The organism is Actinomadura darangshiensis (genome assembly GCF_004349235.1).
GTDB classification, from domain to species: Bacteria; Actinomycetota; Actinomycetes; order Streptosporangiales; family Streptosporangiaceae; genus Spirillospora; species Spirillospora darangshiensis.
Genome location: NZ_SMKY01000022.1, coordinates 1 through 56,280, shown reverse-complemented (window position 1 = coordinate 56,280; position 56,280 = coordinate 1). Strand labels below are relative to the sequence as shown.

The window sequence follows — 56,280 nt, the reverse complement described above, 5'->3', positions numbered from 1 at the left end:
TGATCAGCCGATCACGACACGGTTGCGCTTGCGGTGGGTGCCCTCCGCGGCCGTCCCCTCCGGGACGCCCTCGGGTGCGAGGCGCACCTCGATCCGCCCGTTCTCCACCCGGGTCTCGTAGCAGGGCTGCGGGGTGCTGGCCGGGCCGCGCCTGATGCCGCCGTCGGAGAAGCGGAACGTGCTGCCGTGCCACGGGCAGGTGACGCAACCGTCCTCGAACGTCCCGTCGCCCAGCGGGCCGCCCATGTGGCTGCACGTCGCGGCCAGCGCGTACACCCGCCCGTCGATCTTGTGGAGCAGGACCTGCACGCCGCCCGCGTCCGCGGTGCGGTGCGCGCCCTCGGGCAGGTCGTCCGCGCCCAGCACCGGGGTCCACTCGTCCGGTCCCTCCTGCCAGGCGGTGCGGTTGACGTTGACGCCCTTGGTGAACGACAGGTGCCCGCCGAGGTAGGCGCTCATGCCCAGCAGCCCGAAGCCGGCGAACCCCAGCGCCTTGCCCTTGCCCCGGTCGCCTCGGGCACGCGCGGCGATCGACGCCATGTACAGCGACAGCGCCACGGTGTTGGCCGCGGCGTGGACCAACCCGACCCGCCTGTCGCCCTCCAGCGTGTCGGACCAGTCGTTCAGGCCGGTGAGCGCGGTGGGCACGGCCGACACCACCCCGGCCTTCACCAGGAGATCGGACGCCGGCTCGGCCTCGCAGCCGCCCACGGCGTCCAGCAGCGCGGCCATGCTCCACGCGCCGACCGTCACGTCCGTGAGCGCCGGGTGCAGCGGGTGCCCGAGGTTCGTCCCGCTGAGCATGTTGCGGACCAGACGCGGCCGCACCGCCCGCTGAACCGCCTTGCTCAACGGCTTCGCGGCCTTGTCGAGCGCCTCGGCCCGCTCCAGCCGACGCGCCATCCTCTGCAACATGTTCATTTCCTGCCTCCCCCAGCCGACCACGGATATCGCTAATCCGCCCCCTTCCCCTCACCTGCCCTCAAAACCCTGCCTGGGTCATTGCAGGGTGAGGGGGTTTTCGGAGGTCACGTGGGTCAGCTTTTCGGGGTTGCGGACGTAGTAGAGGCCGGTGATGCGACCCGCCTCGACGCGGACGGCCATGATGCCGTCGAGTTCGCCGTCCAGGCGCAGGAGGAGGCCGGGCCGGCCGTTGACCACCGTGTGGTCGGTGGTGAGGGTGCTCTCGGCCTTGCCGATGCCGCCGAGGATGAAGCGGACCACCTTCTCGGCGCCGGCGATCGGGCGCAGCGCGGCCTGCTTGACGCCGCCGCCGTCGCTCAGCAGGACGGTGTCGGGCGCGAGGACGTCCAGGAGACCTTGCAGGTCACCGGTGTCGAGCGCGTGCTGGAACGACTCCAGGACCGCGCGGGTCTCGCGCGGGGACACCGCCTCGCGGGGGCGGCGGGCGTCGACGTGCCGGCGGGCGCGGTAGGCGATCTGCCGGACGGCCGCGGTGCTCTTGCCGACCGCGTCGGCGATCTCGTCGTAGCCGAGGTCGAAGGCCTCGCGCAGCACGAAGACGGCGCGCTCGGTGGGCGAGAGCGTCTCCAGGACGAGCATCAGCGCCATCGACATGCTCTCGGCGAGCTCGACGTCCTCGGCCACGTCCGGGGAGGTCAGCAGCGGTTCGGGCAGCCACGGGCCGACATAGGACTCCTTGCGGCGCGACATCGTGCGCAGCCGGTTCAGCGCCTGCCGGGTCGCGACCCGGACGAGGTAGGCGCGCTGGTCGCGCACCTGCTCCAGGTCGACCCTGACCCACCGCAGCCAGGTCTCCTGCAGGACGTCCTCAGCGTCGGCCGCCGAGCCGAGCATCTCGTACACGACGGTGAAGAGCAGGTTGCGGTGGGCGACGAAGGCTTCGGTCGCCGGGTCGGTGGCGTTGTCGCTCATGGTTCGGTCCCCCCTTCCATCACACCACGGCCGGTCATTTCGAGCCGGGGAGCGATCCGCCGATGCCGCTGCGGGCGCTGAACCTGGCGCCGCGGACGACGCCCGCCTTGGTCATGGCCGCGGGACGGCCGCCGAAATACTGCCGGCGGGGCCGGTCGTCCCGGTGGACGAGCTGGATCACGCCGTCGTGCCTGCCGAGGCTGATGCACGTGGAGACGTAGTCCACCGAGTACGGCTTGGGCGCGGCACCCTTCGCCAGGCGGGCGAGGTTGTCGGCGGCGTGCCCGCCCTGCGGTTCCGCCGTCTGGCAGGACATGCGGGAACCGGGGATGGCGGCGCAGTCGCCGACGGCGATGATGCGCGGGTCGGTCACGCTGCGCAGGTACTCGTCGACGATGACGCGGCCCCGCTCGTCGACCTTCAGGCCGCTCCGCGCCGCCAGGTCGGGGACGCCGCCGATGACGGCCCACAGGGTGAGGTCCGAGTTGAGTTGCTCGCCCGATCGCAGTTGCACCGTGCCCGTGTCTGCCTCGGCCACCGCGTTCTCCACGATCGACACCTTCAGCCGCTCCAAGCCGTCACGCACCCGGCGGCGGGCGCCGTCCGAGAGGGTGGCCGCGAGGTTCTGCCCCACGAGCCGCACCCCCAGGTCGGGACGGGCGTAGGCGACCTCGGCGGCGGTCTCGATGCCCGTCGGCCCGGCGCCGACGACGGTCACCGTGCCGCCGGCGGGCAGCCCCGCCAGTGCGGCGCGGGCCTGCTCCGCCCCCTCCCACGTCCCGATCGGGACGGTCCCCGGCAGCGGCGAGAGCGTGCTGCCGACGGCCAGGATCAGGTGGTCGAAGTCGAGGGACTCGCCGCCTTCGAGCACCACGGTGCCGTCGCCGATCTTCTCCACGGCCGCCTGCCGCGCCGCGATGCCGTCCCGCAGCATCTCGGTGAGCGGGGTCGCCGCCCGTCCCGTCCCGGCCAGCTGCTGGTGCAGCCGCACCCGCTCGACGAAGTCGGGACGCGGATTGACCACCGTGATCTCCGCGTCCGGCACCTTCTTCGCCAGCCGGTTCGCCGCGAGCGTCCCGGCGTATCCCGCACCCGCCACTACGACCTTCATGTCCGTCTCCTCTGTCAGGTTGGATCTGCACAGAAGACACCGGGGGCGGCGGGCTCATAACAGCGGCGCGAGAGACCCGCACCACATCCGCGTCGTCAGAGATCGCCGCGGGGACCGCTCTCCAGGCCGGCCGTCTCCGCGAACGCCTCCAACTGCTCCAGGTAGTGGGCGAGCGACTCGTGCCGGACCGTCAGGTTGAGCTGGGTGGCGCCCGCCTCCGCGGCCGTGGCGATGATCTCGTGGACCCGGCCGGGGTCGCCGACCGGGTCCAGGCGCTCGCCCGGCGTGAGGAGGACGTCGAAGCCCTCGGGAAGATCGTGGCGGTCGAGCATCCGCCGCATCAGCTCCGGGGTGGGCCCGCGGAACGACTGCGGCGCCGGGGCCCAGCCGTCGCCGAGCGTGACCGCGCGGCGCAGGGCGCGCTCGCTGTGCCCGCCGATCCACATCGGCACCCGCGATTGGACGGCGTGCGGATCGACCACCATGTCGCGGAACGCGTAGTACGGCCCCTCGTACGACACCACCCGGCCGGACAGGGCCGCCCGCAGCGCCCTGAGGGCATCGTCGGCCCGCGGCCCGCGGTCGGCGAACGGGACGCCGAGCATGTCGAACTCCTCCTTCAGGTTCCCGACCCCGAACCCGAGGACCAGCCGCCCGCCGCTCAGGTGGTCGAGCGTCCCGTACCGCTTGGCGATCTCCAGCGGGTGGTAGAAGGGCAGCACCAGCACGTACGGCAGGAACCGGAGCCGGCGCGTCCGCCCGGCGAGGAAGGAGAACGTCGCCAGCGGGTCGTAGAAGCGCTCCCCGCGCGGCAGGCCCGGCGGGACGGCCACATGGTCCCCGCAGGTCATGAACTCGAACCCGAGCCGGTCGGCGGTCTGCGCCACCCGGACGAGCTCGGCCGTCCCGGCCCCGGCCTCCCACGCCGGACGGTTTCCGGCCAGCGCCACGATCGGCGAGCTGATACCTGCTTTCACGCGTCCCCCTCCGTTCCCCGCAGCCGCCGCTGGAGCCGGACCAGCGGGTCGTCGCCGTCCCTGCTGCCGGACGGGCCCGCGGCCTCCTTGGGCATCAGCCGGCCGGCGTCGGACCTGGTCCACTCCCGGACGGCCCACCGCTCGGCGATCGCCCACCGGCCGTCCCGCCAGGCCATGTGGTCGACGAACCGCACGCCGCTGGTGAAGTTGGCCCGCGGGTCGTCGGCGGGCTCGCCCCAGTGGACCGAGGTCCCGTACGTCTCGCTGACGGCGGTGTCGCCGAGCAGCTCGACCAGATGGTTGGCGGCGATGTGCATCGTCCCGCCGCGCCTGGCGCGCAGCTTCGGCTCGACCCAGGCGATGTACTCGTCCAGCGTTCCGTCGAAGCCGGTGTGGTGGTCGACGGCGTCCGGATGGTACGCCGACCGGACGAGGGCGAAGTCCAGCCGGTCGATCCCGCGGCAGTACCGCAGGACGACGTCGTGGATCTGGCGGCGGTCGGACCACTCGGTCCGCTGAACGTCCATGGTCGCGAGCGTGCTGCAACCGGCATCCGACCACCGCCCGGTTCCCGCTGTGCGGGACGGCTCACCCGGCGGGGGCCGGGGGACGGGCACCGCAGAGCGCGGTCTGGACGGCGGCCTCCACGTCGTCGTCCTGCGCGTCCGGGCCGCCCGGGTCGAGGTTCACCATGACCGTCGCCTGCCTGCCGTCGGACGTCGCGCCGCTCACCGTCTGGTACCCCAGGATGTCGCCGCCGTGCCCCCAGTAGACGCCGCCGCAAGGCAGCGGCCTGCTCTCCAGGCCGAGGCCGTACGCGCGGCCGTCCGGGTTGCCGGTCGGCCGGGTCCGCATCATCTGCCGCAGCTGGGCCGGACGCAGCAGCCGGCCGCGGACCAGCGCGTCCAGGAACCGGTTGTGGTCGGTGCCGCTGGAGATCATCCCGCCGGCCGGACCCGCGGACGAGGGGTTGAACGCGGTGAGGTCCATGAGCGGGGCGTCCTCCCCCGGCCGGACGTACCCGCGCGGGTGCGGCCCGGGGATCTCCGGCGAGTCGCCCGGCACGAACGTCTCGCGGAGGTGCAGCGGCCTGATGATGCGGCGGCGGATCTCGTCGTTGTAGGTGCGGCCGGTCACCTTCTCGATGATCATTCCGGCGAGCAGGTAGCCGGTGTTGGTGTACTTCCAGCCCTCGCCGGGCTCGAAGGTCGGCGGGTGCGCGAGCGCGATGCCGACCAGCTCGCGGGCGTCGTGGTGGGCCAGCGGGTCCTTCAGCATCTCCTGCGGGCTGAGGTAGTCGAGGACGTCGGGCAGGCCGCTGGTGTGCTGGAGCAGCTGCCGGACGGTGATCTTCCGCCCGTCGTTGCCGTGCCCGCGGACGACGCCGGGCAGGTACCGCTCCACCGGCGCGTCCAGGTCGACGCGATGCTCCCCCACCAGCTGGAGCATGACCGTCGCCGTGTACGACTTGGTCATGCTTCCGATCCGGAACCGGCTGTCGCCCCGCATCGGCGCGCCGGTCTTCACGTCGGCGACTCCGCTGGTCAGCACCGTGCTGCCGCGCCGGTCCCGGTACTCGACGAGCGCCCCGGGCGCGCCGTCCTCCGTGGTCAGCCGGTGCAGAATGCCGCGCAGCCGGGCCTGGCTCGCGGCGGCGTCGGTGGACCCGGCGGCCGTGGCGGCGGCGTGCGGCCGGCGGTCGGCCGCCAGCGCCCCCGCCGTGACACCGGCCGCCACGGCCAGCGTGAGTGCGCCCCCCAGCGCACGCCTATACTTGATCACGTGTGGCTCCCTTCAATCGCGACCGCGGGAGCCATCACGTTAGGGATCGCGCTTCTCACCAGGCGTCACGCACGAGAGCCACACCTCATCTCGTACCGGAGACGGAGCGCCGACCGGCTCCCGCCACTACCCGGCCAGCGCCGGTGCTGCCGCGCTCATCGTTGGACCCGCCACGGCACCGGAGCGCCCGGCCGTCGTCCGCCGGCATGGGGCCGGCCACCCGAAATGGTCGGTGTCTGAGCGTTGTCCGGGCGATGAGTTTTGGGGGGCCGGGCGGTCGGTATCGGTGCTGGGTCGATCGGACAGTGAGGATGGGATGATGCTCGATCTCTTCGCCGGTATCGCCGTCAGCGACTACTCGGCCGCGTTGCCCTGGTACGTGCGGTTCTTCGGGGCGGAGCCGTCGTTTCTGCCGAACGACATCGAGGCGGTGTGGGAGGTCGCCGAGCATCGGTACGTCTACATCGTCCAGGATCCTGAGCGGGCGGGGCACGCTCTGGTGCTGTCGTTCGTGGACGACCTCGACGAACGGGTCGCAGCGATCTCCGAGCGGGGCATCGAGCCCGCAAAGCGCGAGGACTACGGCAACGGGGTGACCAAGGTGACCTACAAGGACGCGGAAGGCAACGAGATCGGCTTCGGCGGCGGGCCCGGCTGACGCAAATCGATCGTCGGCACCACCCGATGGACGCGATTGCGGTGGAATGGCGTCATGACGGTTGATCAAGGGGCCGGCTGGGCCGGCATCGGGCATGGTGACTTCGCCGATCTGGCGGCGTTCCGGCGGCGGTTGGAAGGTGGGGCCGACCCGCTCGCAGAGCTTTGGGGGTACTCGACGCCGCTGCACGCGGCTGCGCAGGAGGGGTCGCCGGGGCTGGTGCGCGAACTGGCCGCCCGTGCCGGTGACGTCGACGCCCTCTGCCAGGGGCGTAGTGCCCTGTGGAACGCCGTCTACCACCACCGTGACGACAATGCTCTGGTGCTTGCCGAACTGGGCGCGGACCCTTGGCGGTCGATGATGAACGGCTGGTCACCGGGGCGGCTCAGCCTGGCTGGTCCATTTGAGGAGCTGTTCGAGGTTCCCGACGGGCAGAAGCTCACGGAGGAAGAGGAGGCGCTGGCCGATTCGGGGGCGGATCTGGCCGAGGTGTTCTCCGAGATCGTCTACGACGGGTTCTCGGTGGCTTGCGTGGCCGGGTTGACGGCCGTCGAGGTGCTACAGCGTCTGAGCGTAAGTGAGGTCCTGGTCGAGGACGACGCCCCCTGGCATGACCTGGACATCTGCGATGACCTGGACGTCGTCGGCGTCACCGGCGTGCCCGGCGGCTGTGTGATCACCCAGCCATGGGGGTACCGGGCCACGCGCCTGGTGGCGCCCGTCACCGCGGGGACGTTCGGGTACGGCATGTACGCCAACCCCAAGAGCGGCAACCAGGGCTGCATCGCCGAGGACGGGCACGAGGTCGCGAGGGATCTGCACCCCGGCTTCGATCCCGACTCCGACTCCAGCGGCCGCGACGTGCTGGCCGCCTTCGCCTCGGACGGCAACGCGCTCGTCCACTGCCTGGTCTACGCGGGGCTGCACCCCGAGTCCGTCGACTGCCTGGAACGTCCCGACGCGTGGGTACGGCTGGACACCGCCCGCGAGTGATGCGCGGTCAGAGGGGCGCGCCGGGCTTGTGGGGGGTCTCTTGTTCCGCGGTGGGCACCAGGTCGCGCCAGTCGCTTAGCCGGACGCCCTGCTTGGGTTCGCCGGGGAACATGTTGGGCAGCAGGTGGTACTGCTCGTCGTAGGCGAGGTCGAGCATGCGGAGGCGGTGGTCCAGCCGCTTCTTGATGAACTCGTCGGAGCTCATGGTGTAGCGGCCGGTGTCGGAGGCGGCGAGCCGGAACTTCCGTTCGGTCCATTCCCGGCCGCGCAGCGGGAAATGGTGCATGAGCAGCGACGCCTCGCTTTCGGCCACGGGCCTCCTGCCGGACGGGGCGGCGATCGCGTGCCGGCCCGGCATGAACTGGAGTTCTCCGGGGGCGCGCATGAGGAGCATCTGGTGCTTCCAGTGACCGGCCGGGCAGGACGGGTTGCTGTGCCAGCGGGCGTTCTGCAGCTCGTCGAGAGGGTGGTGCCTGCGCTCGGGCGCGGACGACCTGCTCGGATAGTGTTCGAGCACCCGGCTTCCCACCGTGTCCACCCATGGCGGCAGCGCGTGGGCGAGGTCGCGGATCGTCGAGCCGCCAGGGCCGCGGGGGAACTCGTCGGCGTCGACGACGACCCACCACACCGGGCGTCCCGCGGCCTCCGTCCGCTGGTCGATGAGCTGCGAGATCCGTGCGCTGCGGCGGCGCTCGTCGAACGTGCCGTCGCTGACGTCGCGGATCACGGTGCCGCCCGCCGACACGGCCTCGGCCACCGTGTCGTCGTCGGACGCGTCGTCGATCACGAAGACCTCGTCGGCGCCCTGGAGGAAGAGGTTCCGCACGGTGGCGTAGATGACGTCGTCCTCGTTCCACGCCATGGTCAGGCCGTAGACCAGCGGGGTCGGGCCCGGGACGGCCTCTCGCGGCGAGAAGGTCTGCCAGGTGCGGACGTACCTCCGCCACCACGGCGTCGCCGCGGGGTTGCGCCGGCGGGCGCGGGCCATGGCCGCGTCCAGCAGATAGGCCGGCACGTCGAGGATGCCGGGCTCGGGGCCGTCGCCGAAGGGGAGCCCCTGGGTCGCCGCTACCTTCATGTCCGACCATGCTGCGGTGGGCAGCGCCCCTCTCGTAATCCCCCGATGGACGCGCCTATGGGCACCCGATGGTGCGCCTGATCGCCGATGGGCGGGCCCGGCCCGGGCCGTTAGCGTCCGAGCATGGACATCACGCATCCAGCGATCCGCGAATACCTGCTGTCGCACTGCGCCCCGCCCGACAGCGTGCTCAGCGAACTGGAGGCCGAGACGCGGGCGACCGCGCCGGACATGCAGTCGTCCCACTACGAGGGCGCGCTGCTGACCATGCTCACCCGCGTGATCGGCGCGAAGAAGGTCGTCGGGGTCGGCGTGTTCACCGGGTACACGTCCCTGTGCATCGCCCAGGGGCTGCCCGCGGACGGGCACCTGCTGGCCTGCGAGATCAACGCCCAGTGGAGCGCGATGGCGCACAAGTACTGGGAGAAGGCCGGCGTCGCCGACCGGATCGAGCTGCGCATCGCGCCCGCGATGGAGACGCTGAAGACGCTTCCCGCGGACGCCGACATCGACCTCGGGTACATCGGCGCCGACAAGGCCAACCACCACGCCTACTACGAGGAGCTGCTCCCCCGGCTCCGTCCCGGCGGCGTCATCATCCTCGGGGACGCGCTGCGCGGCGGGCATGTGGTGGACGAGGCGAACCAGTCCGCGGACGTCGTGGCGGTGCGCGAGCTGAACGACGCCGTCACCCGGGACGAGCGGGTCGACTCGATCCTGTTCGCCGCCGGTGACGGCGCCATGGTCGTGCGCAAGCGCTGAGCGAAGGCGGAACCGCCCGGCCGGTGGTGTCCGGTCCGGGCGGGAGGTCCGCCGGTCAGTAGCCCATGCTGCCGCCCCCGTCGACCGGGATCACCGCGCCGGTGACGGCGCCGGCGAGGTCGGAGGCGAGCCAGACCGCGGTGGCGGCCACCTCCTCCAGCCGCGCCGTCCGGCCGAGCGGCACCTCGGCGAGGATCTGGTCGCGGGCGCTCTGCGGGACGTCGGTGGTCATGTCGGTGTCGAGCAGGCCGGGGGCGACGACGTTCACCGTGATGCCCCGCTTGGCCACCTCCCGCGCGAGCGAGCGGGAGAACCCGATGAGGCCGGCCTTGCTGGCGGCGTAGCCGGTCTGGCCGGCGGTGCCCTTGAACCCGGCCACCGAGGAGATGAAGATCATCCGGCCGCGGCGCATCCTGATCATGTCGCGGCTGACGGCCTTGGCCACCCGGAACGCGCCGCCCAGGTTGGTGTCCAGGACCCGGTAGAAGTCCTCCTCCCGCACCCGGGGCAGGAGGCCGATGTCGATGATCCCGGCGTTGGACACCAGGACCTCGACCGGGCCGTGCGCCTCCCGGACCTCCGCGAGCGCCGCCGCCACCTCCTTCTCCTCCGTGACGTCGCACCGGACGCCGAGCAGGCCGTCGGGCACCTCGCCCTTGCGGTAGGTGACGGCCACCGCGTCGCCGGCCGCCGCGAACATCCGGGCGATCTCCAGCCCGAGCCCGCGGGCGCCTCCGGTGACCAGAACGGAACGTGGCATGGGACTCCTCATTCGCTTGGTCTCTGCTGCAACGACCAGAGACTCGGCGAAGCCGGGCCCGGCGGTCGACCCCCTGACGATCGCCTTCTCGACCTGCCCTCTTGGGCAGGGGCGTTCCTGCGGCCGGTCGTGCGTCAATCGGAGGCTTACCGGCGCGGCCGGGGCCTTCCGATGATGGACGTCCGTCCAACCGTGGGCACGACCGCCCGGATGAGGAGACACACATGGGAGGCACGGTGCCGACCGCTGCGGAGCCGATCGGGCCCGACACCGCGGACATGCCGCGCTACGCGGACATTCCGAAGATCAACGTGACCGTGGCGCGCGCAGGCCGCGGCCCCGGTCACCTGTTCCTCACGCCGCAGTCCATCCTGGACCCGGGCGCACCGCACGGGCCGCAGATCGTCGACGACGAGGGCCGCCTGGTGTGGATGCACCCGGTGCCCGAGGGCCAGTACGCCACCAACGTCCGGGTGCAGCGGTACAAGGGCGAGCCGGTGATCACCTGGTGGCAGGGCACCGCGACCAACACGGGCGTCGGCGTCGGCAAGGGGTACATCGCCGACCGCAACTACGAGATCATCGCCGTCGTCAACGCGGGCGGCGGCCAGCCGGTCGACCTGCACGACCTCCTGCTCACCGAGCAGGGCACGGCGCTGATCGTCAGCTACCAGACCAAGCCGCACGACCTGTCGCCCATCGGCGGCGCCACGGACGCCATCGCGCTGGACAGCGTCATCGAGGAGATCGACGTCGAGACGGGCGAGGTGCTGCTGCACTGGAGCGGCCTCGCGAGCGTCCCGCTGGAGGAGAGCGACATGCCCGTGGTGGTCGCCGGCGACATGCCGTACGACCACCTGCACGTGAACGCCATCGGCATCGATTCCGACGACAACCTGGTGATCACCGCCCGGAGCAACTCGGCGCTCTACAAGCTCGACCGCCGCACCGGCGAGATCATGTGGCGGCTCGGCAGCGGCCGCAGCACGTTCGCGATGGACGTGGGCGTCCGCTGCAACTGGCAGCACGACGGGCAGCCGGTGGGCGACAACGTCTACCGCATCTTCGACAACGGAGCGAACGACTACTTCGAGGGCTACGAGTCGCGGATCACCTGGATCCGCGTCGACCCCGAGAAGCGCGTCGCGACGCACGTCAAGTCGCTGTTCCACCCCGAGCACCTGTCGTCGATCGCGGAGGGCAACGCCCAGGAGCTGCCGAACGGCAACGTCGTCGTCGGGTGGGGGCGCGCCGCGCGGGTCTCGGAGTTCTCCCCCGACGGCGAGCTGGTCTTCGAGGCCACGACGCCGTCCGGGCCGGGCTGGACGACCTACCGCGCGTTCCGGTTCGAGTGGGAGGGCCGCCCGGCCACGCCGCCGAAGGCGATCGTGGACGGCGAGAGCGTGCACGCCTTCTGGAACGGCGCCACCGGCGTGGCCCAGTGGCGGCTGCTCGCGGGCCCGGCCGAAGGCGACCTCGCCCCCGTCGACACCGTCGGCTGGGACGGCCTGGACACCGCCATCAAGCTGCCCGCCGCCCTCGGTGCGCGGTTCGTGCAGGTCGAGGCCCTCGACGCGGACGGCAAGGTGATGGACGCGTCCCCGGTCGAGCCGGCCGGAACATGACCTCGACCGTCCACCGTGCCGTCCGGTTCGCGGGCGCGCGCGAAGGCGAGCACCCGTGCACGTGGGGCCAGCTCGACATGTGGCGCGAGATGCTGCGGGAGGGGGATCCGGCGCACGGCAACATGATCGGCGGCGGCTACCTCCCTCCCGGCCACACGCCGGACCAGGTACTGGAGGGCCTCCGCGGCCTGGTCGAACGGCACGAGTCGCTGCGCACCCGGTACCACCCGTCCGAGGACGGGCGGCTCGTCCAGGAGGTCGTCGGAAGCGGCGAGTTCGAGGTCGAGGTGCGGGCGCTGGAGGGCGGCCACGACGAGCTCGCGGCCGCCGCCGGGGAGTGGCTCGGCGAGTTCCAGGCCGAGCCGTACGATCTCGGCAAGGACCTGCCGTTCCGGGCCCGGATCGGTGCGGTGGACGGGGAGGCCCGGGTCGTCGTGCTCGGCATGCCGCATCTGACGGCCGACCTGTTCGGCGGCAGGCTGCTGTTCGACGACCTGGTGCGCGGGCTCGACGGCCGGGAGCCGGTGAGCCCGCCGGGGCCGCAGCCCGCCGAGCTGGCCGAGCTCGAACGGTCGGCGGCGGGTGAGCGCATCCTGCGGCGGTCGCTCGGCCACTGGCGGCGCGTCCTGGACGGCGCGCCGCCGGCGTGCTTCCCCGAGGCCCGCCATTCCGCGATGTCGCCGCGCTACTGGTGCGGCGGCCTGACCTCGCGTGCGACGCCGGCGGCCCTCGAACGGCTGGCCGCCCATCACCAGGTCAGCACTTCCCATGTGCTGCTGGCGGCGGTCGCTTCGCTACTCGGCGACTACACCGGGCGGGACCACTGCCTGGTGCGGATGGTCGTCGGCAACCGGGGGCGGCCCGAACTGCGCAACGCGGTCGGGTCGCTCAGCCAGGAGGTCGCCGCGGCCGTGGAGCTGGGCGGCGACCGGTTCGAGGACATCGTCCGCGCCGCCCGGCTGTCGTCGCTGGAGGCCATGCGGCACGGCCGGTACGACCCCGACATCGTCGCGAAACTCGTCGCCGATGCCGGAGTCGAGCTGGACGTCTACTTCAACGACATGTGGACGGCCACGCGCGACGGCAAGGGGGCGCCGGGAACCGAGGCCGCCCCCAGTGCCCGGACGGACGAGACGACGTTCGGCTGGGAGCAGCACCTGGAGCGGGCGAGCGTCGCGTTCTTCTTCGAGGCGCACGACGTGATCGGCGACCCCGAGGCGGTGCGCCTCAGCCTGATGACGGACACGACGCGCGTCCCCCCGCCCGACATCAAGACGTTCCTGTTCGCGATCGAGAAGCTGCTGACCGATCAGACCGATCTCCTCGGCGGATAGCCCACGCACAAAGCCTGCGGGCCGGCCACTTCCCCTCGGCCGGCCCGCAGGCTTTTTCCTTGCTCAGCTCGTCTCACATATCCGCTGGTAGTTCGCGACGATCCCGGCGCCGCGCGTCTCCGCGTACAGGCGTTCCAGCGAGTCCGGCACGTCTGCGTGCGGCGACAGGAACGAGGGCACGAGGTCGCGCCGGAGCCCCGTCCAACCGACCTCGGCGGGACGGTACGGACGGGTCGACGCCGCCAGCGTGCGGCCGTTGGCCTCGGCCGTGTCCACCGCCTCCAGCGCCTTCTCCAGCTGGAGGTGCGACACCTCCAGCCAGGTGAGCGCCCGCGTGTTGAACTGGGCGCCGGCGAGGCCGGGCGAGCGCACCGCCGCGACCACGATGGGCAGCACCGCGCGGATCGTGAGCATCTCGCAGGCGAGCATGTGCAGTACCGGGGCGGACCGGTCCGGGCCCGCCGCGTCCTTGAAGGGCGGCGCCCAGGCCCGCGTCTGCTCGGGCGCACCGCAGACCGGGCACGCCACGAGGTTCACCCGCACGGACGGCCCCTCCGCGCCGAACTCCACCCGGGGGGCGGGCAGGAGCGCCGCGGCGGCCTCCCGCCGCGCCATCGCCCGCACCGCCGCAACCACCGGCTCAGGCATGGGCGAGCCTCCGATCGCTCAGGGCCTGCCGCACGGCCGCCATCGCCAGCCGTACGCAGTCGTCCCGCAGCGGACCCGCGGCCTCGCGGTCCCGTGTGGAGAGTCCTTGGTCGATCCACGATTCCAGCGCCACCCGCGTCAGCGTGCCGGAGCCGGGCAGCCCCGGGACGAGCCGCGCGACGTCCGCGCCGAGCAGGTAGGCGGCCGCCCACACTTCCGACATCGTGCGGGCCAGTCCGGCGGGGAGCCCGGACAGGTGGGCCGCGCCCGCGTCGAGCACCGCCTCCGGGTCGAACCCCATCAGCGGGCACGCGTCGTACCAGTACCACGGGAACTGGTGCTCGACGGGATCGCCGTAGATCATGCGGATCGAGCAGACCGAGTCGAACAGCTCCACGGCGCAGGCGCCCGGCGGCAGGTCCGGGCCCGCCGCGCCGTCGGCGGGCCACGGCGTGCCGGGCGTGTAGACCGTGGCGCGGAGCCCGTCGCTGTGGCCTTCGACGAGCGACCGCTCGTGGCCGCTGTCCAGCAGGTGCGGAACCGTCGTCACGACCGGGATCCCCTGCTCCCGGCAGAAGATCACGATCATCTCGTCGTCGTCCTGGACCTCGTCGGGGATGCCGGCGAGGTGGTCGGCCAGCGCGCGCGCCTGCTCCACCGGCAGGACGAACGCCTGCGTCGGCGTCCACTCGTAGGGCGACAGCGGGGCGTAGGCCGCGCCCGCGACCGCCGCCCGCCGCACCAGGTACGAGTTGTGCGGGGTGTGCCAGAGGCAGAACAGCGAGACGCCGTGGTCCGGGCGCCCGCTGACCGCGCGGTGCAGCTGCTCCGCGAAACCGGGCACCAGCCGGACGTCGTCCTGCAGCACCATGTGGTGCGTCGCGCCGGGCGCGATCGCCGCCCACGCCCGCTTGGCCGTGCGCAGCGGGCTCGGCCGGCCGTCCGGCTCGGGGTCGGCGACGACCGCCGGGGCGAGCGGAGCGCACGCCCGCACCAGGGCGGGGATCCGCTCCGCGCGCCGCGGGTGGTGCATGATGGCCGCGCTGATGTCGATCATGGGTGGCCGGTGCGCTCCCCGGCCGCCTTCGCCGCGGCGAACAGCCGGTTGAGCGTCTCCACGTCGTCGACGGCGTCCGCCGCACCGCTGACGCAGGGGACGCCCTTGGTCAGGACGTCGAAGAAGTGGTCGAGCTCGGCCTTGAACGGGTCGACGAACGAGCCGAGGGTCTCCGAGCTCACCAGCGAGCCGCCTTCGAGCCGGGACCGCGTCAGCTTGGCGGGCCAGCTCTTCAGGTAGATCGAGGGGTACTCCAGGACGTGGGTCTGCGTGCCCGTCACCGCCCGGAACTCCTCGACGTAGCCTCCCGCGACGGTGTCGAGCGTCATCACGCCCATGCTGACGTGCCGGTCGCCGCCGCGCCAGGTGGCCTCGATGCCGCGGCGGTCCAGGATGTCGGAGGCGGTGAGGATCTCGGGCCTGGCGATGCCGGTGAGGACGCGCAGGCAGTAGATCTCGTGGATGACCAGGTTGTTCAGGACCTCCTCGAAGAGGTGGTCCCAGGACCCGCCCCACTCCGGCGCCCGGTCCGGGGGCGTGAAGTCCAGCGGCCGGACGACGTCGTGGTGCGCCCGGTAGTAGTAGTCCATGGGCAGCGCGGCCTCGGCGCGCAGGTACACCGGGCCGGACTCGCGGTCCAGCGCCGCCTTCAGGTCCTCGAACGCCGAGTCGAACAGGCGGCTGTAGCCGACCATGACGGTCCGGCCGGCCTCCTCCGCCCGGCGTGCGATGTCGCGGGCGTCCTCGGCCGAGTAGCACAGCGGCTTCTCGACGAAGACGTGCATTCCCGCGTCCAGCGCGTCGCGGATGATGGCCGCGTGGTCGCCCGACGTGAGGACGACCAGGACGTCCGCCGGGGCGGTCGCCAGCATTTCGCGGTAGTCGGTGAAGGTGGAATTGACGCCGAAGCGCTCCGCCACCCCTTTCAGCACTTCCGGGTCCCGCTCGCAGATCGCGCGGATGCCGCACACGTCCGAGAGTTCGAGGAGATGCGGCAGATGCATGATCTGCGCGATCTCCCCGCAACCGACGACGTCGACCGTCAGGCGCCTTTGCATGGCCTGGCCTTCACCTTTCGTGAGTTCTTCCGCGGGTTCGGGTCAGAGCCCGTGGGCAGCGGCGATCTTCTGGAGCGAGTCGCGGATGTCGCAGAAGTCCGTGTAGTCGCCGAGGAGGAGGAAATGCGGCAGCGTGATGAACTGGTTCCGGGCCGCGAGCGAGGCGGGCAGCTCGAACTGCCGCGGGTCCAGCCGCTTCAGCATCTCGGCGTCGTACTTCTGCGGCGACCCGAGCGGGTTGTACAGCGTGCAGTCGTTCAGCGGGTCGTGCAGCGGCTCGCAGGTGACGCCGAGCTCGTGGCTGAGCTCGTCCTGCATCGCCGCGACCTCCTCCGGGGAGACCCCGTCGTCGACACGGATGCAGTAGCGGTAGTACGTGCGCCGCGTGTTCCCCTCCTGCAGCGGGACGGGCGAGAACGAGTCGATCTCGGTGAGGAGGTCGTCGAGGAGCGCGGCGGTCTGGCGGCGCTGCTCGTTCTCGGCGTCCAGGTGCCGCAGGCGGCCCAGCAGCACCGCGGCCTGGATCTCCGACAGGCACAGGTTCCGGCCCTGCACGTCGCCGAGGTCCCGCAGGTTGGGGTCGCCCAGCGCCGGGTTCTCGGTGTAGACCCGGCCGTCGGCGCGGTACTGCTCCATGAGCCCGGCGAGCACCGGGTCGCCCGTGATGGACGCGCCGCCCTCGCCGCAGGTCAGCACCTTCGACTCCTGCATGCTGAAGGTCCCGACCGCGCCGATCGTCCCGACCGGGCGGCCCCGGTACTCGGCGCCGTGCGCCTGCGCGCAGTCCTCGATCAGGGCCAGGCCGTGCCGGCGCGACAGCTCGGTGAACGCGTCCAGGTCGGCGGTGCTGCACGCGTAGTGCACCAGCAGGATCGCCTCGGTCTTCGGCGTCACCGCCGCGGCGGCCGCCGCCGGGGACATGCACAGCGAGTCCGGGTCGACGTCGACCAGGACCGGGACGAGCCCGGCGCCCGCCACCGCCGAGGCGCAGGCCACCCAGGTGAGGCCGGGCACCAGCACCTCCGAGCCGCGGCTCAGGCCGAGCCCCTCGAAGGCGATCGTCAGCGCGCTCGTGCCGCTGGTGGTCGGGATGCAATGGTCCACGCCGTGGTATTTCGCGAACGCCTGCGCGAAGCGCCGCTCGTAAAGCTCTTCGCCATTGTGCATTTCGCTGATGGCCCAGCGTCCGCTGCGCAGCGCGCTGAGCGCGATGCGCTCGGTCTCCTCGTCCAGCTTCGGCCAGGCAGGCCAGGGAGTGGTGCGCGTCCGGGCGCCACCGTAAGCCGCGAGGTCTTTTGTGCGATTCCGTACCGCTTCATTCATGGGATATCACCTGACTTCCGGGAGACAACTGCAATGATGAATCGGCCCGGCGCGCGGAGTAATCCCCGGGCGGTCGCTCTGGTGGGCGCACGAATGGCCGCACCGGGCGTGCGCGCCCAGGCGTCGCGAGCCGCCCGCTCAGCCGTTGGGCGAGATCATTCCGGCGGCGACGGTCTCGGCGGTCTCCGCGTCGACGAGGATGAACCCGCCGGTGCGGCGGTTGCGGGCGTAGTCGTCGACGAAGAGGGGCCGGTCGGCGCGCAGCGACACCCGGCCGATCTCGTTGAGCCCCAGTTCGGTGGCCGTCTCGTCGCGGCGCAGGGTGTTGACGTCCAGCCGGTACGCCAGGTCCGCCACCTCGGCGGAGGCGGTGCGGGTGGTGTGCTTGACCAGCAGCTTCGAGCCGGCCGTCAGCGTCCGTCCCGGCGCCATCCAGCAGACCGTCGCGTCGACGTCCTGGACGGCTCGCGGCCGGTCGCCCGGCCGGGCGATCAGGTCGCCGCGCGAGATGTCGATGTCGCCCGCGAGGCGCAGCGCCACCGACATCGGCGCGAACGCCTCCTCGACGGGCCCGGCCGGGCCGTCGATGCGCTCGACGGTGGTGGCCGACCCGGACGGCAGGTGCACCACCTCGTCGCCCGGCCTGAGCACGCCGCCCGCGATCTGCCCCGCGTAGCCGCGCCCCTCGTCCCGGATGACGTACTGGACCGGGAACCGCACGTCGACCAGGTTGCGGTCGGACGCGATGTGGACGTGCTCCAGCAAGTGCAGCAGCGACGGCCCCTCGTACCACGGCATGTTCGGCGACCGCTCGATGACGTTGTCGCCGTGCAGCGCCGAGATCGGGATGAACGTCAGGTCGGCGGCGTCCAGCCCGGCGGCGAACTCCGTGAACTCGGCGACGATCCGCTCGTAGACGGCCTCGTCGTAGTCGACCAGGTCCATCTTGTTGATCGCCACGACCAGGTGCGGGACGCGCAGCAGCGTCGCCAGGAACGCGTGCCGCCGCGACTGCTCCAGGATGCCCTTGCGGGCGTCCACCAGGATGATCGCCAGGTCGGCGGTGGACGCGCCGGTCACCATGTTGCGGGTGTACTGGATGTGCCCCGGGGTGTCGGCGATGATGAACTTGCGGCGCGGCGTGGCGAAGTACCGGTACGCGACGTCGATGGTGATGCCCTGCTCCCGCTCGGCCCGCAGGCCGTCGGTCAGCAGCGCCAGGTTGGTGAACTCCTCACCGCGGGCCGCGCTGGTGCGCTCCACGGCCGCGAGCTGGTCCTCGAAGATCGACTTGGAGTCGAACAGCAGCCGGCCGATCAGCGTCGACTTGCCGTCGTCCACCGACCCGGCGGTGGCGAACCGCAGCATGTCCATCAGAAGTAGCCCTCTTTCTTGCGGTCCTCCATCGCGGCCTCGCTGGTGCGGTCGTCGGCGCGGGTCTGGCCGCGCTCGGTGATCCGCGTCGCCGCGATCTCCTCGATCACCGCGTCCGGGGTGGCCGCGGCCGACTCCACCGCCCCCGTGCAGGACGCGTCGCCGACCGTGCGGTACCGGACGGTGGCCTCGTACGCCGGCTCGTCCTCGCCCCGGCGCGCGTGCGAGATGTCGGCGAGCAGCATCCCGTCCCGCTCGAACACCCGCCGGGTGTGCGCGTAGTAGATGCTCGGCAGCTCAAGCTCGGCGCGCCGGACGTAGTCCCACACGTCCAGCTCGGTCCAGTTCGACAGCGGGAAGACCCGGACGTGCTCGCCGCGCCGGATCCGGGTGTTGAACAGGTTCCACAGCTCCGGCCGCTGGTTCTTCGGGTCCCACTGCCCGAACTCGTCCCGGAACGAGACCATCCGCTCCTTGGCCCGCGCCTTCTCCTCGTCCCGGCGGGCGCCCCCGAACGCGGCGTCGAAGCCGTGCTCCTCGATCGCGTCCAGCAGGGTGGTCGTCTGCAGCCGGTTCCGCGAGGCCCGCCGCCCGGTCTCCTCCACCACCCGGCCCGCGTCGATCGAGTCCTGCACCGAGGCCACCACCAGGCGCACGCCGAGTTCGGCGACCAGGCGGTCGCGGCACTCGATGACCTCCGGGAAGTTGTGCCCGGTGTCGACGTGCATCACGGGGAACGGGATCGGCGCCGGCCGGAACGCGCGCTCGGCCAGGCGCAGCATCACGATGCTGTCCTTGCCTCCGGAGAACAGCAGCACCGGCCGTTCGAACTCGGCCGCCACCTCCCGGATGATGTGGATCGCCTCGGCTTCCAGCACATCGAGCTGGGACAACGTCAGCATGTTCGTCGGGCCTTCCGTGATGAGTGGGACCGGCTTCAGGGCGCCAGCCGGCCGAGCAGGATCTCGGCGATCCGCTCGCGGTGGTCGTCGAGGAAGAAGTGGCCGCCGGGGAGGACGTGGACGTCGTCGCGTCCGGCGGTCGTGTGCAGGTGCCAGTCCTGGACGGTCTCGACCGGCGTCATGGGGTCGTCGTCGCCGGCGAGCACCACGATCGGGCACGTCAGCGGCGGCCCCGGGCGGTAGGCGTAGGTGCCGATCGCCATGAAGTCGCCGCGGAGCACCGGCAGGATCATCCGGGTGAACGCCCGGCTCCGCACCAGCCTCGCGTCGGTGCCACCGAGCCTCGCGACGTCGTCCAGCAGCTCCTGGTCGCTCATCGGGTGCGTGCGCCGCTCCCCTTCGCACGACGGCGCCCGCCACCCGGACGCGAACAGGATCGGGGGCGGGGCGTCCAGCCGCCGGGCCACTTCGTAGGCGACGACCGCCCCCATGCTGTGGCCGAAGAAGGCGGGCGTCCGCCCCGACCGCTCCACCAGCCCGGCGACCTGGGCGGCGGCCAGGTCGGCCAGCTTGTCCAGATCGTCGAGCACCGGTTCGTGGCGCCGGTCCTGCCGGCCGGGGTACTGGACGGCGATCAGCCCGGCCGCCGGGCGCAGCGCCGCCGACAGCCCGTGGTAGGCGCCCGCCGACCCGCCGGCGTGGTGGAAGCAGAGCAGGCTCGGCGCGTCCTCGGCGGCCTCGTGGAACCGCCGGAACCAGCCTCCCCCGGTCTCGGGGCTCGCCATCGCGGGGCCGCCCGTCAGACCGACGCCGGGCCGTGCTCGGCCAGCAGCTCGCCGAACTCCTCCTGGTCGTTGAGCCGGGGGAACGGCTCGTCCGGCACCGGGACGCCGAGGAAGGCGCACAGCGGCTCCCACCCCTGGGCGACCTCGAACACCAGCAGCCGGTCGGCCGGCACCTCCCGGCGGACGGCCGCGATGTGCTCGTCGAAGATCTTCCGCGCGTGGTCGGCGTCGCCGAAGCGCCCCTCGAACAGGCCGTCCCAGACCACCTCTTGCGACATCGTCCGCATCTGGGCCATGACGGGCGAGGGGGTCGGGGTGTCGTCCACCGCGGCGCTGTAGATGGTGTTGTACGCGCTCTTGTACCACCGCTCCGGGTCCCGGACGGTGAGGACGACCTTGGCCTCCGGGAAGTGGGCGACGAGCTCGCGCCAGAACACCGCCCCCGGGAAGTCCACGCTCGACCGGTAGCCCTTGTAGATCTCGTCCCAGTCGACGGGCCGGCCCTGCGCGGCCTGCCGCCACGCCGGGATCTCCTCCGGCTTCTCGAACATCCCGAGCATGTGGTGGCAGGGGCCGAATCCGAGGCGTTCGATCGCCGCCTGCAGCGACTTCGTACCGGTGCGGCCGAATCCGGCGCCGATGACTTCGAGCATGGGGCTCTCCTTTGCAAGAGGTGGTGTGGGTTCAGGCGCCGCGCAGGAGGACGGTCCAGATGGTCGCGCCGGGCCCGAAGGCCATGGCGACGCCGTGCTCGCCGGAGGCGAGCGGCCGGGAAGCCTGAAGGCGCCCGAGGACGTCGAGGACGGCCGGCGCGGCGGTGTTGCCGTACTCGCGCATCACCGTGCGCGCCACCGCGACCGAGTCCTCGGGCAGGTCGAGTTCCGCCGAGACCCGGTCGATGATGCGGCGCCCGCCCGGGTGCAGCGCCCACCAGCGGACGTCGTCGCGGCCGAGGCCGTTGCGGGCGAGCAGTTCGTCGGTCGGGATCGCCACGCTCGACGCGGTCACGTCGGGCATCGTGGGCGCGAGGCGGATGCGGATCCCCCGGTCGCCGATGTGGACCTGCAGGTCGTCGGCGAACTCGGGCGCGTAGAGCATCCGCGTGTCGACCACGTCCAGGCCGGGGCGGCCGTCCTCGGCGGGCCGCATGACGACGGCGGTGGCGCCGTCGCCGAACAGCGTGAGCACCACGGCCGCCTCCTTGTCGTAGGGCGGCGGCTGAAGGTGCGGGGAGAACAGGTCCACGCAGAGCAGCACCGCCGGGCGGCCGTGCACCTCGACCCAGTTGCGGCAGGCGGCCAGCGCGGGGAGGGCGCCGTAGCAGCCCATCGGGCCGATCGACAGGAACTCGGTGCCGGGCGCCATGCCCGTCTCGTGGACGAGCGCGTCCAGTCCCGGTGCGGAGTGCGTGGTGGTGGTGGAGGTGACCAGCAGCCCGACCTCGTCCGGCCGCAGGCCCTCGCGGTCGAGCGCCCGCCCGATCACCTCGCGACCGAGGGCCCGCGCCTCGGCCAGGCTCACGTCCATCCGCCGGCCGGTGCCCCAGCCGCGCGGGTCGTCGGCGAACGGGTTGACCGCCATTCCCTTGGAGTCGATGGCGGAGTTGCGGACGACCTCGGCGACGTGCTCCCCGCCGGGGTCCCCGGCGAAGAGTGCGGCGAACTCCTCCATCTTGACCTGTGGAGGCGACGCGAACGCGACGCCGCTGATCCGTGCAGTGGACATGCCGACCAGGGTGGCCGCGGCGCCGCGCGGCGGATAAGGCTCCGATGGACGCACGAGCGGCCGCCCGATCGGGCGCCCCGGGGCACGTGCGAGATCCGGGGCGTCCGACATGGGAGCGACGGGCGGGTCAGGCGGCGGTGATCATGCCCTGCTTGATGGCGATCACGACGGCCGCGGTGCGGTTGGGCGCGCCGAGCTTCAGCATGACGCTGGTGACCAGCCGCTTGGCGCCGTGGTCGGAGATCGACAGCCGGCGCGCGATCTGCTTGTTGCTGTAGCCCTCGGCGAGCAGGGCCAGGGTCTCGTTCTCCCGCGGCGTCAGGATCGCCGACCGCGACGGGCTGCTCGGCACCGGCGACCCGGCGCGGGCCAGCAGCTCCCGGCCCACCCGGGCGGGCATCGGCATCTCGCCGGTCATCATGCGGTCCAGGGCCTCGCCCAGGTCCGCGGCGGTCAGGTCCTGCTGGATCAGGAACCCGTCGGCGGTCATGGCGCCGAGCAGGCTCGCGCCGGACGCCTCGAACTCGTCGAGCAGCAGCAGCACCCTCGTGCGCGGCAGCGAACCGGTCAGCTCCGTGGCGGCGGAGCTCTCCGCGCTGGTCACGACGATGATGTCGGCGTCCCCCTCGGAGACGGCCGCCTCGGCGGCCTGCCGCGTCGTGCAGTGCCGGATCGATCGGACGCGGGGGAGCATGCGCAGGACGGCTTCCAGCCCCTGCCCGACGACTACGTTCTTCACGTAGATCACGACGCTAAGGCCCCCGGTCATCGTGTCCTCGGTCATGTCGTTTCCCGGCCTCCTCAACCTGCCGTTCCCGGCAGCGCGGTACGGATGGTGCGCCCATTCGGCGGACGTCAGTCATCCAAATCGCTGGCGGCATGGGTACGCCAGGTCTCTGTCGTCTTCCCGACAGAGGACAGAAAAAGAGACCAAATCAGCGAACTTCACACCGGGTCAGTGACGTCACAGTCCCGGCACCGAGGTCGGCGAGTTCCGGCCGCCAGGCGACGAACCCGCCCGGACGGACGGCCGAGGGCTCGCCCGGGACCGCGACGAACGTCCCGCCCGACGCGGTGACCAGGGCACGGCCCGCGGCGACGTCCCAGGCGAACACGTCGGCGGCGACGGCGAGCTCGGCGCGGCCCGTGGCGACGTAGGCCAGGGCGAGCGCCGCCGACCCGATCCGCCGGACGTCGGCCGCGCCCATCAGCTCCGTGAAGAGCGCCATTTCGGCCGGGTCCGGGACGACGCCCGGACGGGGCACATCGGACAGCACCATCGGTACCGCCCGCGCCGGCGGCAGCGCCCGGACGGGCCGGCCATTGCGGCGCAGCCGGCCGCCGGCCGCGGTGTAGAGCTCGTCCCTCGCCGGCTCGTACACGCACCCCCCGGCCGGCTCGCCGCGCACGCTCAGCCCGATCGAGACGCAGAACAGCGGGACGCCCCGCGAGAAGTTGTGCGTGCCGTCGATCGGGTCGACGAACCAGCACACCTCGGCTTCGGCGGCCTCCGCGTCGGGGTCCCGCGGCGCGGCGCCCCCGCCGGCGCCCTCCTCTCCGACGAAGAGCGCGCCCGGGGCCGCCGCGTCCAGCTCGCTCCTGATCATCTCCTCGGCGGCGAGGTCGGCCTCGGTCACCACGTCGTGCTCGTGCGTGCCGGGCTTGGCCAGCGACTCCGTCCCCTCCTCAAGGCACCCCACCAGGTAGCGCCCCGCACGCTCCGCGGCCCGCTCCGCGGCCCGCATCATGCCCTCGACCTCGGCCTCGTCCAGCGCCGTCCCCATCGTCGTCACAGCGCCATCGTCAGCACAGCGCCGTGCGTCCCGCGACCCCTTCGCGTGCATCGCCCGAACGGGCACGCCGTCGGTGCAGGGCGATCGTGCAGGGCACTCACGCAGGGGGAAGATCCGGTCGGCCGTGGCTGGTGGGCGCCCGCCGCGGCGCACGACCCTCCTGACCATGGAACAGGTGCGGAAGGAGTACCGGCCCCGGCACAAGCGGCACGGCCGCGAGGGGCTGGTGTCGAGGCCGTGGCAGATCGCCGGCATGGCGGCGCCGATGGCGTTCGCGCAGCTGCTCTCGGTCCTGGTCCCGATCTCGATCGTCGCCATCATGGGCTGGATGAGCGACGAGGCGATCCACGTCCGCGCGCTCTACACGCCGCTGTTCCTCCTCTTCTTCGCGGTGCAGACCGCCTTCGACATCAGCAACCAGTCGCTGACGGCACTGCGCGCGGGCCGCGGCGAGAAGGACCAGGTGTCGGCGATGCTGAGCCTGGGAGGCGTGTGGGTCTCGGCCGGGGTGGTGCTCGCCGGGGTGCTGAGCATGGCGGCCCCGGCGCTCGCCGACGTCCTCGGCGCCGGGCCGGACGTCCGGGGCCCCTTCGTGCTGTTCCTGCGCTGGATGTCGGTGGCCAACCTCGCGCTGATCTGGCCGGTGCTGTGCGCGTCCACGCTGCGCGGCACGAAGCGCGCGAGCCAGGGGTCGGCGGTCATGCTGGTCTGCAACGTGGTCGAGGTGGGCGGGCTGGCCGGGTTCGGGCTCGGCACCGACATGGGCCTCGTCGCGGTCCCGCTGGCGACGATCATCGCCGGTGGCGTCTCCGGCCTCACCGGGCACATTCTGCTGCTGCGCGCCGGCCTGCTGCACCCGCCGCCGGGCGGGCTGTGGCGGCCGGAGGTGCTCGGCCACCTGCTGCGGACCGGACTGCCGGTGAGCCTGTCCACCACGGTGATGTTCGGCATGAACTTCGCGTTCCTGCTGATGCTGGAGCCGTTCGGCGCGGACGTGCGCGCCGGGTTCACCACGGCGGGCACGATACAGAACCTGGTCCTGATGCCCGGCTTCGTGATCGGCTCCGCGTCGGCGATCCTGATGAACCAGCAGCGCGGCGTGGGCGGCCGGCGGCGGCTCACCTCGGTGCTGGCCTCCGGGCTGCAGGTGACGCTGATCGTCTACTGCGTCCTCGTCCCGGTGCTGTGGCTGCTGCGCGACTCGATCGGGCACCTCGCCACGGGGAACCCCCGGATCGTCGAGGAGATCGGCGGCTACTTCGCCATCGTCGGGCCGAGCTACCTCACGCTCGGGCTCGTCTACACCTCGGTCATGGCGCTCCAGCAGACCGGCGGCGGCGTCGTCGCGCTCTCGGGCAACGCCATCTACGTCCTCGGGACGGTCGGCATCGGCGCGCTCGCCGTCCACGGCGCCGCTTCGCCCACGCCGCTGTACGTGACGATGAGCGCGATGAACGTCTGCGGCCTGGTCGTCGTCATCAGCGCGTTCGTCTTCCTCGGCCGCCAGGACCGACGCAGGCATGCCCATCCAGGCAGTGCACAAGCGCGGTAGCTCTGGGGTCCCGCGGACGCGGACCGCACGGTGACACTGAACCGACCTGGAAAGACGTATGGAGGTGCACATGTCGGGATCGACATTGACCGGTTCCCACGAGGAACTGCGCACGTGGCTGATCGGGCGGATCGCCGAGTACCTGGAGACGGACGCGGCCAAGATCGACCCCAACCTGACCTTCGAGGCGCAGGGGCTGGACTCGATGGCCGCGCTGACCCTCTGCGACGACATCGAGGACGAGATGGGCCTGGTCGTGGAGCCGACGCTGGCCTGGGACCACCCCACCATCGACGCCCTGGCCGGCTTCCTGCTCAAGACCGCCGCCGAGGCCTGAGCATGCGGCTCGCCGAGCGACGCTGGCCGACCGCGCCCACCGGGCCCGAGGTCGCCCTGCTCACCGAGGTCGCCCTGTCCCGGGTGTGGACCGACGGCCCGTGGACGGCCGAGGTCGAGCGGCTGATGGAGAAGGTCACCGGCGCCCCGCACGCCGTGGCGTTCAACAGCTGCACCTCGGCGCTGCACGCCGCGCTGCACGCCATGGGCTGCGTCCGGGGCACGCCCGTCGCGGTGCCCGCCCTGACGTTCGCGGGCACGGTCACCGGGGTCTCGCACATCGGCGCCCGGCCGATCTTCACCGACGTCCGGCCGGACACGCTGACGATGGTGGACGACTTCCCCGAGGCGGACATCGTCCTCGCCGTCGACCTGCACGGGGTCCCGCACCACCTGGGCCGCGAAAGCGTCCCCGGACGGGCCGTGCTGACCGACGCGTGCCAGTCGCTCGGCAGCACGCTCGCGGGACGGCACGTCGGCGCGACCGGCACGCACGCCTGGTCGTTCTCCTCGGCGAAGATCGTCGCCGCCCCCGACGGCGGCGCCATCACCACCGATGACGCGGACCTCGCGGGGAAGCTGCGCGAGCTGCGCGACTACGGGGTGCCGGCCGGGGAGTCGCGCTCCAACGCCGGCGTCGTGTGGCCGGGCGGGCACAACTGGCGCCCGACCGAGCTGTCGATGGCCATGGTGGCGCACCGGCTGGGCGGCCTGGACCACTGGGCCGCCCGCGCCGGGGCCGTCACCGGCAGGCTCCACGAGGCGCTGGACGGGCTCGGGCTCTGGCGGCAGCACGCCCCGGACACGGCCGAGCCCGCCTGGCACAAGGTCCGGTTCGGCCCCGCCGACCTGGACGAGCGCCGGACGGCGGAGATGGAGCGGGACCTGGCCGAGGCCGGTGTGCCGACCCATCGCTGGGGCCGGCTGCCCCTGCACCGCCACCCGGCCTTCGGCGGCCTCGGCTGGCCGAAGGCACCGGCGGCCGACGCCGCGGCCGCGGGCACGCTGTGCCTCGGCACCGAGGCGAGCCCGCCGATGACCTGGAACGACGATGAGGTGGAGACGGTCTGCCGCATCCTGGAAACGACCATAGGAAGCTGACAATGGATACTCATTTCGTACGGGTCGGCATCATCGGCGTGGGGAACTGCGCCCGCGCCCTCCTGGAGGGGACGGCCTACTACCGCGCCACCCCCGACCTGACCGCCGGACTGATGTTCCCCAAGGTCGGCCCGTACGGCGCCGGCGCTCTGGACCCCGTCGCGGCGTGGGACGTCGACGTCGAGAAGGTCGGCAAGGACCTGTGGACGGCACGGGCCAGCGGCCAGAACCTGGACGTCGGCATCCCGCAGGGCGACCTGCTGCCGATCGGCACCGACGTGCGGGTGCAGCGGGCACCGACGCTGGACGGGGCCGGCCGCAAGTACCAGGAGCGCATCACCCTGGCCGACTCCGACACGGGCGACGAGCGCGCGGCGGTCATCGAGCAGATCCGGGCGGCCCGCGTCGACGTGCTGCTCAACTACCTGCCGGTCGGGTCGCAGGAGGCCACCGAGTGGTGGGCCGACGTCGCGCTGGAGGCGGGCGTCGGGTTCGTCAACAACGTGCCGGTGTTCATCGCCCGCAAGGACGAGTGGCGGGAGCGGTTCCGGGCGGCGGGCCTGCCGCTGATCGGCGACGACATCAAGTCGCAGCTGGGCGCGACCTACCTGCACCGCGTCCTCGTCCGGGCGTTCTCCGACCGCGGCATCCGGCTGGACCGCACGTACCAGCTGAACGTCGGCGGCAACATGGACTTCTACAACATGCTCGAACGCGACCGGCTGGAGTCCAAGCGGGAGTCCAAGACCTCGGCGGTCACCGACGCCTACTCCGGTGAGCTGGCCGACGAGGACGTCCACATCGGCCCGTCCGACTACGTGCGCTTCCTCGGCGACACCAAGAAGGCGTTCATCCGGTGCGAGGGACGCGGCTTCGGCGGCGCGCCGATCGACATGGAGATCCAGCTGACCGTCCCGGACTCGCCCAACTCGGCCGGGGTCGTCATCGACGCCGCCCGCATCGCCAAGCTCGCGATGGACCGCGGCGACACCGCGGTCGACGAGTGGGTGTCGGCGTGGCTGTTCAAGGCGCCGCCGCGCGCGGTCGCGCAGGAGTCCGACCAGGTCGCCCGCGAGCGGCTGGGCACCTGGATGTCGGGCACGGGGACGTCCGGCATCGCCTGAGGACGGCGCCTGAGTACCGCAACGCAGTGAGGGGACGGCCGGGTCGCGTGTCAAGCGGCCCGGCCGTCCGGTTTCCCGGCAGACCATGGGAGTACCGATGCGCCAGTCCGAAACCGCCACCATCACCGAACGTCTCGAAGGCCCGGCCCGGCTGGTCTTCGTCTTCCCCGGCCAGGGCGCCCAGTGGGTGGGCATGGGCCGGGGCCTGATGCGGTCGAGCCGTCCGTTCGCCGAGTCGCTGGGCAGGTGCGCCAAGGCCGTCGAGGCCGAACTCGGCTGGTCGCCGGTCGACCGCCTGCACAGCGACGCGCCGCTGACCGCCGTTGACGAGATCCAGCCGACCCTGTGGGCGTTCCAGGTCGCGCTCGCCGACACCTGGCTCGACTGGGGCGTCGAACCGGACCTGCTCCTCGGGCACAGCATGGGCGAGATCGCGGCCGCCACCGTGTCCGGCGCGCTGGGCGTGGACGACGCGGCGGCGGTCGTGTGCCGCCGCGGCCTGCTGCTGAGGGACCTCGGCACCACCGGCGGGATGTGGGCGGTCGGGCTCGGGGAGGAGGCGGCCGTGGAGGCGATCGGCGGTTACTCCGACCGGGTCGCCGCGGGCGTCCTCAACAGCGACAGCTTCACCGTCCTGTCCGGTGACCCGGAGGCGCTGGAGCGCGTCGTCGAGCCGCTGCGGGAACGCGGGGTCTTCACCCGCCGGGTCAGCGTCGGCTACGCCTCGCACGGACCGCAGGTGGAGCCGATCCGGGACGACCTGCGGGCCGCGCTCGCGGAGATCGGCCCCGGAGCGGCGCGGCTCCCGATGCACTCGACCGTTCTCGACCGGCCGGTCGACGGCACCGAACTGGGCGGCGGGTACTGGATGGAGAACGTCCGGCGGCCGGTGCGTTTCGGGCCCGCCGTGCGCTCGATCCTGGCCGGCGGCGAGCCGGCGCTGTTCGTCGAGATCAGCCCCCATCCGCTGCTGGTCTCCGCGGTCGGCGACGCGGTCAAGGCGGCCCGCGCCCCGGCGGGGGCCGTCGCCAGCCTGGTGCGCAGGAAGCCGGACACGGAGACCCTGCTGGCGGCCCTCGGCTCCGTGTACATGGCGGGCCGCACACCGGACTGGACGCGGGTACGGGCGGCCGGGCTGCCCGTGCCGCTGCCCGCCGAGCCGTGGCAGCGCCGGACCTTCTGGGTGGACCCGGCAGGCTGACCCCCACCGGGCGCCCGGACAGGAAGACGCCCTCGATCTCGCGTGAGATCGAGGGCGTCCTGCGCCGGGCTGGGGATCAGCCGATGGTCCCGGCGACGGCCGTGCGCAGTTCACCGGAGCGGACGGCCTCGGTGACCTTGCGGATGTCGTCGTGCAGCGGCCGGTCGCCGTCCAGGAACGGCGACAGCTTGCGGATCTCGGTGTGCGCCGCACTCGTCGCGGGGCTCAGGCACTCCAGCCCCCGCAGGTCGGCGGCCTGGCAGAGGGCGAGCAGGTGGATCGCCGCGACCTCCTGCACCAGGCCCACCACCGAGCGGGCGTCGCGCGCGGCGATCGTGCCCATGCTCACCTTGTCCTGGTTGTGCGCCTCGGTCGACCGGGAGAACGAGGTCGCCGGGGTCGTCCAGCGCAGCGCCTCGGCCACCAGCGACGACGCGCTGAGCTGCATCCCCTTGAAGCCGTGGTGCAGGCCGGCGTCCCAGCTGTCCCCCTCGAACCGCGGGATGAGGTTGGGCGTGAGGCCGTTGTTGAACTTCTCGTCCACGACGAGCTCCAGCTGCCGGTCGAGCAGGTCCCCGACGCTCGCCACCGCGATCTTCAGCGAGTCCATCGTCTGGCCGACGTGCCCGCCGTAGAAGTTGCCGCCGTTCAGGACCGTCCCGTCCGGGTGGAAGAGCGGGTTGTCGTTGGAGGAGTTGACCTCGATCTCCAGCATCCGCTCCGCCCATTCGAGCGTGTCGCGCAGCGCCCCGACGACGTGCGGGGAGCAGCGGACCGAGTAGCGGTCCTGGATGGGACGGTCGAGCTGGCGGTAGCCGTCGCCGTTCCACGTCTCGTCCGCCCCCGGGGCGCCGGCGTCCGGCTCGTCCCCGCTCAGCAGCTCCCGGACGGTGCGCGCGCTGGTGAGCACGCCCTCGTGCGGCTTCTGCCGGAAGAGGAAGTCGTCGAAGTGGGCGGGATTGCCGTTCAGCACCTGGCTCGCCAGCGCGGTGCACAACTCGGCCACGAACGCCAGCTCGGTCGCGTCGTGGGCGGCCAGCACGGCGAAGCCCGACATGAAGGAGGTTCCGTTGACCAGCGCCAGGCCCTCCTTCGCCTCCAGGGCGATCGGGGTCAGCCCGGCGTCGGCGAGCGCGTCGGCGGCCGGCCGGATCCGCTCCGCGTGCCGGACCTCGCCCTCCCCGGTCAGCATCCGCGCCACATAGCTGAGCGGCACGAGGTCGCCGCTGGCGCCGACCGAGCCGCGCTCCGGGATCATCGGCAGGATGTCGTGGTTGAGGCAGTCGAGCAGCAGCCCCACCACCTCCGGCCGGATGGCCGAGTAGCCCCGGGCCAGGCAGTTGGCCCGCACGACCAGGGTCGCGCGGGTGACGTCCGGCTCGGCGTCCGGGCCGGTGCCGCAGCCGAGGAAGCGCAGCAGGTTCTCCTGCAGCGCCGCGCTCTTGTCCTCGCTGACCTGCCGGGTGTTGCTGTCGCCGAACCCCGCCGTCACCCCGTAGATGGGCAGCCCGGCGGCGATGAGCTCCCGCTTGACCTTGGTGGTGACGTCCATCTGGTCGACGGCTTCGGGGGCGAGCGCCACGCGCGGCCGCCGCGGCCGGCGCGCGACCGCGACGGTCTCCGCCAGGGTCAGCCGGTGGCCGTCGAGCAGCAGGTCCGGCGCATCGTTCGGGCTGGGTCGCTCCGCGGAGAAACTGTCCGCCATATGCCTTCCCCATTCTCATTCAGGCGATAAGGGAAGTCTGATCACGGCGCGGCCCGCGGATAATCCCTGAGCCGCCGCGCTCCCGCGCTGCCTGGATGGGCATGCCTGCCGCCGGCGGCCTCCAGGTAGCCGTCCATCAGGCCCCACGACGAGGTGAGGCGGACCTCGCGGCGGGCGAACCTCGCGGCCAGCGCCAGCAGCCGCCGCCGCAGCTCCCCCGACAGCGGGGCGCCCGCGCTGAACAGCAGGCTCAGCCGGTCGAAGACGCACTTGGCGAGCGCGGAGTCGCGTTCGAGCTCGTCCGCCAGCAGCGCGAACCCGGCGGGCACGTTGAAGTGGACGTTGGGCGAGACGTCCGCGAGGTTGCGGATGCTGCGCGGGAACAGCTCGGGGGTCGGGCCGCCGTCGTCGATGTGCAGGGTGCCGCCGGTCGTCAGCACCATGTGCAGGTTGTGGTTGCCGCCGAAGGTGTGGCTCCACGGCAGCCAGTCGACCAGCGTGATCGGGCGCTCGGACGGCAGCGGCCAGACCTGCCGCATCATCCGCTGCACCGCGCAGAGCATCCGGTGCGTGTTCGGCACGGCCTTCGGGCGCCCCGCCGGGCCGCCGGTGAACATGATCTTGGCGACCGAGCCGGACCTGACCCGCGCGCGTGCCGCGGCCAGCCGCTCGTCCGGGACGGCCTGGAGCAGCTCGCCGAACCGCACCCCGCCGGACGGCCGGCCGGGGTCGCGGCCGTGCCCGAGGACGGTCAGCGGCGCCAGCTCCCGCAGGGCCTCCAGCGCCGCGCCGTACTCGTGCCCGTCCTCCGCGTACACCGCGCCGGGCCGGGCGATGCCGGTGACGGTCCGCAGCCGGTCGTGGCCGCCGGCCAGCGAGTACGCGGTGCTGAGCGAGGCCACCGGGATCCCGGCGATGTAGCCGGCCAGGGTGAGCAGCAGGTGCCGCAGCGAGTTGCCGGACAGCACCACCAGCGGGCGGTCCGGGCCGAGACCGCGTTCCAGCAGGGCCTGGCCGAGCGACTCCGCGCACGCGAGGGCCTGGCCGTAGGTCAGCTCCTCCCAACCCGGGCCCCGCCGCTCGGCCGCGAGCACCGCGGCGGGCCGCCGCCGCGCCCACCGGTACAGCGGGCGCGCCAGATCGGGGTCGCCGGGGGCGGGCGGCTCGGCCGGCGACAGCGGCGGCGCCCCGTCGGCGCGCCGCCGCAGCTCGGTCTTCGGCTCCGCGAATATCCGCGGATTCACATTGGGCACCGGCACTCCCCCGGGGGTTAGGGAATGGAAGGGAAAACGTCCTCCGATAAACGCCTGCACCCTACGGCGGAACCTGTCGCGGTCACATCGCCGCTGGCGGGAACATTCGACGTCCCGATGCGGGCATGCCCACAAGAACACCGCGAAGTGCGCGCGAAAGACGCTTGGAGGGCATTGCCCGGCGGCGGGACGCTGCATTTCTGACGTTGCCGAACCCCGCCGAGAGGTACGAACGTTGTCCAACGCACAGCCGGCCGCGGGACGCCGCGTCGTCGTCACCGGATTCGGGGTCATCTCCAGCATCGGGACGGGCCGCGCCGGCTTCCTGGCGGGGCTCCGCGAGGGCCGGTGCGGGGCCGCCCCGATCAGCGGCTGGGACACCACCGGATTCGCGCACTCCACCGCCTACGAGGTGCCCGGCCTGGATCCCGAGAAGTACCTGCGCAGGATCGAGCCCGGCCGGTTCGGCCGGGTCGGCGCGCAGGCCGCCGCCGCGGCCCGGATGGCCGTGGACGACGCGGGTCTGGACCCGGCATCGGTCCGGGACGAGCCGGGCGTCGTGGCGGTCGGCACGACCTGCGGCGAGTCGCTCGACGTGGACGCGCTCGCCGGTGTCGAGGTGCGCGACGGCCTCGACCGCCTCCCCGCCGACCTGGCGCGCCGGGTGCACGCGGGCCGCCTGTCGGTCGCGGTCGCCGTCGAGCTCGGGCTGCCGAACGTGGAGGCGGTGACCATCCCGACGGTCTGCGCCGCCGGCAGCTACGCCGTCGGCCACGCGCTCGACGCGCTGCGCGACGGCGAGGCCGACTACGCCATCTGCGGCGGCGCCGACTCGGTGAGCCGGATGGCGTTCGCCGGGTTCTACCGGCTGCGGGCCTGGGCGCCGGAGAAGTGCAGCCCGTTCGACCTCGACCGGAACGGGTTCATGTTCGGCGAGGGCGCCGGCATGCTCGTCCTGGAGACTCTGGAGCACGCGCGGCGGCGCGGCGCGACGATCCACGCCGAGGTGGCCGGGTTCGCGCTGAACTGCGACGCCGGCCATCCCACCCGGCCCGACCGCGAGCGCGTCGCCCAGTGCATGGCCGGGGCCCTGCACGACGCGTCCGCCGGCGCCGGCGAGGTGGACGTGGTCTTCGCGCACGGCACCGGGACGAAGCTCAACGACGCGATGGAGTCCGCGGCGGTGCGGGACGTCTTCGGCGACCATCCGCCCCCCGTCACGGCGCTCAAGGCGATGATCGGCCACACCCAGGGTGCGGCGGGCTCGCACGCCTGCATCGCGGCGATCCTCGGCATGAACCACGACTTCATCCCGCCGACCGTCAACTTCACCACCCCCGACCCCGAGTGCCCGGTCGACTGCGTGCCCAACGTCGCGCGCCCCGCCCGGGTACGGACGGCCGTGGTCAACTCCCTGGGCGTCGGCGGGAACAACGCCGCCGTCGTCCTGCGGCACGCGGAGGTGGCGGCATGAGGACCGTCATCTCCGCCATGTCCCTGATGTCTCCGGCCGGGATCGGCACCGGCCCGTTCCGCGCGGCGATCGACGCGGCGCTCCTGGCGGGCGGCCCGCAGCCCCTGGGCGAGGCTCCGGGCGGCCGGGTCGAGGACTTCCGTCCCGAGGAGTCCGCGTCCGCGCGTCCCGTCCGGCTGGCGGACCGCCCGTCGGCCATGGCCATCGCCACCGTAGAGGCGCTCCTGCCCGACGACGTGCTCGCCGCATGGCCGCCGGACCGCCGCGCGCTCGTCCTCGGCAGCGGCGCGTCGGGCATCGACCAGTCGATGACCCTCACCCGGGACTCGCTCACCCGTCCCCGGCCCGACAACATCACTCCCGCCCTCGTGCCGGCCTGCGTGATGAACTACGCCAGCGCGCAGGCCGCGATCAGGTTCGACCTGCGCGGCCCCAACGCGACCGTGACGGCGGGCCGCGCCACCGGCCTCGCCGCGCTCCGTTACGCCCGCCGGCTGCTCACGCGCGGCCGCGCCGACGCCGTCGTCTGCGGCGCCTACGAGGACCTCAACGACCGGCGCGCGGCCATCGCGGAGGCCGCCGGGATCAAGGCCCCGCCGGCCGAGGGATGCTGCGCGTTCCTGGTCGAGCCGGGGACGCGCGCACGGGCCCACGGACGTCCGGAACTCGCGGAGGTCCTCGCACTGGAGAGCGGCGTGTTCGCCGAGCCCGCCGACGCCGGCGCGGTGCTGGCCGGCACCGTCCGGCGGGCCCTGGACCGGGCCGGCGCCGACCCCGGCGACGTCGCGCTCCTGGTGCCCTCCGGCGACGAGGACGCCGGGCTCGGCGCGCTGCGCGACGCGCGCGTGCTGCGCACCGCCGACCTCGTCGGCGACCTGCACGGGGCGGCCGCCGCCTTCCAGGTCGCCACCGCCATCGCGGTGGCCGACGAGGCCCCGCTGCGCGGCCTCGCGCTGATCACCGCCGTCGACCCCGACGGCCAGGCCGGCTGCTGCCTGCTGCACACCCGCTGAGGAGACACGAGAGCATGACGGACATCGCCATCGCCGGCATCGACTGCCGCTTCCCGAAGGCAGCCGATCCGGCCGGGCTCTGGGACCTGCTGATGCGCGGCGCGGAGGGCGTCACCGAGGTCCCGAAGACCCGGTGGAACGCCGACGTCTACTACGACCCCGAGGGCGGCCGCGGCAAGACCAACACCCGGTACGCCGGCTTCATCGACGACGCCGACGCGTTCGACCACGAGTTCTTCGGCTTCTCCGAGGCCGAGGCCGAGGTCGCCGACCCGCAGGTGCGGCTCCTCCTCCAGACCGCGTGGCGCGCCCTGGAGGACGCCACCCTGGACCCGCGCTCCCTGGCCGGGAGCAAGACCGGCGTCTACGTCGGCATCATGGGGTCGGAGTGGATGAGCCTGCTCATGACCGACTTCCAGGGCATCACGGGGCACGTCGGCTCGGGCAACGGCTACGCGATCACGGCCAACCGCATCTCCTACGAGCTGGACCTGCACGGCCCGAGCATGGCGATCGACACGGCCTGCTCCTCGTCGCTGGTCGCCGCCGAGGCGGCGTGCGCGGCGCTCCGTTCCGGGCTCTGCGACCAGGCCCTGCTCGGGTCGGTCAACCTGTTCATCACCCCGGCGTCGAACATCTACTTCGCGCAGGCCAAGGTGTCCTCACCGGACGGACGCTGCAAGCCGTTCAGCTCCAAGGCCGACGGGTTCGGGCGCGCCGAGGGCGTCGCCATGCTGGTGCTGCGGCGGCTGGAGGACGCCGTCGCCGACGGGCTGCCCATCTACGCGGTCATCAAGGGCGGCGCCGTCAACCACGGCGGTCGCAGCACGACGGTCACCGCCCCGAACCCCAAGGCGCAGCAGGAGGTCATCGCCGAGGCCTACCGGAACGCGGGCGTCCGTCCGGAGGACGTGACGTTCGTGGAGACGCACGGGACGGGCACCCTGCTCGGCGACCGCCTGGAGGCGCGGGCCCTCGGCAAGGTCCACGGCGTCCCGCGGGACGAGCCGTGCGCGATCGGGTCGATCAAGGGGAACATCGGGCATGCCGAGGGCGCCGCGGGAATCGCCGGCCTCATCAAGACCGCGCTCGCACTGCACCACCGGGTCGTGCCGATGAGCCGCTTCTCCGACTCCGAGAACCCGCGGCTGAAGCTGGCCGCCAACGGGCTGAAGCTCGTCAAGGAGCCGATGCCGCTGCCCGACGGGGACGTCCTGGCCAGCGTCAGCGGATTCGGGCTCGGAGGCACCAACGCCCACCTCGTGCTGGCGACCGCGCCCGAGTCGGCGCGGCCGCGGCACCGGACCGGGAAGGCGGACCGCGGCGTGCTGACCGTCTCCGCGCGGAGCGTCGAGGGACTGCGCGGCGCCGTCCGCCGGCTGAGCCAGGACCTCGCCGCGTTCCCCGACGCCGACCGGTTCGCGGAGCTGTGCTGGACGACGAACAAGGTGAAGTCCTCGGAGCCGGTCCGGTTCGCGCTGCCGGTGCGGGACCTCGGCCAGGCGATCGCGAAGCTCGACGACGCGGCCGGGAACGACGCCGTGCTGAGCGAGCTGTCCGGCGAGGCCGCCAAGACCGCGGTCGGCTGGGTGTTCGAGGCGAAGGCCCTGCAAGGGCTCTCCCGCGAGCTGCACGAACGGTTCCCGTCCTACCGGCGCGCACTCGCCGCGGTGGACGAGGCGTTCGCGCCGTACGGCGGGCCGGTGAGCGACCGGCTCCTGGCCGGAGAGGGCGGCGACCCGGTCACGTTCGCCAGTGCCTACGCGATCGGCCGCACCATGCTCGACATGGGGCTCAAGCCCGCGTGGATGGTCGGGGAAGGCGTCACCGAACACGCCACCGCCGTGCTCGCCGACGCGCTCGACCTGTCCGACGCCTGCGCCCTGGCCGCCGGGCGCGCACCCGCCGAGCCGGACCGCCGCAGCCCCCGGATCCCCCTCTACGGTGACGCGTCGCAGGCCGCCGAAGAGGCGGCCCCGTCCTTCGTCATCGGCATCGGCATCGGCGAGGCGGACGGCCCGGCACCGCGCTGGCTCCCCCTGCGCGCGAACGCCGACGAGCTGCTCGACATCGTCGCCACGCTCTACCGCGCCGGCCACGACCCGCAATGGGACGAGCTGTACGCCCCCGACCAGCGCGTGCGCCACCGCCTGACGCCGTACGCCTTCACCGCCACGGGCCGCTTCTGGTGGACCCGCCCCTTCGACAGGGACTGATCCGCCGGCTCACCACTCCGCGAACGCCCCGTCGGGGTGCCGCCACACCGGCCCGCGCCACCGGTGGCCCACCTCGGCGGCCCGGCGGACGGCGGCCTCGTCGACCTCGATGCCGAGGCCCGGCGCGGACGGCCGCGCGCAGTGGCCGTCCGCGAACCGGAAGACGGCCGGGTCCACGAGGTAGTCGAGCAGGTCGGCCGTCGTGTTGTAGTGGATGCCGAGGCTCTGCTCGTGGATCAGCAGGTTCGGGGTCGTGAACGCGACCTGCAGCGACGCGGCCAGGGCGATCGGGCCGAGCGGGCAGTGCGGCGCGACCTGGACGTCGAAGGTCTCGGCGAGGCTCGCGATCCGGCGCCCCTCGGAGATGCCGCCGCAGTGCGCGAGGTCGGGCTGGGCGACGGCGATGCCGGCCTGGAGCGCCGGCAGGAAGTCGGTCCGGCTGAAGAGGCGCTCGCCGCAGGCGATGGGGACGGTGGTCGACTCGACGACGTCGCGCAGCCGGTGGCCGTACTCGGGGAGCACGGGCTCCTCGACGAACAGGGGCCGCAGCGGCTCCAGCTCGTGGATCACCCGCCGCGCCATCGGGGTGGTGAACCGGCCGTGGAAGTCCATCGCGAAGTCGCCGTCCGGGCCCATGGCCTCGCGCGCGGCCTCGGCGAGCGCCAGGACTCGGTCGACGGACGCGGAGGTGTCGAGCGCGGTGAGGCGCCCGGAGGCGTTCATCTTGACCGCGGTGAAGCCCGCCTCGCGGGTGGCGGCGGCGTGCTCGGCGACCTCGGCCGGGACGTCCCCGCCGATCCACGAGTAGACCCGGACGCGGTCGCGGACGGCCCCGCCGAGCAGTTCGTGCACCGGCGCGCCGCGGTGCTTGCCGGCGATGTCCCACAGGGCGTGGTCGTAGGCCGACACGGCGGTGGCGAGCACCGGGCCGCCGCGGTAGAAGCCCGCCTTCCACGCGGTCTGCCAGTGGTCCTCGATGCGCAGCGGGTCCGTGCCGAGGTAGAGGTCCTCAAGCTCGTGGACCGCCGCGCGGGCCGTCTCGACCCGGCCCTCCAGCGTCGCCTCGCCCCAGCCGGTGACGCCCGCGTCGGTCGACACCTTCAGGAACAGCCAGCGCGGTGCGACGGGGAAGGTCTCCACCCCGGTGATGATCATTTCTCTCCCGCGATCCGGGCGAGCAGGGGGAGCTGCTCCGCGTCCTCCAGTGCCGAGCCGACGGCGACCGCGGCGGCTCCCGCGTCCAGGAACCCGGTGGCGTTGCCGGCGTCGATCCCGCCGGTCGCGACGAAGTTCATGGCGGGGAACGGGCCGCGCATGGCGCGGAACCAGCCCGGTCCGAGCACGCCGGCGGGGAAGCCCTTCACGTGCGTCAGCCCGGCCACCGCCGCCATCTGGACCTCACTGGCGGTTCCGACGCCCGGCAGGTACGCCAGGCCGCACTGGCGGGCCGAGTCCACGAGGGCGAGGTCGAGGCCGGGCGATACCGCGAACGCGGCGCCCATGTCGGCCACCCTCCGCATCTGGGCCGGTGTGATCACCGTGCCCGCGCCGACCGGCCGCCTGGCGGCCTCGACGGCCGCGCCCAGGGCGGCGAACCCGTCCTCGGACTGCACCGGCACCTCGACCAGCTCGATGCCGAGGCCCCAGGCACGCTCGGCCAGCTCGACGGTCCGCTCGGGCGAGAACCCCCGCAGGATCACCATGAGCCGCCGGCCCTGGAAAAGCTCCCCGATCGCGCTCACTCGCCGCCCCATCCGTAGTCGTGGGAGACGGCCCGCGCGGTCTCCAGCAGGTCGGGGATCAGCTGCTTGAGCTCCTCGAACGGCACGAGCATCTTCGCGACCGAGATCGAGACCGCCGAGTGCGCGGTGCCGTCCCCGGACCGGATCGGCGCGGCGATGCAGACCACGAAGTCCTCGAACTCGCCCTCGTCGTAGCCGTAGCCGCGCTCGCGGATCGTGTCGAGCTCGGCCCGGAAGCGCGCCTCGCTGGTGATCGTGTTGGCCGTGTACCGGGTGAGCGTCAGCCGCGAGATCACCGTGTCGCGCAGCGCCGGGTCGAGGTTGGCGAGGATGACCTTGCCCACCCCGGACGCGTGCAGCTTCGCGGTGTTGCCGACCCTCGAGTACATGCGGACCGACGCGCGGCCTTCGTACTTGTCGATGTAGACGACGTCGTCGTCGACGAAGGACGCCAGGTGGATGGTCTGCCCGCACCGCTGGTTGAGCCGCGTCAGATGCGGGCGCGCGACGTCGCGCAGGTCCATCGACTCCAGCGCCTCGTACGCGATGCTGATCAGCCCGGTGCCCACGGTGTAGCGGCCGTCCGGCATGCGCCGCGCGAAACCGGCGTCGGTCAGCGTCTGCAGCAGCCGCAGGGCCGTCGACCGGTGGACGTCGAGCTCGGCCGCGACCTCCGACAGCGTCGCCGGCCCGCGGGCCACCCGCCGCACGATCGAGATGGCCCTCTCGACGGTCTGTGACACCCGCGTCTCCTCCCGGTCGTGCCGTCCGTCCCGCTCGCCGGAGGAATGTACTGCGAAGTACATGTTGCGTCAACGGTTGCAACATGTGCATTACGGGCCAGGTCTTGACGGTAAATCGGACCGGCTGCTAGAAAACCGTCCCACACAAGTTGCACACCGTGTTGCAACATATGCAACACCTTGGCAGTCGCTCTCCCCCCAGGAGGTCACATGGCCCGCATGATCCGCATCGGTGCCGCCCTCGGTGCCGCGCTGCTCGGCATCACCGCCTGCTCGGGGGGCGGCGCGGGTGACGCCGGTCCGCCGGCCTCGGAGGGCGGGCAGCTGACCGTGTCGAACTGGCAGTGGCTGGAGCCCGGCCGCGGCGACAAGCTCTGGTCCGTCGTCGAGGGCTACTCCAAGACCAACCCGAAGGCGACGCTGAAGAAGGTGTCGGTGACCCGCGCCGACTACGAGAAGACGATCTCGACCCAGCTGGGGGCGCGCAACGGGCCCGACCTGATCGTCATCCCGGACACCTACTTCGGGAAGCTCGCCAAGGCCGGCCTGCTGGAGACGGTCGACGACGCGGTCCCGGCCGGCCAGAAGCAGGCGCTCAACGCGACCAACGACTTCGGCAAGTACAAGGGCAAGCAGCTGGCCTACACCTGGGAGACCGTCAACTACGCGCTGTTCTGGAACAAGTCCCTGCTGAAGAAGGCGGGCGTCCAGCCGCCCAAGGACTTCGCCTCGCTGCTCGCCGCCGCCAAGGCGGTCAAGGCCGAGGCCGGGGTGCCGGGCCTCGCCGTCCGCAGCCAGATGGCCGAGGAGACGCCCTGGTGGATCGACTTCTCCAACTGGCCGTACGGCTTCGGCGGACGCTGGTCCAAGGACGGCAAGCTGACGATCGACGCGCCCGAGAACGTCCAGGCGGTGACCGCGTTCAAGAAGATGTACGACAGCGGCGCCATGAGCACCGGCGACGACGCGTCGACGTTCCGCACCAAGTTCGCCCAGGGCAAGATCGGCATGATGATCGACAACAGTTCCGCGCTCACCACGATGGTGGGCGGGGACGAGAACCCGGTCAAGAGCAAGGACGTCGAGGCATCGCCGCTGCCCTTCCCCACCCCGGCGTCGGCGAACACCGGTGAGTGGATCGGGATCAACAAGTACAGCAAGCACAAGGCGCTCGCCAAGGACTTCCTCAAGTACCTGTACAGCCCGGACGCGCAGAAGGCGCTCGCCGCCGCACTCGGCGCCAGCTCACCCGGCACCGGCGCGCCGACGCCCGACGCCTTCACCAAGGCGAACCCGTGGGCGCCCGTCTACAAGAAGCAGACCGAGACCTCGCACAACGCCGTGGTCGAAGGCTTCGAAGACAAGACGCCGCAGATCGCGCACATCGTCCTGTCGCACATCTCCGAAGTGCTCATCAAGAACGCCGACCCGGCGACCGCATTGAAGGCGGCGCAGGCGGAGGCGTCCAAGCTGACCGGCAGCTGACGTGGCAGGCGTGGACATCCCGGCGAAGGCCGGCACCGGCGTCGAGGCGCCGAAGCCGCGCGCGCACCGGGGCCGGCGGCTGGCCCCCTACCTGTTCATCGCGGCCGCGGCGGTCTACCTGCTGCTGCTCACCGGGGCACCCCTGCTGGACGGCGTGTGGCTCAGCTTCACCGACACCCAGCTGCTGAACCCCACCGGCGGCGTGTACACCGGCACCGGGAACTACTCGTCCCTGTTCAGCGACTCGGCGTTCGTGCACTCGCTGCTCATCACCGTCATCTACAGCGCGGCGACCGTGATCGGCGCCCTCGTCGTCGGCACCACCGCCGCCGTGGCCATCAACGGGGCCTTCCGGGGACGGGCCCTGGCCCGCGCGATCCTCACCTTCCCCTGGGCCGTGCCGACCGTCGCCGCAGCCCTCATCTTCGCGTGGATCTACAACAAGGACAGCGGCGTGCTCAACCACGCGCTGAGCGGCGCCGGCCTGGGCGGGCGCGGCTGGCTGGTCGACCCCACCTGGTCGCTGTTCGCGGTGACGCTGGCCTCGGTCTGGAAGGTGTTCCCGTTCGTCATGCTCGTCGTCCTCGCCGCGCTCCAGTCGGTGCCCGACGAGCTCTACGAGGCGGCCAGGGTGGACGGCGCCGACGCGCTGAACAGGTTCCGCACCGTGGCGCTGCCGTTCCTGATGCCGACGCTGCGGGTCACGGCCCTGCTGATGACCATCTGGTCGTTCCGCCGCTTCGAGGTCATCTGGCTGCTCACGCAGGGCGGCCCGGTCGACTCCACCAACGCCCTGGTCATCAACGTGTACCGGGAGGCGTTCGTCAACTCCGACCTCGGCCGCTCCGCCGCCATGGGAGTCGTCGGGCTGGTCCTGTCGACCATCGTCACCGTCATCTTCTTCTACGTCGACCGCGGCGCGGCGCGAAAGGAGGCGCTATGACCTCCCGCCTGGGTTCGGTGATGCGCGGGCTCGGCGTCACGGTGCTGGTGGCGCTGGCCGGATTCCCGATCTACTGGCTGTTCACGACGGCGACCCACACCACCGGGGAGCTGTTCGGCGGGCACGTCCACCTGCTGCCCGACCTCGGCCGGTTCGCCACGTCCATGCGGGACGCCGCGAGCGGCGTGCCGATGCTCCGCTGGCTGACCAACAGCGCCGTGGTGGCCTTCGGCACCACGCTGCTGAGCCTGGCGATGGCGATCCTCGCCGCGTACGCGCTCTCCCGCTACCGGTTCCGCGGCAAGGGCGTGTTCGGCTTCGCGCTCTTCGCCACCCAGATGCTGCCCGAGGCGCTGCTCGTCGTCCCGCTGTACTCGATCTTCCTGACCTTCGGGCTGCTCGACAACCTCGGCGGGCTCGTCCTGAGCGACACCGCGTTCGCCATGCCCGTCGCGGTGTGGATCCTCAAGAGCGCGATGGACGGCGTGCCGCCGGAGATCGAGGAGTCCGCCCGGGTCGACGGCTGCCCCCGGTACGCGATCCTCCCGCAGATCGTGCTGCCGCTGATCGCCCCGTCCATCGCGGCGGCCGCGGTGATCACGTTCTTCGACGGCTGGAACGAGTACCTGTTCGCGAACACCTTCATCACCGACGAGCGGAAGTGGCCCGCGTCCAAGGGGCTCGCGTCGTTCGTCGGCGAGTTCGTGACGCCGCTGAACCACGTCATGGCCGCCGCGCTCATCTTCACCCTGCCGGCCATCGTCTTCTTCCTGTTCGTGCAGCGCCGCATCGTGAGCGGCCTGACCGCAGGCTCCGTGAAGGGCTGACAAGTGCCAAGGATCAGTTTCAACGGCATCGCCAAGAGCTACGGCGACACCCAGGTCATCAAGACCTTCTCCGCGGACGTCCCGGACAACGAGTTCCTCGTGCTGCTCGGCCCGTCCGGGTGCGGCAAGTCGACGATGCTGCGGATGATCGCCGGCCTCACCGACATCACCGAGGGGCAACTGGAGTTCGACGGCGCGGCGGTGAACGGGACCGGGCCGAACGAGCGCGACATCGCCTTCGTGTTCCAGTCCTACGCGCTCTACCCGCACCTGTCGGTCCGGGCGAACATCGCGTTCCCGCTGCTGATGAGCAGGTTCAAGCCCTACCACCATCTGCCGCTGGTCAACGCGCTGATGCGGCGCCGGATGCTGCGCGACCCGGAGATCGACGCCCAGGTGCGGCGCGTCGCGGACATGATGGAGCTCACCGACTACCTCGACCGGCGCCCGCGCACCCTCTCCGGAGGCCAGCGGCAGCGCGTCGCGGTCGGCCGCGCCCTGGTCCGCGAGCCGTCGGTGTACCTGCTGGACGAGCCGCTGAGCAACCTCGACGCCATGCTCCGCACGCAGATGCGGGCCGAGATCAGCGCCCTGCACCAGCGGGTGCGCAAGAGCTTCGTCTACGTCACGCACGACCAGGTCGAGGCCATGACGATGGGGACGCGCATCATCGTTCTCAACGAGGGCGTCGTCCAGCAGTACGGGACGCCGAAGGAGATCTACGACCGTCCGGCGAACACGTTCGTGGCCCGGTTCATCGGGAGCCCGCCGATGAACCTGATGGACTGCGAGTTGGACGGGCGGTCGGTCCGGTTTCCCGACGGCACCGTCCTGGAACTGCCCGAGGGCGGCGCGGCGCCGGACGGCCCGGCGCGCGGCATCACGCTGGGCGTGCGCGCCGAGAAGGTGTCGGTCGAGGCGGCGGACACCGCGAAGGCCGGGGCGCTGCCCGCCCGCGTGGTCGTCTCCGAGTACCTCGGCGCCGAGACGGTGGTGGCGTTCCAGCTCGGCACGCGCATGGACGAGTCCGGCACCGTCGGCGGCCGTGATCTGCTGCACGCCCGCATCCCGGGCGAGGTGCGCCTGGCGGCGGGCGACGCCTGCGCCGTCCGGCTCGACCTGACCGACGCGTCCTTCTTCGGCAGCGACGGCGGCGGGCGGCTGCCGGTCGCCGCCGCCAAGGGGGTCGCGTGAACGGCCGGACGACGATCGACTGGCGCGCGAAGGGCTTCCCGCCGAGCGCGGAGGGGATGAGCGCCAACGACTTCGCCCGGTCGCGCCCGTCGCTGTTCGAGGCGGGCTTCTCCTGGCCCGTCATGGTCATCAAGCGCTCCGCGGTGGACCACAACGTCGCCGCGCTCGCCCGCTACTGCGCGGACCGCGGGGAGTCGCTGGCGCCGCACGTCAAGACGACGATGTCGCCGCAGCTGTGGGAGCGCCAGCTCGCGGCGGGCGCCTGGGGGCTGACCGTCGCGACGCCGCACCAGGCCCGCGTCGTCCGCGCGCACGGGGTACGGCGGATCTTCCTGGCCAACGAGCTGGTCGACGACGCCGCCGCGGCGTGGGCGGCCGGCGAGATGGCACACGACGACGGCTTCGAGTTCACCTGCTACGTGGACTCCGTCGCCGGCGTCGAGATCCTCGGCGAGGCGACGCGGGGCCGGGTCGACCGGCGGCTGCGCGTCGTCCTCGAAGTCGGCCACGAGGGAGGCCGGACGGGGTGCCGCACCGACACCGACGCGATGGCGGTGGCCCGCGCGGTGCGGCGCGAACCGTCGCTGGCACTCGTGGGCGCGGCCGGCTTCGAGGGCGGTCTCGGACACGACCGCTCCACCGCCACGGTCGGCGCGGTGACCGCCTTCGCGCGGCGGATGCGCGGCCTGCTCACGGCGTGCGACGCCGAAGGGCTGCTCGACGCGGACACCGGGGAGTACCTCGTGTCCTGCGGGGGCAGCGCGTTCTTCGACCTGGTGACGGCGGAACTGGCGGGTGACTGGGACACGCGGTTGCCGGTGCGCGTCCTGCTCCGCAGCGGGGCGTACGTGACGCACGACTCCCTCTTCTACGAGAAGTTGAGCCCGTTCGCGCAGGACCCGGCGGACGCGCGCCTGCGACCGGCGATCGAGGTCTGGGGGCAGGTGCTCTCGCGTCCCGAACCGGGCCTGGTCCTGGCCGGCATCGGCAAGCGGGACATCTCGTTCGACGAGGGCATGCCCGTCGTCCTCGCGACACGCTCCCGCAGCGGAGACATCCGGGTGCCGGCCGGCTGCACCGTCGACCGGCTCAACGACCAGCACGCCTACCTCACGGTGCCCGGCGACAGCGGCATCGCGGTGGGAGACCTCGTCTGCCTCGGGATCTCCCACCCCTGCACGGCGCACGACAAGTGGCAGCTGGTGCCGCTGGTCGATGACGACCACCGCGTCGTCGAGACCGCCCGTTCCTACTTCTGATGAGGAAGCGTTGATCAGCTCAAGTGCCAGGAGAAGCGACCGGGACGTCGGCGGGGCCGCGCCCGCCGTGGTGACGCTGGGCGAGGCCATGTGCGTGCTCCAGGCGGAGCACATCGGGCCCGTGCGCCACAACAGGTCCGTCCGCCTGGGCATGAGCGGCGCGGAGACCAACGTGGCCATCGGCGTCCGCCGCCTGGGGGTGCCGAGCGCCTGGATCGGCCGGGTCGGCGAGGACCCGATGGGTGAGATCATCGCCGGGGAGCTGCGCGCCGAGGGCGTGGACGTGACGGCCCTGCGCACCGACGGCGCCGCGCCGACGGGGCTCATGGTGAAGGAGCGCCGCACGTCCAAGGTGTCCCGCGTGTTCTACGTGCGGTCGGGCAGCGCCGGCTCGCGGCTGTCCCCCGACGACGTCAGCCGGGAGCTCGTCGAGGGGGCCCGCGCCCTGCACATCACCGGGATCACCCTGGCGCTGAGCGAGTCGGCCAGGGCCGCCGTCCACCACGCCATCGGGATCGCGCGCGACGCCGGGGTCCTCGTGTCCTTCGACGTCAACCACCGGACCGGGCTGTGGAGCGCCGAGGAGGCGGTGGAGCACTACCGCGCCACCGCCATGCTCGCGGACGTGGTCTTCGCCTCGCACGACGAGGCGCGGATGCTGGTGGGCGACCTCGGCGCCGCCGCCAGCGCCGCCGCGATGGGCGGCCTCGGACCGGAGCAGGTCGTCATCAAGCAGGGCGAACTCGGCTTCACCGCAAGGATCCACGGCCGCGAGTACGCCGCCCCGGCGGTCGCCGTACCGGTCGTCGACCCGGTCGGCGCCGGCGACGCCTTCGTCGCCGGGTACCTCGCGAGCCTCGTCCGCGGCGAGCCGCCCGAGGCCGCCCTGCGGACCGCGAACGCGCTCGGCGCCTTCGCCGTCTCGGTGCCCGGCGACTGGGAAGGACTGCCGAGCGTCGCGGAACTCCCCCTCGTCGGCCCGCTGGACGACCCCGTCCTCCGCTGAAAAGGAGCATCACCATGACCGTCAGGCGCATCAACATCGCCAATGCCCCGGCCCCCGGAGGCGCGTACTCGCAGGCCGTGGCCGCGAACGGCTTCCTCTACACCGCCGGCACCGTCCCGGTCGACCCCGCCACCGGGAAGGTCGCCGGTACCGACGTCGCCGCGCAGACCGAGCAGGTGATGCGCAACCTGCGGGCGCTGCTCGAATCGGAAGGGCTCGGCTTCGCGGACGTGGTGAAGGCGACCGTCCACCTGACCGACATCGAGCGCGACTTCGCCGAGTTCAACCGGGTCTACAAGTCCCACTTCACGGGCGGCCTGCCCGCGCGGACCACGGTCGGATCGGCGATGCTGAACATCCTCGTGGAGATCGACCTCGTCGTCGCCTACCCCGAGACCGCCTGACCGCCCGGCGCACCGCGGGCACGAGCGAAAGGACCGCGCGATGGACATCGTCATGACCGGCGGCTGGGTCGTCGACGGCACCGGGGCGCCCGCGTACCGGGCCGACCTCGCCGTGCGGGACGGTGCCGTCGCCGCGGTCGGCCGGCTGGACCACGTCGAGGCCGCGCGCCGGATCGACTGCACCGGCCGCTACCTCATGCCGGGCTTCGTCGACACCCACGTCCACGGCGACGCGGCGGTGTTCGACCCCGACGTCCAGCTGGCCGCGCTGAGCCAGGGGGTGACGACCTTCGTGGCGGGCCAGGACGGCCTGTCGTTCGCGCCGTCCGGCCCCGCCACGATGGACTACGTCCGGCGCTACTTCGGGGCGATCAACGGCGACCTGCCCGGCGGCGCCGCGGAGGGCCGCGGCGTCGGCGAGCTGCTGCGCGGCTACGACGGCACCACGCCGCTCAACGTCGGCTACCTGGTGCCGCGCGGCAACCTGCGGCTCGAAGCGATGGGCCTGGACGAGCGCGCCCCGTCCGACGGCGAACTCAATCACATGCGGCGGCTGCTCGCCCAGGGCATGGAGGAGGGCGCCCTCGGGCTGTCCACCGGCCTCGACTACGTCCCGGACCGGTACGGCGACACCGCCGAGCTGGCCGCCCTCGCTGCCGAGGCGGGACGGTACGGCGGCCTGTACGTCAGCCACATGCGCGGGTACGAGGCGGAGGCGCACGTGGGCGTCGCCGAAGTGAACGCCATCGCCCGGGACGCGGACGTCCCGGCGCACATCAGCCACTACCACGGGCCCGCGCACATGCTGGTGAAGCTCATCGACGACTCCCGCGCCGAGGGCGTCGACCTGACCTTCGACAGCTACCCCTACGACCGCGGCGCGTCGATCGTGGCGATGGTCGGGCTGCCGGTGTGGGTCCAGGGCGGCGGCACGGACGCCACCGTCGCCCGCCTGCGGGACGCCGGCGTGCGCGCCCGGCTGCACGAGACCTGGTTCCCCGAGCGCCCCGAGCTGTACGACCGGATCGCCTTCGCCTGGGTCGACCACCCCGACCTCGCCTGGTGCGAGGGGCGGACCCTCACCGAGGCCGCCGAGACGGCCGGCGCGGATCCCGCGGAGTTCCTCTGCGACCTGCTGGCGGCCACCGGCCTCCGGGCGTCCTGCGTGTTCCGGCAGCCGCCGACCAACACCGTGCGGGACATCCGCGCCCTGCTGCGGCACCCCGCGCACATGGCCGGGTCCGACGGCGTCTTCGTCGGAGGCGCCCCGCACCCGCGCGGATGGGGCGCGTTCGCGCGGCTCCTCGGCGTCCACACCCGCGAACTCGGCGACTACACCTGGGGCGAGGCCGCCCTGCACCTCGCCGGGCACCCGGCCCGCCGGTTCGGCCTCCAGGGCCGGGGGTCGCTCCGTCCGGGCATGGCCGCCGACGTCGTCGTGCTCGACCCGTCCACGGTCGCCGACGTCGCGACGTACGCGGACCCGCGCCGTCCGGCACGCGGGGTCGACCATGTCGTGGTCAACGGCGTGGAGGTGCTGGACAAGGGGCGCCTCACGGGTGCGGCACCAGGCCAAGCGCTGCGCCGCACCACCGGAGGGCTCCCGTGAACACCGGAACGCTGCTGCGTGGCGTCAGCCCGGTACTGGAAGTGCCGTTCCACCCGGACGAGTCCGTTGACCTCGACGGCTTCTCCGACGTCGTCGCCCACGTGCTGGGGACCGGCGTGACCAGCGTGATGTTCCCCGGCTTCGCCTCGGAGTTCCACAAGCTCGCCGACGACGAGCGCCGCTCCCTGCGCGACCGGCTCCTGGATCAGACGCGCGCCCGGACGGACGTCGCCGCCATCGTCGCGGTCCAGGACCATGCGACGGCCGTGGCGGTGCGCCGGGCGGTGGAGGCGGTGGAGGCCGGCACCGACGCGATCAACCTCCTGCCCCCTTACCTGCTCGGCCCCTCCCCGGCGGCGGTCCGCGCCCACGTTCGCGCCGTGCTGTCGGCCGTGGCGCCGGCACCTGTCGTCCTGCAGTACGCGCCCGCCCAGACCGGCACCAGCCTGGACGCCGGGACGATCGCGTCGATCGCCTCCGACCACCCCAACCTCGCGGCCGTGAAGGTCGAGTCGACGCCTCCCGGCGCCCTCATCGCCGCCCTGGCCCGGACCACGCCAGCCCTCCCCTCCTTCGTCGGCTACGCGGGCCTGCAACTGCCGGACGCCCTGCGCCGCGGCGCCATCGGCGTCCAGCCGGGCTGCTCGTTCACCGAGTTGTACGTCCGCTTCTGGCGACTCTGGCAAGCGGGCGACGAGCCGGCCGCCCTCTCCCTGCACCAGCGGATGCTCCCGTACCTGTCGTATTGGATGCAGTCGGTCGAACTGATCGTCGCGGCCGAGAAGCTCATATCCCTGCGTCGCGGCCTGATCCGCTCCGCCACCTGCCGTGCCCCAGCGCACGCCCTGGACGACGGCGAGATTCAGCTGGTGGACGCCTTCCTCCAAGAGTTCGGTCCAGAGCTGGCGTCAAGCGTCGCGTAGGTGGAGGAGGAGGGCGCCGCTCAGGAGTGCTGCGCCGGCCCAGGCGGCGGTCACGCCCAGATGGTCGGGCATGGGGGTGATCCGCTGGAGGAGGCGCTGCCAGTGCTGGTCGCCGATCGTCTGGGAAAGGACGGGGAAGACGTAGAGCAGGCCGAGGACGGTCCCGATGCTGGTCGCGGAGTCGCGTACAGCGGTGGCCACGCCGAGGCCGAGCAGGGCGATCAAGGTCAGGTAGAGGATCGCCGCAAGGGCGGTGCGCAGCGTCGGACCGTCGGTCAAGGGCTGGACGTGGCCGGGCAGGATGAGCCGTCCGGCCAGCAGCGATCCGAGAACCGCGACGGTCCCGGCCGCTGCCACGATGCCGGTGAGGACGGCGGCCTTGGCCGCGAGGACGGTGGAGCGGTGCGGCATCGCCGTCAACGTGGTGCGGATCATGCCCGTGCCGTACTCGCCCGCGATGACGAGGACGGCCAGGATGACGACCAGCGCCTGACCCAGGTCGACACCGATGAGGCTGACCTCGGCCATGTCGCCGCAGGGGCATCTCGCCACCGAGACCGCCCCGGCGCTCAGGGCCACGGTCGCCGCGATGGTTCCGAGGAGCAGCCAGAGAGGGCCGGCGACGGTGCGTGCCTTCGTCCATTCCGCGTGCAGGGCCGGCCTCATGCGTCCCTCCTGTGGAGAAGGACGGCGGCCACGGCCAGTGCTCCCATCGCATATCCGGCCAGGACGGCGAACCCGGCCCACGGCGCCAGCGGGTAATAGCCTTCGTACGGCGTGTAGATGCTCGCGACCTGGTGGTACGGCACCAGCGTCTGCAGGACGGCGAAGGCCGCACCCGGCGTCACCCGGGCCAGCCAGGTCGACACGCTCGCGGGCATGAACGGGATGGCCATCAAGATGTACGGCAGCACGACCGCCACGACGACGGTGGTGACCGCGCCGGCGCTGTGCCGGAAGACGGCGCCCGCGGACAGGGCCAGGACCGAGACCGTCGCGAGAAGCGCCGCGACCCCGAGCACCACCCGCACTTCGGTCGCAGCCGTCACCGGGAAGACGTACACGCCGTTGGCTTCGGCGAGGTGCAGGCCAAGCGGTACCGCGACCGCCGCCCCCACCAGCCCGGCGACGAAGGCGACGGCTCCGAGCACGATCGCCTTGGCCGCCAGCACCCGGCTCCGTCCAGGACCGGCGGCCAGGGTGACGCGGACCAGGCCGCTCCTGTACTCCGTGGTGACGGACAGCGCCGCCACGACGATCACCGCGATCAGCGCGGCGAACGTGCCGGTGAGGATCTCGCCGAGGGTGCCGCCGGTCGGCAGGGTCTCGCGGACGGCTGGCGCCATGTCGCCCGCACCGGTCACCGTGAACCGGCCGCCGGACTCCGTGAACGCGCCCGACGTGTTCGCCGGGTAGCCGGCGAAGCCGGGCGACTCGGCTCCCACCTGGCCGCCCGTCCAGTCGCCGGGGGCCCAGTGCCCCTGGACGCGGAGATTCCCGAAGGCGGCCGTGGACACGCTGCCGCTCGTGCCCATCCCTTGCACGGACGGCGGAGACGCGACGAAGAGCCCGCCTTGCGCGGTCGGCCCGAGCCCGCGCAGATGCACGGTGCCGACCTTGGTCCAGTGCGCGCCGTCGGCGGACGCATAACCCGTGATCGCGTCGCCCGAGCGCTCTAGCCGCAGCAGCCGGGCGGACACCCCGGCCGGGCCGGCCGTGTCGTGGACGTAGCCGTCCTGCATCCGCACGCCGTGGCCGCCGGTGACCATGATCGCCGCATAGCGTGCTCCCGGGCGGGTACTCTCCTTGACGATGAGCCCGGCCTTGGCCCACGGCACGGTCCCCGGCCGCAGGTGCTCGGGATCCGCGGGGATGCTGCTCTTGAGCGCCGGCACCGAGGCGGTGATGGCGCCGTCTCCGGTCAGGGGCCGGTGCACGAAGTAGAAGCTGTCGGTGACCGGCCCGCCGTCCGGTCCGATCGGAACGGGCGGCGCCCCCTTCTGGTCGCTGCTGACCCCGGCGAGCAGGGCGAACACCACCAGCAGCAGCGCCGCGGCCACCATGCCGGCCACCCAGCCGCGGACGGTCCTGAACTTGGTCCATTCCGCGTGCACCACGTGCGCGAAGGCGCTCACTTCCGGTCCTCCGTGGACGTCCCGGTGCGGAACTCGACGGCCTCGCGGGTGAGCCGCAGGTAGACGTCCTCAAGGGTGGCGCCGTTGCCGCGCGAGGCGGCCGCGATCAGCTCGGCGACGCTCGCGTCGGCGATGGCCCTGCCGCGCCCGGCCACGACGAGATGGTCGGCCGTGTGCTGCATCTCGCCCATCAGGTGGCTGGAGACCAGCACGGCGCGCCCTTCGGAGGCCAGCGACCGCAGGAGGCCGCGCATCCAGACGATGCCGTCGGGGTCCATGCCGTTGAACGGCTCGTCGAGCAGCACGACCGGCGGGTCGCCCAGCAGCGCCGCGGCGATCCCGAGCCGCTGCCGCATGCCGAGCGAGTAGCCGCCCGCCTTGCGCCGGGCCGCCGGGGCCAGGCCGGCCTGCTCGATCACCCGGTCCACCCGCCGCACGTCCAGGCCCTGCGAGTGCGCCAGCCACAGCAGGTGGTTCCGGCCGCTGCGGCCCGGGTGCGGCGCCGCCGCGTCCAGCAGCGAACCGACATGGTGCAGCGGATGCCGGAGACCGCGGTACGGCAGGCCGCCGATCAGCGCGGTGCCCTCCTCGACCGCGTCCAGGCCGAGGATCACCCGCATCGTGGTGGATTTCCCGGCACCGTTCGGCCCGACGAACCCGGTCACCTGCCCCGGACGGACGCTGAAGGACATGCCGTCAAGGGCCAGGACCGTCCCATACCGCTTGCGCAACCCGGCCACGACGATCCCCGGGGCGCTCAACGCGAGCTCGCAGTTCGACTCATGCCGAAGGTTGTACGCGGCGCCCGGTTCCGGCCCCGTCGCGGCGGCTGCGACCCGGCTGGAACCCGGGATCTGGCATGGTCGGACGCATGGCATCTCGATCCGGCGGCCGGCCCGCCCGTGCGGCGGGCGGCGGTGGGCCGCGATGAGGGTCCTCGTCGTCGAGGACTTCGAGATCCTCGCCCGCTCCCTCGGAACCGGGCTGCGCCGCGAGGGCATGGCCGTCGACGTCGTCCTGGACGGGACCGCCGCCGTCGACCGCCTCGCCGTCACCCGCTACGACGTCGTGATCCTCGACCGCGACCTGCCCGGCGTCCACGGGGACGAGATCTGCCGGCGGCTCGCCCGCGGCGGGCACGCGACCCGCGTGCTGATGCTCACCGCGTCAGGCACGATCGAAGACCGCGTCGACGGACTCGGCCTCGGCGCCGACGACTACCTGCCCAAGCCGTTCGCGTTCGCCGAACTCGTCGCCCGCGTCCGCGCGCTGGCCCGCCGCGCCGTCCCGCCGCTGCCGCCCACCCTGGCCTGCGGGGACATCACCCTCGACCCGTCCCGCCGCACCGCGTCCCGGGCCGGCCGGCGGCTGGAACTGAGCCCCAAGGAGTTCGCGCTCCTGGAATGCCTGCTCGCCTCGCCCGGCCTGGTCGTCTCCGCCGAGGACCTGCTCGAACGCGCCTGGGACGAGGCCGCCGACCCCTTCAGCAGCGCCGTCAAGCACACCGTGCACCGGCTGCGGGCCAAACTCGGCGACCCGCCCGTGATCGAGACCGTCCGCGAAGGCGGCTACCGCATCGGACCGGCATGACCGGGCGGTCCCTGCAGACGCGGTTGGCGCTCGCCTACGCGGCGGGCATCTACGCCGCCGGAGTCCTGGTGCTCCTCCTCGTGGACGTCCCGCTCGCCGGTGTCCAGTCGGCCACCCCCGCGGACCGCCCCGCACCGAGCACGATCACCGGAACCGGCGACGGGATCGGCCTGCACCGGCTCCTCGTCGGATCCGCCGTCGCCCTGGTCGTCCTGATCCCCGTCGCGCTGGCGCTCGGCTGGTTCGTCGCCGGCCGGTTCCTGCGCCCGCTGCGCGCCATCACCGCCACCGCCAGGGTCATCTCCGCCGGCGACCTGCACCGGCGCCTCGACCTCGGCGAGCCCGCCGACGAGCTGACCCAGCTCGGCCACACCCTCGACGACCTCTTCGCCCGCCTGCAAGCCTCCTTCGACGCCCAGCGCCACTTCGTCGCCAACGCGTCCCACGAGCTGCGCACTCCCCTCGCCGGCCTGCGCACCCTCCTCGAAGTCGCCCTCGCCGACCCGGACGCCGACACCGGCACGCTGCGCACGGCCTGCCAGGAGGCCCTCGCCCTCGGCGGGCACCAGGAACGGCTCGTCGAGGCGCTCCTCGTCCTCGCCACCAGCGAACGCGGGGTCTCCCGCCGGGAAGTCCTCGACCTGGCCCGGGTCGTCGAAAAAGTGCTCGATTCCCGCCGCGAACAGGCCACGGAAAAAGGCATTGACCTCGCGATACGTTTGGCGCCCGCGGTTACGGCCGGAGACCCGAAACTGCTCGAAAGCCTCGTCGCCAACCTCATCGACAACGCCATCCGCCACAACCACTCACCTGGGCATGTGACAATCACCACTCAGATGTCCCACTCGCACGTCGCACTTACGGTCGGCAACAGTGGCCCGTCCATTCCCGAGGACCAGATCCAGGGCCTCTTCCAGCCCTTCCAGAAAATGGCGCCCGACCGAAACGGCCTCGGCCTCGGCCTCGGCCTCGCCATAGTCAATGCCGTGGCCCAGGCGCACCACGCCACCCTCACCGCCGGCGCACGTCCGGAAGGCGGCCTCTCCATCACCGCCCGCTTCGCGCCGGCACCGGCCTTGGACCAGCTCAGTTCGGCCGGGGACGGGGCGCGAGGTGCTCGCCGACCTGGGCGACCAGGAGGGCCATCTCGTAGCTGATCTGCGCGGGGTCGACGTCGGCGTCGCTCAGCACGGTCAACGAGGCGCCGTCGCCCGCCGCGGTCACGAAGAGGAAGGCGTCGCGCATCTCGATGACCGTCTGGTGCACCTCGTTCGCACCGAACTGGAGCCGTGCGCCCTGCGCAAGGCTCTGCAGGCCGGCGGCCAGCGCGGAGAGGTGCTCGGCGTCCTCGCCGGCGATGCCGGAGGACGCGCCGATGAGCAGGCCGTCCGCGGACTGCACCACGGCCCTGGTCACCTGGGGCACCCGCTGGACGAGCCCGTCGATCAGCCAGTCCAGCCGATCGGTCGATGCCTCGCGCGGTGTCATGCGACTTCTCCTCCTGGACTCCGGTGGGCCGACGGCACAGGCCGCCGCCACATAGTGCCACCTGGCGTTCCCGTGAGTGACCGAAGTCCGAAATATGGACAAACACGGGCGCAAGATCAAAGCGATGGCTATGGTGTCATCGACCTCGTCCCGACCGGCACGCCACCGAAGCTTGAGAGAGACGATTTCATGAACGACATGACCAGCCCTGTCCGCCCCGTTCGCGTTCGTTTCCTCTAGTGAGGGCCCCGCGCCGGCGTTCGTTCCGGCTCTCGCTGTACGGCATGCTCGTCGTCCCGGTCATTTCGCTGATTACCCTGTGGTTCTTCGCGGCGCAGAGCACCGCGTCCGACGCCCTCCATCAGCGGAACATCGACACCGCCAACGAGGTCTACGGCAACGCGGTGCAGCCGATGCTGGTGACGCTGGCCCAGGAGCGCCAGGAGTCGGTCGTGTGGCTGGCGGGCGGCGGCCAGCTGCCGCGCACCTCGATGGACGCCGTCCGCAAGAAGATGGACGGCACGATCGTCCAGATGAACAAGGCCGCGAAGTCCGGCAAGTTCCAGGGCACCCTGACCGGGCAGATGAAGCAGCGGCTCTCGGTGCTGATCGGCAAGCTCAACACGATCGGCAAGGTCCGCGGCCAGGTCGACGCCGGCGCGCTGGACAGGTTCACCGCGTTCACCGCCTACAACGACATCATCGACACCCACTTCAGGTTCATCTACCTGCTCGTCGCCGACAACGGCTACCAGCAGGCGTACCACCTGACCGGCATGTCGCGGGCCATCGAGCTGAGCGGCCGTGAGGCGACGCTCGTGGGCGGCGTGCTCGTCGGCGGCGGCAGGATGACCTCCGCCGAGTACGCCGAGGTCAGCAAGCTGGTGTACGAGCGGCGCTACCTGGAGACCACGAGCCTGTCGGAGTTCACCCCCGCCAACGGCGCCCCCTTCCGCGCTGCGCTGGCGTCCCCGGCGGCCGAGACCTTCACCGCCGCGGAGAACCGCGTCCTGGCGGCCGGTCCCAAGAGCCGGTTGAAGTTGAATCCCGTCGCCTGGCAGGGTGCGTCGGAGGGCTTCATCAAGGCCGTGGACGGCGGGCTGCTGAAGTCCCGGTACGCGCTGGCCGGCGACGCCAAGAAGACGTCGGACGCGACGCTCCTGCGGCTCGGCCTCGTCGGCGGCCTCGGCCTGATCGCGGTCGTGCTGACGCTGTTCCTCATGCTCCGGTTCGCGCGCCGCATCGGCCGCGACCTGCTCGGCCTGCAGAGCGCCGCGCGCACGCTGGCCGAGGAGCGGCTGCCGGGCCTGGTGGGCAGGCTGAGCCAAGGGGACGAGGTCGACGTGGCGGCCGAGGCCCCGCCGCTGGAGCTCGGCAGGACGAGCGAGGTGTACAACGTCGCCGCCGCGTTCTCCACCGTCCAGCGCACCGCGGTCGCCGCCGCCGTCGGGCAGGCCGACCTGCGCAAGGCGGTCAACCAGGTGTTCCAGAACATGGCCCGGCGCAACCAGTCCCTGCTGCACCGCCAGCTGGCCATGCTCGACACGCTGGAGCGCAAGGCGTCCGACCCGGAGGCCCTGGCCGACCTGTTCTCCATCGACCACCTGACCACCCGCATGCGGCGGCAGGCCGAGGGCCTGGTCATCCTGTCCGGGGCGGCTCCCGGCCGCGGCTGGCGCAACCCGGTCGGCGTCCTGGACGTGCTGCGCGGCGCCGTCGGTGAGGTCGAGGACTACTCCCGCGTCGACGTCGTGTCCTCGGCGCAGGAGGGGATCGTCGGCTCCGCGGTCGCGGACGTCATCCACCTGCTGGCCGAGCTGATCGAGAACGCCGCCGCCTTCTCGCCGCCGAACACGCCGGTCGAGGTCGACGCCGGGCTGGTCGGGCAGGGCTTCGTGGTCGAGGTCCAGGACCGCGGCCTCGGCATGAGCGCCGACAAGCTCGCGGCCATCAACCTGCGGCTCTCCCAGGAACCGGAGTTCGACCTGGCCAACGGCGAGCAGCTCGGGCTGTTCGTGGTCGGCAGCCTGGCGTACCGGCACGGGATCAGGGTGACGATGGAGCCGAACGCCTACGGCGGCCTCAAGACGATCGTGCTGCTGCCGCACTCCCTCGTGGTGCCGGCGGACCGGATCGGCCGGGCCGACGCCGAGGAGCCCCGCCAGGAGGCCGCGGTTTCCGCGAGCGTCCGGCCGGTGGCCTCCTCTGCCGGGGTGCCGGAGTACGCGGGCGACTCCACCGGGCGGCACCGGCACGTCTCCGCCGAACCGGGCGCCGGGCAGGACCCGGTCGTCACGGCGCCGCCTGCCCCCGCCC

Annotated in this window: 53 protein-coding genes; 25 read left to right on the top strand and 28 right to left on the bottom strand. The window is 72.5% G+C overall.

What is annotated here, in order from left to right; genetic code table 11:
- Positions 1-3: 3 nt before the first annotated feature.
- From E1293_RS07650 to E1293_RS07625, 6 genes are all read right to left on the bottom strand, one after another.
- Positions 4-903 carry a Rieske (2Fe-2S) protein gene (locus tag E1293_RS07650; RefSeq protein ID WP_207938721.1) on the bottom strand — a complete coding sequence of 300 codons (900 nt, stop codon included), beginning with the start codon at positions 901-903 and terminating at the stop codon, positions 4-6.
- 96 nt (positions 904-999) lie between these two features.
- Positions 1,000-1,896, bottom strand: coding sequence for an RNA polymerase sigma-70 factor (locus E1293_RS07645; RefSeq protein WP_132195300.1), 897 nt, complete (start codon positions 1,894-1,896; stop codon positions 1,000-1,002).
- Between the two features lie 34 nt (positions 1,897-1,930).
- A complete protein-coding gene (locus E1293_RS07640; protein ID WP_132195298.1) occupies positions 1,931-3,007 on the bottom strand; it encodes an NAD(P)/FAD-dependent oxidoreductase in 1,077 nt (358 codons plus the stop codon).
- Positions 3,008-3,102: 95 nt separating this feature from the next.
- Complete coding sequence (locus E1293_RS07635; RefSeq protein WP_132195296.1) at positions 3,103-3,984, bottom strand: LLM class F420-dependent oxidoreductase; 882 nt, start codon at positions 3,982-3,984, stop codon at positions 3,103-3,105.
- Entirely contained in the window at positions 3,981-4,511 is a 531-nt protein-coding gene (locus tag E1293_RS07630) for a nuclear transport factor 2 family protein (RefSeq protein ID WP_132195294.1), read from the bottom strand. Before E1293_RS07630 ends, E1293_RS07635 begins: the two co-directional genes overlap by 4 nt.
- Before the next feature lie 61 nt (positions 4,512-4,572).
- Complete coding sequence (locus E1293_RS07625) at positions 4,573-5,766, bottom strand: serine hydrolase domain-containing protein (RefSeq protein ID WP_132195292.1); 1,194 nt, start codon at positions 5,764-5,766, stop codon at positions 4,573-4,575.
- A gap of 316 nt (positions 5,767-6,082) precedes the next feature.
- Here E1293_RS07625 and E1293_RS07620 point away from each other — a divergent pair, with 316 nt between their 5' ends.
- Complete coding sequence (locus tag E1293_RS07620) at positions 6,083-6,424, top strand: VOC family protein (RefSeq protein WP_132195290.1); 342 nt, start codon at positions 6,083-6,085, stop codon at positions 6,422-6,424.
- Positions 6,425-6,478: 54 nt separating this feature from the next.
- Positions 6,479-7,417, top strand: coding sequence for an ankyrin repeat domain-containing protein (locus E1293_RS07615; RefSeq protein ID WP_132195288.1), 939 nt, complete (start codon positions 6,479-6,481; stop codon positions 7,415-7,417).
- A 7-nt stretch (positions 7,418-7,424) separates the two neighbouring features.
- Here the strand turns inward: E1293_RS07615 and E1293_RS07610 are convergent, their stop codons facing one another.
- The gene (locus E1293_RS07610; RefSeq protein ID WP_132195286.1) at positions 7,425-8,495 is read right to left on the bottom strand and encodes a glycosyltransferase family 2 protein; all 1,071 of its coding nucleotides are present in this window, start codon (positions 8,493-8,495) and stop codon (positions 7,425-7,427) included.
- A 123-nt stretch (positions 8,496-8,618) separates the two neighbouring features.
- Between E1293_RS07610 and E1293_RS07605 the strand changes: the two genes are divergently transcribed.
- On the top strand, positions 8,619-9,257 hold the full coding sequence (locus E1293_RS07605; protein WP_132195284.1) for an O-methyltransferase: 639 nt from the start codon (positions 8,619-8,621) through the stop codon (positions 9,255-9,257).
- A gap of 55 nt (positions 9,258-9,312) precedes the next feature.
- On the opposite strand, the gene E1293_RS07600 is transcribed toward E1293_RS07605, so the two are convergent.
- A complete protein-coding gene (locus E1293_RS07600; RefSeq protein ID WP_132195282.1) occupies positions 9,313-10,017 on the bottom strand; it encodes an SDR family oxidoreductase in 705 nt (234 codons plus the stop codon).
- A 224-nt stretch (positions 10,018-10,241) separates the two neighbouring features.
- Here E1293_RS07600 and E1293_RS07595 point away from each other — a divergent pair, with 224 nt between their 5' ends.
- Both E1293_RS07595 and E1293_RS07590 read left to right on the top strand, forming a co-directional pair.
- Positions 10,242-11,642, top strand: coding sequence for an arylsulfotransferase family protein (locus tag E1293_RS07595; RefSeq protein WP_132195280.1), 1,401 nt, complete (start codon positions 10,242-10,244; stop codon positions 11,640-11,642).
- The gene (locus E1293_RS07590; protein WP_132195278.1) at positions 11,639-12,976 is read left to right on the top strand and encodes a condensation domain-containing protein; all 1,338 of its coding nucleotides are present in this window, start codon (positions 11,639-11,641) and stop codon (positions 12,974-12,976) included. The genes E1293_RS07595 and E1293_RS07590 overlap by 4 nt, the downstream gene beginning before the upstream one ends.
- Before the next feature lie 63 nt (positions 12,977-13,039).
- Here the strand turns inward: E1293_RS07590 and E1293_RS07585 are convergent, their stop codons facing one another.
- The 11 genes from E1293_RS07585 to E1293_RS07535 all read right to left on the bottom strand — a co-directional run bounded on the left by E1293_RS07585 (position 13,040) and on the right by E1293_RS07535 (position 23,632).
- Entirely contained in the window at positions 13,040-13,624 is a 585-nt protein-coding gene (locus E1293_RS07585; protein ID WP_132195276.1) for a hypothetical protein, read from the bottom strand.
- A complete protein-coding gene (locus tag E1293_RS07580) occupies positions 13,617-14,681 on the bottom strand; it encodes a hypothetical protein (RefSeq protein ID WP_132195274.1) in 1,065 nt (354 codons plus the stop codon). Before E1293_RS07580 ends, E1293_RS07585 begins: the two co-directional genes overlap by 8 nt.
- Positions 14,678-15,739: a Gfo/Idh/MocA family protein gene (locus E1293_RS07575; protein WP_132195272.1), complete on the bottom strand. Its 1,062-nt coding sequence runs from the start codon at positions 15,737-15,739 to the stop codon at positions 14,678-14,680. The genes E1293_RS07580 and E1293_RS07575 overlap by 4 nt, the downstream gene beginning before the upstream one ends.
- Positions 15,740-15,781: 42 nt before the next feature.
- Complete coding sequence (locus tag E1293_RS07570; RefSeq protein ID WP_132195270.1) at positions 15,782-17,062, bottom strand: DegT/DnrJ/EryC1/StrS family aminotransferase; 1,281 nt, start codon at positions 17,060-17,062, stop codon at positions 15,782-15,784.
- A 138-nt stretch (positions 17,063-17,200) separates the two neighbouring features.
- Positions 17,201-18,436, bottom strand: coding sequence for a sulfate adenylyltransferase subunit 1 (locus tag E1293_RS07565; RefSeq protein ID WP_132195268.1), 1,236 nt, complete (start codon positions 18,434-18,436; stop codon positions 17,201-17,203).
- Positions 18,436-19,338, bottom strand: coding sequence for a sulfate adenylyltransferase subunit CysD (gene cysD / locus E1293_RS07560; protein ID WP_132195266.1), 903 nt, complete (start codon positions 19,336-19,338; stop codon positions 18,436-18,438). The genes E1293_RS07565 and cysD overlap by 1 nt, the downstream gene beginning before the upstream one ends.
- Positions 19,339-19,373: 35 nt before the next feature.
- Positions 19,374-20,123: a thioesterase II family protein gene (locus E1293_RS07555; RefSeq protein ID WP_132195264.1), complete on the bottom strand. Its 750-nt coding sequence runs from the start codon at positions 20,121-20,123 to the stop codon at positions 19,374-19,376.
- A gap of 14 nt (positions 20,124-20,137) precedes the next feature.
- The gene (locus E1293_RS07550) at positions 20,138-20,776 is read right to left on the bottom strand and encodes a sulfotransferase family protein (protein ID WP_132195262.1); all 639 of its coding nucleotides are present in this window, start codon (positions 20,774-20,776) and stop codon (positions 20,138-20,140) included.
- A gap of 31 nt (positions 20,777-20,807) precedes the next feature.
- The gene (locus E1293_RS07545) at positions 20,808-21,848 is read right to left on the bottom strand and encodes a type III polyketide synthase (protein WP_132195260.1); all 1,041 of its coding nucleotides are present in this window, start codon (positions 21,846-21,848) and stop codon (positions 20,808-20,810) included.
- 127 nt (positions 21,849-21,975) lie between these two features.
- Positions 21,976-22,632 carry a response regulator transcription factor gene (locus E1293_RS07540; protein ID WP_132195258.1) on the bottom strand — a complete coding sequence of 219 codons (657 nt, stop codon included), beginning with the start codon at positions 22,630-22,632 and terminating at the stop codon, positions 21,976-21,978.
- A gap of 151 nt (positions 22,633-22,783) precedes the next feature.
- Positions 22,784-23,632, bottom strand: a complete 849-nt coding sequence (locus tag E1293_RS07535; RefSeq protein ID WP_243716082.1) for an inositol monophosphatase family protein — start codon at positions 23,630-23,632, stop codon at positions 22,784-22,786.
- A 175-nt stretch (positions 23,633-23,807) separates the two neighbouring features.
- On the opposite strand from E1293_RS07535, the gene E1293_RS07530 reads away from it, so the two are divergent.
- From E1293_RS07530 to E1293_RS07510, 5 genes are all read left to right on the top strand, one after another.
- The gene (locus E1293_RS07530; protein ID WP_165978121.1) at positions 23,808-25,193 is read left to right on the top strand and encodes an MATE family efflux transporter; all 1,386 of its coding nucleotides are present in this window, start codon (positions 23,808-23,810) and stop codon (positions 25,191-25,193) included.
- 70 nt (positions 25,194-25,263) lie between these two features.
- A complete protein-coding gene (locus E1293_RS07525; RefSeq protein WP_165978120.1) occupies positions 25,264-25,530 on the top strand; it encodes an acyl carrier protein in 267 nt (88 codons plus the stop codon).
- Between the two features lie 2 nt (positions 25,531-25,532).
- Positions 25,533-26,630 (top strand): DegT/DnrJ/EryC1/StrS family aminotransferase, encoded by a 1,098-nt coding sequence (locus E1293_RS07520; protein WP_132195250.1) that lies wholly within the window; start codon positions 25,533-25,535, stop codon positions 26,628-26,630.
- Between the two features lie 2 nt (positions 26,631-26,632).
- Complete coding sequence (locus E1293_RS07515; protein WP_132195248.1) at positions 26,633-27,754, top strand: inositol-3-phosphate synthase; 1,122 nt, start codon at positions 26,633-26,635, stop codon at positions 27,752-27,754.
- 97 nt (positions 27,755-27,851) lie between these two features.
- Positions 27,852-28,955 carry an acyltransferase domain-containing protein gene (locus E1293_RS07510; protein ID WP_165978119.1) on the top strand — a complete coding sequence of 368 codons (1,104 nt, stop codon included), beginning with the start codon at positions 27,852-27,854 and terminating at the stop codon, positions 28,953-28,955.
- Positions 28,956-29,031: 76 nt separating this feature from the next.
- Here the strand turns inward: E1293_RS07510 and E1293_RS07505 are convergent, their stop codons facing one another.
- Entirely contained in the window at positions 29,032-30,660 is a 1,629-nt protein-coding gene (locus tag E1293_RS07505; RefSeq protein ID WP_132195244.1) for an HAL/PAL/TAL family ammonia-lyase, read from the bottom strand.
- Between the two features lie 41 nt (positions 30,661-30,701).
- Positions 30,702-31,913, bottom strand: a complete 1,212-nt coding sequence (locus tag E1293_RS07500; RefSeq protein WP_165978118.1) for an AMP-binding protein — start codon at positions 31,911-31,913, stop codon at positions 30,702-30,704.
- Between the two features lie 235 nt (positions 31,914-32,148).
- Here E1293_RS07500 and E1293_RS07495 point away from each other — a divergent pair, with 235 nt between their 5' ends.
- From E1293_RS07495 to E1293_RS07485, 3 genes are read left to right on the top strand one after another with little or no spacing between them, the layout of a single operon-like run.
- Positions 32,149-33,387: a beta-ketoacyl-[acyl-carrier-protein] synthase family protein gene (locus tag E1293_RS07495; protein ID WP_132195240.1), complete on the top strand. Its 1,239-nt coding sequence runs from the start codon at positions 32,149-32,151 to the stop codon at positions 33,385-33,387.
- Positions 33,384-34,400: a beta-ketoacyl synthase N-terminal-like domain-containing protein gene (locus E1293_RS07490; protein WP_132195238.1), complete on the top strand. Its 1,017-nt coding sequence runs from the start codon at positions 33,384-33,386 to the stop codon at positions 34,398-34,400. Before E1293_RS07495 ends, E1293_RS07490 begins: the two co-directional genes overlap by 4 nt.
- Positions 34,401-34,414: 14 nt before the next feature.
- The gene (locus E1293_RS07485) at positions 34,415-36,616 is read left to right on the top strand and encodes a type I polyketide synthase (protein WP_132195236.1); all 2,202 of its coding nucleotides are present in this window, start codon (positions 34,415-34,417) and stop codon (positions 36,614-36,616) included.
- A gap of 9 nt (positions 36,617-36,625) precedes the next feature.
- Here the strand turns inward: E1293_RS07485 and dgoD are convergent, their stop codons facing one another.
- The 3 genes from dgoD to E1293_RS07470 are packed head-to-tail and all read right to left on the bottom strand — an operon-like array spanning position 36,626 to position 39,101.
- Complete coding sequence (gene dgoD / locus E1293_RS07480; RefSeq protein WP_132195234.1) at positions 36,626-37,771, bottom strand: galactonate dehydratase; 1,146 nt, start codon at positions 37,769-37,771, stop codon at positions 36,626-36,628.
- Positions 37,768-38,358: a bifunctional 4-hydroxy-2-oxoglutarate aldolase/2-dehydro-3-deoxy-phosphogluconate aldolase gene (locus E1293_RS07475; RefSeq protein ID WP_243716080.1), complete on the bottom strand. Its 591-nt coding sequence runs from the start codon at positions 38,356-38,358 to the stop codon at positions 37,768-37,770. Before E1293_RS07475 ends, dgoD begins: the two co-directional genes overlap by 4 nt.
- Entirely contained in the window at positions 38,355-39,101 is a 747-nt protein-coding gene (locus E1293_RS07470; RefSeq protein ID WP_165978117.1) for an IclR family transcriptional regulator, read from the bottom strand. Before E1293_RS07470 ends, E1293_RS07475 begins: the two co-directional genes overlap by 4 nt.
- Positions 39,102-39,311: 210 nt before the next feature.
- Here E1293_RS07470 and E1293_RS07465 point away from each other — a divergent pair, with 210 nt between their 5' ends.
- Genes E1293_RS07465 through E1293_RS07425 form a run of 9 tightly spaced genes read left to right on the top strand, consistent with a single transcriptional unit; the run spans position 39,312 to position 48,751 of the window.
- Positions 39,312-40,586 carry an ABC transporter substrate-binding protein gene (locus tag E1293_RS07465; RefSeq protein WP_132195228.1) on the top strand — a complete coding sequence of 425 codons (1,275 nt, stop codon included), beginning with the start codon at positions 39,312-39,314 and terminating at the stop codon, positions 40,584-40,586.
- A gap of 10 nt (positions 40,587-40,596) precedes the next feature.
- Complete coding sequence (locus E1293_RS07460; protein WP_207938720.1) at positions 40,597-41,529, top strand: carbohydrate ABC transporter permease; 933 nt, start codon at positions 40,597-40,599, stop codon at positions 41,527-41,529.
- On the top strand, positions 41,526-42,356 hold the full coding sequence (locus tag E1293_RS07455; RefSeq protein WP_132195226.1) for a carbohydrate ABC transporter permease: 831 nt from the start codon (positions 41,526-41,528) through the stop codon (positions 42,354-42,356). Before E1293_RS07460 ends, E1293_RS07455 begins: the two co-directional genes overlap by 4 nt.
- Positions 42,357-42,359: 3 nt before the next feature.
- A complete protein-coding gene (locus E1293_RS07450; protein WP_132195224.1) occupies positions 42,360-43,550 on the top strand; it encodes an ABC transporter ATP-binding protein in 1,191 nt (396 codons plus the stop codon).
- A complete protein-coding gene (locus E1293_RS07445; protein ID WP_207938719.1) occupies positions 43,547-44,809 on the top strand; it encodes an alanine racemase in 1,263 nt (420 codons plus the stop codon). The genes E1293_RS07450 and E1293_RS07445 overlap by 4 nt, the downstream gene beginning before the upstream one ends.
- Before the next feature lie 10 nt (positions 44,810-44,819).
- A complete protein-coding gene (locus E1293_RS07440) occupies positions 44,820-45,815 on the top strand; it encodes a sugar kinase (protein ID WP_243716079.1) in 996 nt (331 codons plus the stop codon).
- Between the two features lie 14 nt (positions 45,816-45,829).
- Positions 45,830-46,219, top strand: a complete 390-nt coding sequence (locus tag E1293_RS07435; RefSeq protein ID WP_132195220.1) for a RidA family protein — start codon at positions 45,830-45,832, stop codon at positions 46,217-46,219.
- 40 nt (positions 46,220-46,259) lie between these two features.
- Complete coding sequence (locus tag E1293_RS07430; RefSeq protein ID WP_132195218.1) at positions 46,260-47,828, top strand: N-acyl-D-amino-acid deacylase family protein; 1,569 nt, start codon at positions 46,260-46,262, stop codon at positions 47,826-47,828.
- The gene (locus E1293_RS07425; protein ID WP_207938718.1) at positions 47,825-48,751 is read left to right on the top strand and encodes a dihydrodipicolinate synthase family protein; all 927 of its coding nucleotides are present in this window, start codon (positions 47,825-47,827) and stop codon (positions 48,749-48,751) included. Before E1293_RS07430 ends, E1293_RS07425 begins: the two co-directional genes overlap by 4 nt.
- Here E1293_RS07425 and E1293_RS07420 read toward each other — a convergent pair.
- From E1293_RS07420 to E1293_RS07410, 3 genes are read right to left on the bottom strand one after another with little or no spacing between them, the layout of a single operon-like run.
- Complete coding sequence (locus E1293_RS07420; protein WP_132195216.1) at positions 48,737-49,417, bottom strand: ABC transporter permease subunit; 681 nt, start codon at positions 49,415-49,417, stop codon at positions 48,737-48,739. The genes E1293_RS07425 and E1293_RS07420 overlap by 15 nt on opposite strands.
- The gene (locus tag E1293_RS07415) at positions 49,414-50,886 is read right to left on the bottom strand and encodes an ABC transporter permease subunit (protein ID WP_243716078.1); all 1,473 of its coding nucleotides are present in this window, start codon (positions 50,884-50,886) and stop codon (positions 49,414-49,416) included. Before E1293_RS07415 ends, E1293_RS07420 begins: the two co-directional genes overlap by 4 nt.
- Positions 50,883-51,578 carry an ABC transporter ATP-binding protein gene (locus E1293_RS07410; RefSeq protein WP_243716081.1) on the bottom strand — a complete coding sequence of 232 codons (696 nt, stop codon included), beginning with the start codon at positions 51,576-51,578 and terminating at the stop codon, positions 50,883-50,885. The genes E1293_RS07415 and E1293_RS07410 overlap by 4 nt, the downstream gene beginning before the upstream one ends.
- Before the next feature lie 235 nt (positions 51,579-51,813).
- Between E1293_RS07410 and E1293_RS07405 the strand changes: the two genes are divergently transcribed.
- Positions 51,814-52,476: a response regulator transcription factor gene (locus E1293_RS07405; protein ID WP_132195212.1), complete on the top strand. Its 663-nt coding sequence runs from the start codon at positions 51,814-51,816 to the stop codon at positions 52,474-52,476.
- Complete coding sequence (locus tag E1293_RS07400; protein WP_132195210.1) at positions 52,473-53,633, top strand: sensor histidine kinase; 1,161 nt, start codon at positions 52,473-52,475, stop codon at positions 53,631-53,633. The genes E1293_RS07405 and E1293_RS07400 overlap by 4 nt, the downstream gene beginning before the upstream one ends.
- Here the strand turns inward: E1293_RS07400 and E1293_RS07395 are convergent.
- Positions 53,563-53,964, bottom strand: a complete 402-nt coding sequence (locus E1293_RS07395) for a roadblock/LC7 domain-containing protein (RefSeq protein WP_132195208.1) — start codon at positions 53,962-53,964, stop codon at positions 53,563-53,565. The genes E1293_RS07400 and E1293_RS07395 overlap by 71 nt on opposite strands.
- A gap of 239 nt (positions 53,965-54,203) precedes the next feature.
- Here E1293_RS07395 and E1293_RS07390 point away from each other — a divergent pair.
- Positions 54,204-56,280 (top strand): sensor histidine kinase (locus E1293_RS07390; RefSeq protein ID WP_132195206.1); only part of this gene is annotated, 2,077 nt, incomplete at its 3' end.

Excerpts from the sequence above, each read along its gene's own strand:
- E1293_RS07650 (WP_207938721.1), bottom strand. The coding sequence starts at position 903 with ATGGCGCGTCGGCTGGAGCGGGCCGAGGCGCTCGACAAGGCCGCGAAG.
- E1293_RS07645 (WP_132195300.1), bottom strand. The coding sequence starts at position 1,896 with ATGAGCGACAACGCCACCGACCCGGCGACCGAAGCCTTCGTCGCCCAC.
- E1293_RS07640 (WP_132195298.1), bottom strand. The coding sequence starts at position 3,007 with ATGAAGGTCGTAGTGGCGGGTGCGGGATACGCCGGGACGCTCGCGGCG.
- E1293_RS07630 (WP_132195294.1), bottom strand. The coding sequence starts at position 4,511 with ATGGACGTTCAGCGGACCGAGTGGTCCGACCGCCGCCAGATCCACGAC.
- E1293_RS07620 (WP_132195290.1), top strand. The coding sequence starts at position 6,083 with ATGATGCTCGATCTCTTCGCCGGTATCGCCGTCAGCGACTACTCGGCC.
- E1293_RS07615 (WP_132195288.1), top strand. The coding sequence starts at position 6,479 with ATGACGGTTGATCAAGGGGCCGGCTGGGCCGGCATCGGGCATGGTGAC.
- E1293_RS07610 (WP_132195286.1), bottom strand. The coding sequence starts at position 8,495 with ATGAAGGTAGCGGCGACCCAGGGGCTCCCCTTCGGCGACGGCCCCGAG.
- E1293_RS07605 (WP_132195284.1), top strand. The coding sequence starts at position 8,619 with ATGGACATCACGCATCCAGCGATCCGCGAATACCTGCTGTCGCACTGC.
- E1293_RS07600 (WP_132195282.1), bottom strand. The coding sequence starts at position 10,017 with ATGCCACGTTCCGTTCTGGTCACCGGAGGCGCCCGCGGGCTCGGGCTG.
- E1293_RS07595 (WP_132195280.1), top strand. The coding sequence starts at position 10,242 with ATGGGAGGCACGGTGCCGACCGCTGCGGAGCCGATCGGGCCCGACACC.
- E1293_RS07590 (WP_132195278.1), top strand. The coding sequence starts at position 11,639 with ATGACCTCGACCGTCCACCGTGCCGTCCGGTTCGCGGGCGCGCGCGAA.
- E1293_RS07585 (WP_132195276.1), bottom strand. The coding sequence starts at position 13,624 with ATGCCTGAGCCGGTGGTTGCGGCGGTGCGGGCGATGGCGCGGCGGGAG.
- E1293_RS07580 (WP_132195274.1), bottom strand. The coding sequence starts at position 14,681 with ATGATCGACATCAGCGCGGCCATCATGCACCACCCGCGGCGCGCGGAG.
- E1293_RS07575 (WP_132195272.1), bottom strand. The coding sequence starts at position 15,739 with ATGCAAAGGCGCCTGACGGTCGACGTCGTCGGTTGCGGGGAGATCGCG.
- E1293_RS07570 (WP_132195270.1), bottom strand. The coding sequence starts at position 17,062 with ATGAATGAAGCGGTACGGAATCGCACAAAAGACCTCGCGGCTTACGGT.
- E1293_RS07565 (WP_132195268.1), bottom strand. The coding sequence starts at position 18,436 with ATGGACATGCTGCGGTTCGCCACCGCCGGGTCGGTGGACGACGGCAAG.
- cysD (WP_132195266.1), bottom strand. The coding sequence starts at position 19,338 with ATGCTGACGTTGTCCCAGCTCGATGTGCTGGAAGCCGAGGCGATCCAC.
- E1293_RS07555 (WP_132195264.1), bottom strand. The coding sequence starts at position 20,123 with ATGGCGAGCCCCGAGACCGGGGGAGGCTGGTTCCGGCGGTTCCACGAG.
- E1293_RS07550 (WP_132195262.1), bottom strand. The coding sequence starts at position 20,776 with ATGCTCGAAGTCATCGGCGCCGGATTCGGCCGCACCGGTACGAAGTCG.
- E1293_RS07545 (WP_132195260.1), bottom strand. The coding sequence starts at position 21,848 with ATGTCCACTGCACGGATCAGCGGCGTCGCGTTCGCGTCGCCTCCACAG.
- E1293_RS07540 (WP_132195258.1), bottom strand. The coding sequence starts at position 22,632 with ATGACCGAGGACACGATGACCGGGGGCCTTAGCGTCGTGATCTACGTG.
- E1293_RS07535 (WP_243716082.1), bottom strand. The coding sequence starts at position 23,632 with ATGGGGACGGCGCTGGACGAGGCCGAGGTCGAGGGCATGATGCGGGCC.
- E1293_RS07530 (WP_165978121.1), top strand. The coding sequence starts at position 23,808 with ATGGAACAGGTGCGGAAGGAGTACCGGCCCCGGCACAAGCGGCACGGC.
- E1293_RS07525 (WP_165978120.1), top strand. The coding sequence starts at position 25,264 with ATGTCGGGATCGACATTGACCGGTTCCCACGAGGAACTGCGCACGTGG.
- E1293_RS07520 (WP_132195250.1), top strand. The coding sequence starts at position 25,533 with ATGCGGCTCGCCGAGCGACGCTGGCCGACCGCGCCCACCGGGCCCGAG.
- E1293_RS07515 (WP_132195248.1), top strand. The coding sequence starts at position 26,633 with ATGGATACTCATTTCGTACGGGTCGGCATCATCGGCGTGGGGAACTGC.
- E1293_RS07510 (WP_165978119.1), top strand. The coding sequence starts at position 27,852 with ATGCGCCAGTCCGAAACCGCCACCATCACCGAACGTCTCGAAGGCCCG.
- E1293_RS07505 (WP_132195244.1), bottom strand. The coding sequence starts at position 30,660 with ATGGCGGACAGTTTCTCCGCGGAGCGACCCAGCCCGAACGATGCGCCG.
- E1293_RS07490 (WP_132195238.1), top strand. The coding sequence starts at position 33,384 with ATGAGGACCGTCATCTCCGCCATGTCCCTGATGTCTCCGGCCGGGATC.
- E1293_RS07485 (WP_132195236.1), top strand. The coding sequence starts at position 34,415 with ATGACGGACATCGCCATCGCCGGCATCGACTGCCGCTTCCCGAAGGCA.
- dgoD (WP_132195234.1), bottom strand. The coding sequence starts at position 37,771 with ATGATCATCACCGGGGTGGAGACCTTCCCCGTCGCACCGCGCTGGCTG.
- E1293_RS07465 (WP_132195228.1), top strand. The coding sequence starts at position 39,312 with ATGGCCCGCATGATCCGCATCGGTGCCGCCCTCGGTGCCGCGCTGCTC.
- E1293_RS07455 (WP_132195226.1), top strand. The coding sequence starts at position 41,526 with ATGACCTCCCGCCTGGGTTCGGTGATGCGCGGGCTCGGCGTCACGGTG.
- E1293_RS07435 (WP_132195220.1), top strand. The coding sequence starts at position 45,830 with ATGACCGTCAGGCGCATCAACATCGCCAATGCCCCGGCCCCCGGAGGC.
- E1293_RS07430 (WP_132195218.1), top strand. The coding sequence starts at position 46,260 with ATGGACATCGTCATGACCGGCGGCTGGGTCGTCGACGGCACCGGGGCG.
- E1293_RS07420 (WP_132195216.1), bottom strand. The coding sequence starts at position 49,417 with ATGAGGCCGGCCCTGCACGCGGAATGGACGAAGGCACGCACCGTCGCC.
- E1293_RS07410 (WP_243716081.1), bottom strand. The coding sequence starts at position 51,578 with ATGTCCTTCAGCGTCCGTCCGGGGCAGGTGACCGGGTTCGTCGGGCCG.
- E1293_RS07405 (WP_132195212.1), top strand. The coding sequence starts at position 51,814 with ATGAGGGTCCTCGTCGTCGAGGACTTCGAGATCCTCGCCCGCTCCCTC.
- E1293_RS07400 (WP_132195210.1), top strand. The coding sequence starts at position 52,473 with ATGACCGGGCGGTCCCTGCAGACGCGGTTGGCGCTCGCCTACGCGGCG.
- E1293_RS07395 (WP_132195208.1), bottom strand. The coding sequence starts at position 53,964 with ATGACACCGCGCGAGGCATCGACCGATCGGCTGGACTGGCTGATCGAC.